Origin of the sequence: Actinoallomurus spadix, assembly GCF_024055725.1 — a bacterium.
Classification (GTDB): Bacteria; Actinomycetota; Actinomycetes; order Streptosporangiales; family Streptosporangiaceae; genus Actinoallomurus; species Actinoallomurus spadix.
The window spans coordinates 55,631-113,009 of record NZ_JAMXMX010000005.1 but is presented as its reverse complement, the minus strand read 5'-3'; the positions used below and the strand labels follow the sequence as shown (position 1 = coordinate 113,009).

The following is a 57,379-nucleotide window of genomic DNA, read 5'->3' as shown; positions in this document are numbered from 1 at the left end:
CCGAGGAGACCGGCTGGCTCAAGGGCGAGGACGGAACGGCTTCCTCCGGCCGGCTCGCGGCGAACTTCCAGCGCACCGCCGAGTTCCTCGTGTCGCAGGGCCGGGCGAAGAGCGTTCCGCCCGCCGCTCGGATCGCCGCGCACATCGACCCGCGCTTCTGGGACAAGGCGCAGGCCGGAGGCTGCTCGTGAGCGGGCCCGGAGCGTCCCGTACGGCGGCACCGGAAGGCGCGCCGGCGAACACGGTCGTCGAGGAGCCCCGGATAACCGAACGGCCGTCCGCCGTACGGCTCCGGGACGTCGGCAAGACCTTCCGAGGGCGGCGCAGGCGGACCTCCGCGCTGGAGGGTGTGAGCCTGGACATCGAGGCGGGGGAGTTCCTCTGCCTGCTCGGGCCCTCCGGGTGCGGCAAGTCCACCCTCCTGGGCATCCTCGCCGGGTTCGTCCCCGCCGACTCCGGTGAGGTGCTCGTGGACGGCCGGCCGGTTAAGGGGCCGGGCCCCGATCGGGGCGTGCTGTTCCAGACGCCGACGCTGTTCCCGTGGCTCACCACGCGCCAGAACGTCCTGTACGGCCCCAAGGCCCGAGGCGCCCTGACCCGGGAGACGGAGGAGGAGGCCGACGCGCTGCTGGAGACCGTCGGGCTGGCGGACTTCCGTGACGCCTACCCGCACGAGCTGTCCGGCGGGATGCGCCACCGCGCGGCGTTCGCCCGCGTGCTGATCAACCATCCGAGCGTGCTCCTCATGGACGAGCCGTTCGGGGCGCTCGACGCGATCACCCGTGCCGGGATGCAGCGGTTCCTGCTGGAGCTCTGGCAGCGGCACCACATGACGATCGTGTTCGTCACCCATGACGTCGAGGAGGCGACCCTGCTCGGGGACAGGGTGGCGGTGCTGTCCGGGCGGCCCGGCCGGACGAAGGCGGTCGTCGACATCCCGCTGCCGCGCCCCCGGGCGTACGAGGACACCGAGACGCTCGCGTTCGTCACGGCCAAACGGCGTATCAGGGAGGTGCTGGAACGATGAGCGAGCCGATCGTGTGCGCGGCGCGCCCGGCCGCCCTGGAGGCTCCCGGCGGCCTGGAGTCCCCGGCGGAGGCGCCCGGGACCGGCGGGACGCGGGAGCGGCGGAGGCGGCGTTCGTGGCGGCGCGTGGCGTACGGCGGCGCGGGCATCCTCCTGGCGCTCGGCGTCTGGCAGGTCGCGGCGCTGGTCATCGGCGATCCGGTGACGCTGCCCACCGTCTCCGGGACGGTCCGCGAACTCCTGCACTACCTCACCCACCCCTACCCGGAGTCGCAGGGCAAGACCCTCGTGGAGGACGCCCTGATCAGCACGGGCCGGATCCTCGCCGGCTTCGGGCTCGGCACGGTCGCGGGCCTCGTCCTGGGCGCGGCGATGGCGGGCGTCCGCGTGGTCCGCGAACTGGCCGACCCCCTCATCGCGGTGATGCGGCCGCTGCCGCCGATCGCGTTCATTCCGCTGCTCGTGGTCTGGTTCGGCATCGGCGAGACGTCGAAGGTGGCGCTGCTCTTCTTCGGCGTGCTCCCGGTCATCACGATCGCGACCCTGGGCGCCCTCGACGCCGTGCCGGCCGAGCTGGTCAACGCCAGCCGGAGCCTGGGCGCCTCGCATTTCCACACGATGGTGCACGTACGGCTCCGCGCCGCCGTCCCCGGCGTGATCACCGGCATGCGGATCGCCATGGGCGGCGCCTGGACCAGCATCATCGCGGCCGAGATGATCGCGGCCACCGGAGGGGTCGGCTTCCTGATCCTGCAGGCCGGCAACTACCTCCAAACCCCGTTGATCTTCAGCGGGATCATCGTCATCGCCGTCCTCGGCTTCGCGTTCGACGGCCTGCTGCGCCTGCTGCTGCGCGCCGCCGACCCCACTACCCGTCACTCGTGACACCACTGAGAGAGAAGAGGAAACCCATGTCCACCCTCGACATCCGCAAGGTCGGCGGACGCATCGGCGCGGAGGTCACCGGCGCCGACCTCGACCACCTCGGCGACGAGGAGTTCGGCGACCTCAACGCCGCCCTGCTGGAGCACAAGGCGCTGGTCTTCCGCAACACCGGCCTCGACGACGAGGGCCAGATCCGCTTCGCCGCGAGGTTCGGCGAGCTGACCACCGCCCATCCCACCGTGCCGTCCGTGGACGGGAACCCCAACATCCTGCCGGTCGACGGCGAGGAGGGCATCCGGTCGAACCACTGGCACACGGACGTGACGTTCGTGCGCACGCCGCCCAAGGTCACCACGCTCCGCGCGCTGGTCGTGCCGCCGTCCGGGGGCAACACGCTCATCGCGAACGCCGCGGCCGCCTACCGTGACCTGCCGGAGCCGTTGCGGGAGTTCGCCGACCGGCTGTGGGCCGTGCACACGAACGACTACGACTACGTCCTGCCCCGTACGAACACCGAGAAGGCGGTGGAGTACCGGGACACGTTCATCTCCACGCGGTACCGGACCGGGCACCCGGTCGTGCGGGTGCACCCGGAGACGGGCGAACGCGGGCTGTTCATCGGCGGGTTCGCCCAGCGGATCGTCGGGCTGAACAGCACCGAGTCGCGTGACATCCTGCGCCTCCTCCAGGAGTACGTCATCCGGCCGGAGAACGTCCTGCGCGTCCAGTGGAACCCCGGCGACCTCGTGGTGTTCGACAACCGGATCACCCAGCACTACGCCCCGGACGACTACGAGGACCAGCCGCGCAAACTGCACCGGGTGACCGTGGCGGGCGACGTTCCGGTGGGTGTCGACGGCGCGCGGAGTCACGTCATCGAGGGCGACGAGGCGGGTCACTACACCCCGGTGACCGCCGCCGCCTGATGAGCGCGGGACCCGGAGGCGCGGCTCCGGGTCCCGTCCGGCGGCCGGGCGGGCCCCCGGACGGGGAAGGCCGGCCCGCGGGTCAGGCGGGGTCCGGCCGGGTCCGGTCGAGGCGTCCGGCGGCCCGGGCGTGCGCCTCCTCCAGGAGGGAGCGCGCGAGCACGGCGGTCCGCTCGCCGGGGTCGAGGACGCAGACCCAGCCCTGGACGGCGTAGGCGGGGTGGGGGAGGAGCCGGTCGGTCACCGTGAAGTCGACCGCGCCGCGGTGGTCCGCGGCCGCGGCGGGCGGGTAGCCGAGCAACTCCTCGAACCTCCTGCGCCCGACGGCGAGGTTCAACCGGAACACGCCGGGACGGTTCAGGTCCGAGGCGGTGTCGAACCCCTCGTAGTCCTTGGTCACGATGGTCGCGAAGGGGAGGAATCTGTCGGCGGGCGCGTCACCGTGGGGGTCGTAGGAGATGAACGTGTCCCCCCACGCCGGCTCCGGGGCCCCGGTCTCCTCACCGGCCGTGACGACCACGGTCCCCGGCAGGCCGGCCGCGAACTGAATGATCTCGTCCTGCGTCATGACGCCTCTTTCGCTCTCGGTCGCGTTCTCCCTTCAATGGTTTCATTGACGTTCCCTGTGAGACTTTTCACGGAAATGCCAAGGAACTACGTGGTCGTATCCGGCGGACCCTCAAAGCGCGGGTGAACCCCGGGCCGCAGAGCTCAGGCGGTCTTCGGGCGGGCCCGTTCGATGATCGCCGCGAGGTCGGCGCCGGCCGGCAGGGTGCCGAAGGCCCGGCCCCAGTCGCCGCCCAGGCGGGAGGCGCAGAAGGCGTCGGCGACGGCCGGATGGCCGTGCCGGACCAGCAGCGAGCCCTGCAGGACCAGGGCGAGGCGCTCCACGACCCGCCGGGCGCGCAGCTCGATCGTCGCCACGTCGGTCAGCGAGTCCTTCACCTCGGCGACGGCGGCGTCCAGGCGGGCGTCCGAGCCCGAGGCCAGGCCGACCTCGTCGAAGAACGCCTCGATGGTCTCCGGCTCCTTGACCATGGCCCGGAGCACGTCGAGCGCCGAGACATTGCCCGAGCCCTCCCAGATCCCGTTGAGCGGCGACTCGCGGAACAGCCGCGGCATGCCGGAGTCCTCGACGTAACCGTTGCCGCCGAGGCACTCCAGGGCCTCCGCCGCGTGGGCGGGCCAGCGCTTGCACACCCAGTACTTGCTCACGGCGAGCCCGAACCGCTTGAACGCGGTCTCGCCCCGGTCCGTCGCCCCGGCCAGGCGGAGCATCAGCACCGTCGCCGCCTCGGACTCGACGGCCAAGTCGGCCAGGACGTTGCGCATCAGCGGCTGGTCGATGAGGTACCGGCCGAACGCCCGCCGGTGCGCGGCGTGGTGGGCCGCCTGGATCAGGCCCTCGCGCATCCCGGCGGCCGCGCCGATGACGCAGTCGAGCCGGGTCATGTTGACCATCTCGATGATCGTGCGGACGCCGCGTCCCTCGTCGCCGACGCGCCAGGCGACCGCCTCCTCGTACTCGACCTCGGCGGACGCGTTCGACCGGTTGCCCAGCTTGTCCTTGAGCCGCTGCAGGCGGATGGCGTTGCGGGTGCCGTCGGGCAGCACCCGGGGCAGCAGGAAGCAGGTGAGACCCTCCGGGGCCTGCGCGAGGACGAGGAACACGTCGCACATCGGCGCGCTCGTGAACCACTTGTGGCCGGTCAGCAGGTACGTGCCGTCGGGCCGCGGCACCGCCCGTGTCGTGTTCGCGCGGACGTCGGACCCGCCCTGCTTCTCCGTCATCGACATGCCGGCGAGGATGCCGCGCTTGCCGGCGGGGTCGCGCAGCCCGAAGTCGTACGTGTCGGAGGTCAGCAGCGGTTCGTACCGCCGGGCCAGTTCCGGCGCGTGCCGGAGCGCCGGTACGGCGGCGTAGGTCATGGAGATCGGGCAGCCGTGACCGGCGTCGACCCGCCAGACGTAGAACTTGGCGGCGCGGGCGACGTGGGCCCCGGACCGCTCCGTCCAGGCGCGCGCGTGCAGCCCGTGGCCCACCGCCACGCGCATCAGTTCGTGCCAGGCGGGGTGGAACTCGACCTCGTCGATGCGGTGGCCGTACCGGTCGTGGGTGCGCAGCACCGGCGGGTGCTCGTTCGCGAGCCGCCCCCACTCCCGCGCCTGTTCGGTGCCCGCCAGCCGGCCCAGCTCGTGGACGGCCTCCGCCGCCCAGCCGCCGCCCTCGCGGAAGATCCCGTCGAGCAGTGCCGGGTCGTCGGCCACGTCGTGGCCGATCAGCGGGGGAACCTGGTTGAAGACCTCATGCGTTGTCACTGACCGCTCCGATGCTGCGCTGGGCGAAGGAGATGAGATTCGGGATCAGGCCGGCAGGCGGATCCGTGGCGGCGTGGCGTTCGCGGTCGTCGGGCCGCGCCGCGCCGACCGCGAGCGGCCCGACGAGGGCCTCGCCGATGGCGCCGACGAGCGCGGCGGCGCTGACCTCGACGTCCTGCTCGGGAAGCTCGCCGGTGGCGATCCCGCGGCTGATGAGCCCGGCGAGAACGGCGGCGTACGCCCGGCGGAACACCAGCCGCTCGGCGTCGACGGCGGGGTCCACCGGCTCGGCGAGGAGCGCGTACGCGATGCGGGGCGCGCGCAGGGCCCGGCGGGCGAAGGTCCCGATCACCGCCGCGAGGTCCTCGGCCGCCGTGCGCGCCGGCGACGCGGCGCGCGCGAACGCGTCCACCTCACGCTGTGAGGCGACCCGGAAGACCTCGGCGACCAGCTCGGACTTCGACGGGAAGTGGCGGTACACGCTGCCGGTCGCCACGCCCGCCCGCCGGGCCACGGCGGCGATCGAGAAGCCGGCATAACCCCGCTCGGCGACGACCGCGAGCGCGGCGGCGCGGATGCGCTCCCGTGAGGCGCTGAGCCGGGCCTCGATCCGGGGCGTGCGGCGGTACGGCACATAAGGATTGAATCTCAGTTCACTCCTTCCGGCAAGCGTGCACCGGCGAGCGGTGCAACGCCTTTCCGGTGAGCGTCGCACGCCTTCCGGCGGGCGAGTAGCGCGCAACGGCAACGGCGCGGGATCCCGAGGGGATCCCGCGCCGTTCGGCCGGCAGGCGAGGGGGAGCGGGTTACGCCGTGCCGGTGTCCTTGTGTGCCGTGATCACGCCTTGTCGGCCTTGACGGTGCCGGTCGCCGTGGAGTAGCCGGTTCCCGAGTGGCGGTACACGGGGCCCTTGCCCAGCTCCAGCACCTGGAACTTGACCGTGATCGAGTTCGACGCGGTGCCGGTGAGGTGCTTCATCATCTTCTCCGACAGGTCGATGAGCGCCGGCGGGTTGTGCTGGGCGACCGCCCACTCCGCCGGGCCGAAGTCCTGGACGATCCCGATCTCGCTCTTGCCGTTGTAGGTGACCTTCACCTTCGTTCCGAGCGGCCAGTACGGGCTGGCGATCGTCTCGTACGCCATCGGCTTGCCCGACGCCGTCGCCGGGTCCCAGAAGGAGGTCGCGGTGGAGACGCCGGTCGGCAGGGCCGGGGCCTTGGCCGCCTTCGTCTTAGGGTCCTTGTCCTTCTTGACCGACAGGAGCATCCGGTCCTGCGCGGCGCTCTGGGCCCGCTTCTCGGTCTGCGCGGGTGCCTGCTGCGAGGTCTTCGCCGGGGCGCTCTGCGCCTGGGGCGACGACGCCGCCTCCGAGGTGCCCCCGTAGGTGAGGGCGGTGGTCACGCCGGCGCCGGCGAGGGTGACTCCGGCGGCGACGCTGGCGATGGCCTTGGCCGAGAACCTGATCATCGCTTTCCTTTCGGGGGCATGAGGGGATGAGGGCATGGGGTTACCGGGGAAGGGGTGAGAGAGATCCGGAGACGAGTCCGGGAGGGTGAGGTCGCGCGTGCCGCGTCGCCCGCGGCGCGCGGCACGCGCCGACGGTTGGATTACTGCTGGTAATCCGGGTAGCCGTAGCCCACGACGGTGGAGGTGCTCCGCGTCCGGACCTTCACGGCGTCGTCCGTGTTGCCCTCGATAGTCTGGATGGTGCCGTCGTGGTTGTCCTTGACGACCAGGCCGACGTGGTCGATGCCGTCGATGCCGCCGCCGTTCCAGGAGAAGAAGACGACCGCGCCGGGCTTCGGCGTGCTGCCCCAGCGGCCCTGCGAGGCGAACCACTTGGCGTGACCGGGGGTGAACGCGTCACCGCCCATGCCCTTGACGCCGAGAGTGTCGCCGACCCAGGTGACGAACATGTCGCACCAGGACGCGTTGGCGTAGTCGCTGACGGAGCCGCCGTAGCGGGCGACGCCGGCCTTGGCGTACGGAGTGGTCATGAACCACTGGTTGAACTTGCTGCTGCCGGTGGCGTTCTCGGTCGTCCCGACCTGGGACTCCGCGAGTTTCAGGACGTCCGCGGCGGTGGGCAGCTTCTTCTTCTGCTCGGCGACGGCGTGCATCTTGACGCGCGGGTCGTTGCCCACGGGGCGGGCGTGTAGCGCCTTACCCGTACGCGGTACGGGTACCTGCTCGGCCTGGTGGGCGGCGGGACGGGACGCGGTGGGTGTCTGCGCGGACAGCGCGGGCCCTGCGCTCACGACGGTCATCGCGGCCGCACCGGCGGTGACGGCTCCGGCGACGAGGCCGGTGAGGCACTTCCTCTTCGAGGTGAAGCGGGATGTGGCGTGTCGAGGGGACACGTGGGGGTACTCCTTCGGCTTCCATGCCGCTTACCGGGTTAGCTGACGGGTTCGGGCGTGGAAGCTGCCCTACGGCACGAGAGTGCCGATTCACCCCAAATGCGGTGGGTCCCCGGTTCCGCGAGGTGCGGATTCAGCGGGTCGCCCGCTTGCGCGGACGGCACGAACAAAGAGACAGGGTCTGGTCGTGGCGGTCCCAGGGGAGGGAGGACGACCGGCTATTCAGATCAGGGAAGACTCGTGGACAAGGTCCTGAGATTCGCGGACAAGTTCTGACTCCTTACTTCCAGTACGCCTACCGGGTTAGCTGACGGGTTCGGGCGTGGAAGTCGCCCTACGGTACGACAGGTGTACCGATTCACCCCGGGACTGCTCGTGGGTCCCCGGCTCCGTGATCTCACGGACTCGACGTTGCCGCTCCCGCTCCATGTGGATGGAGGGATACTCCGCGGGAGCGGCGTCCTTTGGATATGAACCGTCTCGGCTCTGTACGGAGGCCCTCACGCGTCTTCGCGCCGCGCCGTCTGCGCTGGTGGGCCGGCCGCCGCCGGCGGGTGTCCGGGGGGCGCATGGGGGGCGTCCCTCCGGGCTTAGTGGGAACATAGCAGACAAATATCGGTCGACCAAATACCTAGGTTTGCGACATGGCTCACATGGTTTGCCGGAATAAAAGATCGCTTTATGATCGAATTCTGGTGATCGAATTCATGTGATCCGATAAAGATCGCGGAATTCGTGATCAGTCGAAAAGCCTTACGGCACAGGGCGTTCCGGTACTCCGGAAGAGATCGCGGACCTCGCCGTCGCGGGTCGCTCAGCCCGCCACCGCGACGGGGGCGGCGCGCAGGAGCGCCTCCCGGTAACGCTGCGCTGTGATCTCCGCCAACTCCGGGATGGCACCCAGGGCCGGTGAGACGGCCACCGCACCGGCGGCCAGGGCCTCGTCCCGCACCTTGTCCGCGAAGAAACCCGGCGCCAGGAAGTAGGACGCCACGACCACCCGCCGCGCGCCGGCGGCGTAGAGCGCGCGTACGGCCTCCGCGGGCGTGGGACGGGCGGCCGAGGCGTACGCCGGGACGACGGTGCCCCAGCCTCGCCAGCCGCGCGCCATCCGGCCGATCGTCGCGTTCGCGGCCGGATCGCTGGAGCCGGCCGCGGCGAGCACCACGGCCGTCTCCGGGTCCGGCCGGACGCCGGCCTCGGCGAGCCGGCGCTCCAGGGCGCCGATCATCAGGGGGTGGGGGCCGAGTGTGGCCCCGTAGTGGAGTCTCAGCCGGGGGTGGGCCGCCCGTGCCTCGTGCAGCACGCCGGGGATGTCGGTCTTGCTGTGATAGGCGGCGGTGAGCAGGAGGGGGAGCACGACGGCCTCGTCGGCCCCCTCTCCGACGAGACCACCGAGCGCCTGCCCCGGTGCCGGGGGAGCGTGGTCGAGATACGAGGTCACGACCCGCACCCCCGAGGAACGACGTACAAGATCGAGAAGTTCCTCGACCGTCGCCGCCGCGCGCGGGTCCCGGCTGCCGTGGGCCACCGCGACCAGGGGAACGTCGGGGGCCACGGGGCGCTCCGCGACCAGGGGACCTCGGGGGAGCAGGAGGCCCGGGGGAACCGGCCCCCGCCCTCCGGCCCGCCCGGCCCTCACAGGTTGATGCCGCATTCGGTCTTTCCGGTGCCGGCCCAGCGGCCGCTGCGCGGGTCCTCACCCGGCGCGACCTGCTTGGTGCAGGGCTCACAGCCGATCGAGGGGTACCCGTCGTACTGCAGCGGGTTCACCAGGATGCCGTGCTTCTCGATGTAGCCGTGCAGGTCCTCCTGGGTCCAGCGGGCGAGGGGGTTGACCTTCACCTTGCCGCGCGCGGCGTTCCACTCGACGACCCGCGACCCGCGCCGGTGAGAGGTCTCCTCGCGCCGGATGCCGGTGATCCAGGCCAGGTAGGGCTCCAGGGCGCGGTTCAGTGGCTCGACCTTGCGCAGGTGGCAGCACAGGTCGGGGTTCCGGCCGTACAGCCGGGGACCGAGGTCGCGCTCCTGCTCGGCGACGGAACGGGAGGGGGTGACGTTCACCACGTTCACCGGATAGACGGCCTCGACCGCGTCGCGGGTGCCGATCGTCTCGGCGAAGTGGTAGCCCGTGTCGACGAACAGCACGTCGATCCCGGGCCGTACCTTCGAGGCGAGGTCGACGAGCACGGCGTCCTTCATGGACGATGTGACGCAGATCCGGTCGCCGAACGTCGCGATCGACCAGCGGATGATCTCTTCGGCGGACGCCTCCTCCAGCGCGTCCGCGGCCGATTCGACGATGTCGGTGAGGTCGAGCGCGGCGGTGGGGCGCTCGTACAGGAGCGTCATGCCGAGCCCTCCCGCCGGGGAGCGCCCGCCGAGCTCAGCGCGCCGAGCCCGACGAAGCGGAGCCGGAACGCCCGCGTGCAGGCACGGCAGTGCCAGCCGCCGTCGCTCTCGTACGGCTCGAGGTCCTCGTCTCCGCAGTAGGGGCAGTAGAAGGGAACGGCTCTCTCGGTCACTTCAGCTCACCTTCCTCGGCACGCTGCACCCAGGCGGCGAAGGACTCGCCGTCGTTCCTGCCCTTCCGGAAGTTGCGCAGGACCCTCTCCACGTAGTCGGGCAGCTCCTCGGCGGTGGTCTTCAGACCGCGGATCTTCTTGCCGAACTCCCCGCCGATCGAGCCGCCCAGGTGGACCTGGAAGCCCTCGACCTGCTCCCCGTTCGCGTCGGTGACCAGCTGGCCCTTCAGGCCGATGTCGGCGGTCTGGATGCGGGCACAGGAGTTCGGGCAGCCGTTGATGTTGATCGTCAGCGGCTCGTCGAAGTCCGGCAGGCGGCGTTCGAGCTCCTCGATGAGGTCCATGCCGCGCTGCTTGGTCTCGACGATGGCGAGCTTGCAGTACTCGATACCGGTGCAGGCCATCGTCTGGCGCCGGAACGTCGACGGGCGGACCCGCAGGTCGTGGGCCTCCAGCTCGGCGGCCAGCGCCTCCGTCCGCTCCTCCGGGACGTCCAGGATGACCATCTTCTGCTCGGTCGTCGTGTGCACTCGGCCCGAGCCGTACTCCTCGGCCAGGTCCGCGATGACGTGCAGCAGGTCGCCGTTGATCCGGCCGACCTTCGGCGCGAAGCCGACGTAGTACCGGCCGTCGCGCTGCCGGTGGACGCCGACGTGGTCGCGGCGCTGGTCCCGGGGGCCGCCGGGCGCCGGCCCGTCGGCGAGGGCGTACCCGAGGTACTCCTTCTCCAGGACCTCGCGGAACCGCTCCGGACCCCAGTCGTTCATCAGGAACTTCAGCCGGGCGCGGTGCCGGAGCCGGCGGTAGCCGTAGTCGCGGAAGATCCCGGTGATGCCCGCCCAGACCTCGTGGGCCTGCTCCGGCCGGACGAACGCGCCCAGCCGCTTGGCGAACATCGGGTTCGTGGACAGGCCGCCGCCCACCCAGACGTCGTAGCCGGCCTCGCCCTCGTCGTTGACCACGCCGACGAAGGCGATGTCGTTGATCTCGTGGATCGTGCACTGCGCGGTGCATCCGGACAGCGCCGTCTTGAACTTGCGCGGCAGGTTCGAGAAGTCCGGGTTGCCGATGTAGCGGTCGTGGATGTCGCGGAGCTGTGGCGTCGCGTCGATGACCTCGTCGGCGTCGATCCCGGCGAGGGGGCAGCCGAGGATGACCCGGGGCGTGTCACCGCAGGCCTCGGTGGTGTGCAGCCCGACGGACTCCAGGGCCTCCCAGATGGCCGGGACGTTCTCGATCTCGACCCAGTGGAGCTGGATGTTCTGCCGGTCGGTGATGTCCGCCGTGCCGCGGGCGTACTTCGACGACACGTCCGCGATCGTCCGCAGCTGGTCGAGGTTCAGCCGGCCGCCGTCGATGCGGACGCGCAGCATGAAGTACCGGTCGTCGAGTTCCTCGGGCTCCAGCACGGCCGTCTTGCCGCCGTCGATGCCGGGCCGGCGCTGCGTGTACAGGCCGTACCAGCGGAACCGGCCCCGCAGGTCCGCGGGGTCGATCGAATCGAAGCCGCCCTTGGCGTAGATGTCGATGATGCGACGGCGGACGTTCAGGCCGTCGTCGTTCTTCTTGCTCTCTTCGTTCTTGTTGAGCGGTTCACGGTAGCCCAGGGCCCATTGGCCCTCGCCTCGTTTCCGCTGCATACGGGATGGCATCGTGCGCGTCCTCCGTGGTCGTGGGGGACGCGAAGCACGCCGGCAGATCGCACTGCTGGCTCAACGCTGAGCTTTGGAGAATGACACCGGCATACCGCGCGCCCATGAGGCAGTGGCGGTGGTCAGGTGTCAGCGACAGATCGCGCTGCCCACGCGGAGATAGTCGACGTGCCGGCGCATAACCAGCAACGGATCCGCAGCAGCCATGTCTCGATGATGACATGTGGTTCGATGACTGTCCAACCATGTCCGAAATGCGGACGCGCGTCGCATTGGTCGGTGGACGGGCGACCGCAGGTCTCAGCCCTGCCGGAGCCAGTTGATGTCCGGCTCGCCGCCCTCGGCGGGCGCGGCCGGCTCCTCGGGAGTGTCGGCTTCGGGCGGCCGGTGCTGACAGTCGCACCACGTGCCGCCCCGGCACTCGCCGTGCCGCCGCTCCCGGCACGCTTCGCAGATCACGTATCCATTGTGCCCACTCGGCGCCCGGCTCACCGCCCGCGCCGGGTGCCGCGTGCGTACGCCCGGCGCCTGGTCACCGGCCGCGCCCGGTGATCGCCCGGCGCCTGGTGACCGGCCGCGCCCGGTGATCGCCCGGCGCCTCGTGACCGGACGTGCCCGGCGTCGCCGCGGCAGCGGTGACCGAACTTCGTTCTGTACGCTGGGCGCGTGGCCGTGGCGATCGATCAACTGCTCACCGACCTGCGCGAGGAGACGGGCGATCTCGAACGCCTCCTCACGCCCGGCGTCTGGGACCTGCCCACGCCCGCGGAGGGCTGGACGGTACGCGATCAGGTCACCCACCTGGCCTGGTTCGACGAGGCCGCCGTACGCGCCGTGACGGACCCCGGCGCCTTCCGCGACGAGGTCCGCCGGCTGGCCGAGGAGGGCTTCGACACGGACCGGATCGTGGCGGAACGGCGCGCCATGCCCGGCGGCGAGGTCCTCGCATGGTTCCGGACGGCACGGGGCCGCATGATCGAGGCGCTCGCCGCCCTCGACCCGAAGGCCCGGATCCCCTGGTACGGCCCCGACATGGGCGCGGCCTCCTTCGCGACGGCCCGCCTGATGGAGACCTGGGCGCACGGCCAGGACGTGGCCGACGCCGTCGGCGCCCGGCGCGCGCCCACCGACCGGCTCCGCCACGTCGCCCAGCTCGGGGTCCGGACCCTGTCGTGGAGTTTCGCCGTCCACGGCCGGCCGGTGCCGCAGGCGCCGGTGCGCGTGGAGCTCGCCCTCCCCGGCGGCGGCGCCTGGACCGCTGGGCCGGAGGACGCCGCGGACGTCGTACGCGGCCCGGCCCTGGACTTCTGCCTGGTCGTCACGCAACGCCGGAATCCCGCCGACGTCGGCCTCACGGTCACCGGGCCGGTCGCGGAGGAGTGGATGCGGATCGCGCAGGCGTTCGCCGGACCGCCCGGCAGTGGCCGGCCGCCGGGGCGATTCGCCTGAGATGTGGCGATCGTCACAGTGGAATGATGCGTCCGCCGCCCTGACCGGGTCATCTGAGGGAGGAGCCTTCGGATCTCCGTTCCGGACGGGGATCTCCGGCCCCGACCCGGGTCCGGAGCGGCCGGCCGAAGGTGATCGGCGAGATGAGCGTCATGCCGCACACCGGGCGTATCAGCCCCTACGGTAGGGCCTCATGACCTCCGCCTCCGATGCTTCGACGGGCGTCGCCGGGCCGTCCGCCGTCGCACGGATGCGCTCCGCCGTCTGGCAGGTCGTCCGCGGCACCACCCTGTCGGCGTTCCGCTACCGGGTGACCGGGCTGGCCGCGGAGGCGGCGTTCTTCACCCTCCTTTCACTGCCGCCGCTGGCGCTCGGCCTGATCGGCCTGCTCGGGCACTTCCGGAACCTGCTCGGTGAGAGGACGATCATCGAGACCCGTGCGTGGGTGCTGGACCGCGCCCAGACGGTGCTCACGGACCAGACCGTCAAGTCCGTCGTCGAGCCCCTGCTCGACGAGGTCCTGCGCGGCGGTCAGGTCGGGATCGTCTCGCTGAGCTTCCTGATCTCGCTGTGGGCCGGCTCCCGCGCGCTGAACGTCTACGTCGACACGATCACGATCGCGCACGGCCTGTCCGGCGTGCGCGGGGTGATCCGCACCCGCCTGCGCGCCTTCTTCCTCTACCTCGCCGGCCTCGGCGTCGGGCTGATCGTCATCCCCGTCCTGGTCGCGGGGCCGACCCTCGTGCTGCACTGGGTCCCGGCCGGCGCCGCGGTCGTGCGCGTCCTCTACTGGCCGGTCCTCGTCATCGTCGCGGTGATCTTCCTCGCGCTGCTGTACCACCTGAGCGTCCCGGTGCGGACGGCCTGGTGGCGGGAGCTCCCCGGCGGGATCACCGCGATGGCCATGTGGGGGCTGGGCAGCCTCGTGCTCCGGCTCTACCTGGACGGCTCCACGACGGCCGTGTCGGTGTACGGGTCGCTGGGCGCGGCCATCGCCGTGCTCGCCTGGCTGTACGTCACCGCGCTGGCCGTCCTGATCGGCGCCGCCCTGAACGCCGAGATCGACAAGCTCTGGCCGGGGGAGTTCACCTCGCGCGCCCGCCTGGAGGACGAGGCCCCCGCGCCCGGCCGCGAGTCCTGAGGCTCACCGCCGGGAGCCGGGGCCCGCCGCAAGGAGCCGCGACTCGGGAGCCGGGAGGCCCGCCGGACCTGGGGCCCGCCGGGGCCCGGGAGGCCGGACATGGCGGAAGCCCCCGCCGGGGCGGGGGCTTCCAGGGGACGCGGGGCTCCGGGACCGGGTCGCGGAGCCCCGGGACGAGACGTCCGCTCAGTGGGCGACCGGGGCTCCGGTCTTCGGGTCGAGGATGAGACGGCCCGCGCGCGGGTGGCGGAAGTCGAACATGCCGCTCAGGCTGCCGGCGCGCTGGTCGAACGACGTGTCGCCGATCCGGCCGACGCCCCAGTTGTCCTCGATGAACCTCAGCACCGAGGTCTGCTCGGTGGAGCGGTGGTCGACGTGGTTCACCTTGGCGTACGGCGAGATGACGAGGAGCGGGAGACGCTGGCTCGGGCCGCACCGGTCCTGGTAGCCGCCGGCCACCTTGGCCTTGCCGCACAGCGCCGTGTCCTGGGACGCGTCCGCCGAGCCGTTCAGGATCCGCGGGGCCTTGTGGTCGTACCAGCCGTCGGAGTCGTCGTAGGCGATGACGACCGCGGTGGACCTCCACTCCGGCGACTGCTGGAGCTTGTTGATGGTGTCCACGTAGAACTGCTGCTCGTCCAGCGGGTCGGAGTACCCGGCGTGGCCGTCCTGGTAGTTGGCGGCCTTGAGGAAGCTGACGGCGGGCAGGTTGCCGGCCTTCAGCGCCGCGTCGAAGTCCGACAGGTCGTACTGGTGGTTGGCCTGGTCGGTGCGGCCGATCGCCGCGACCGAGGACGGCGGCAGGTGCTTCTCGTTCGCCGTCGACTCGTAGTACTGGAACGGCTCGTGGTGCGGGTTGTAGTCCGTCTGGGTGATCCCGCCGATGTTCTGGTGGGTGGCGCCGCAGACGGCGTAGCCGCCGGCCTTGCCGGTGGGCCGGAAGCCGCCCTGGAACCAGCCCCAGGTGACCTTCTTCTCGTTGAGCAGGTCACCGATGTTCTTGCCGGTCATCACGGCGAGGTTGTGGCTCGACGTGTGGTTGTTGCCCGAGCAGTCGTCGAAGGCCGGGTCCGGGTCGTTGATCATCGTGCCGACGCCGTTCGCGTCCGGCGACTGGACGACGTAGGAGTCGCTGACCTTCTTGTGGGTGACCGGGTCGACGGCGTAGACACCGTGGGTCTGGCCGGAGATGAGGTTGATCGCGCCCGGGGAGGACGGGCCGAAGACCGTGTCCCAGGAGTTGTCGCTCATCGCGTAGTTCTGCGCGTAGTTCCACAGCGCGGTGACGGTGTTGCCGTCGTAGTAGTCCATCACCAGACCGGGCTCGCCGAACAGCGGAGGCTGGCCGGTGCACGTGTCCTTCTCGGTGTACTCGACGAACTTGTCCATCTTGCCGCCGTTGACGGCCTTCTGCTCGGCCCCGTACCCGTGGTCCTGGTCGCAGGTGAGCGCCTGCGCGGAGGTCAGGCGCTTCGGGTTGTACTGGTTCGGGTTGTGCTTGAGCAGTTTCTTCGTCAGCCCGTCGACCCGGGGCGTGTGCCGCTTGGCGATGAACTTCGTGCCGTCGGTGTTGGCCGCCTTCGGGTACGTGCCGAAGTAGTGGTCGAAGGAGATGTTCTCGCCGAAGAGCACGACGACGTGCTTGATCGGCGTGGCGGTGCGGACCTGCGTCACGGCCGCGGTCAGCGAGGCGCCCTCCTGTCGCCCGCCGCTCGCCCAGCTCGGCACCGCGGCCAGCGCGAGCGCTCCGGCCGCGGCCACCGATCCGGCGATCAGCGCGGACCGTCGGCCCTTCCACTTTCCGGGACCCATCCTGTTGCCTCCTGAAGTTGTGAAACACCGGTCCTCCGACGGAGCCCCGGCTCAGCCGGGATCCCATCGACCCGCAACGACGATCACGCTGACACAAGGTGACGCGTACGTGAACAGGACGCCATGGCTCCTTCAAATCTCTTTATCTGATCTTTATCCGATCTAGGGGCCGTCTGTCCCCGGAACGGCTGATTCGCCCCATCAGGGGCTCTTACGCCGACGATGGGGTGTTCGACGCGGCCGAGGGAGCGCTCAGCTCAGGAGGGCGCGGGCGTAGAAGTCCGCGGCGTCGCGGACGCCGGGCAACGCGAAGAAGTAACCGCCGCCGAACGGCCGGATGTAGTCGGTCAGCGGCTCGTCCGACAGCCGGGTCTGGACCGCCTCGAACTGGCGGGCGACGTCCTGCTGGTAGCAGGTGAAGATCAGCCCCATGTCGAGGTTCCCGACCGCGTCCACGCCCCGGTCGTAGTTGAAGCTGCGGCGCAGGATCCGGCTGTCGGCGGCCTGCGGCGTACGCGGGTTGGCCAGCCGGATGTGGCTCGTCAGCGGGATGACCTTCCCGATCGGGTCCTCGGCGTACCGGGGCTCGTCGAGCTCGTGGTTCCCGTCGAGGGGGGCGCCGGTGTCCCGTGCCCGGCCGAACATCTGCTCCTGCTCGGTGAGCCCCACCCGGTCCCAGAACTCCACGAGCATCCGGATCAGCCGGATCACGGCGTACGAGCCGCCGGCCGTCCACGCCGGCTCCGGCGCGTCCCGGCCGTGCCCGGTCGTGCCGGGGGCGGCCCAGACCAGGCGGCTCATCTCCCGGGCGTCCGCCGCGTCGGGGTTCGCGATGCCGTCCTTGAAGCCCATGAGGTTGCGCGGCGTGCCGCTGGGCCGCGGCGGACCGGCGAAGCCGTTGATCTTCCACCGCACCTGCAGGGCGCCACGCGTGTGCCGGGCGACGTCCCGCAGCGCGTGCACGACCGTGTCCTCTTCGTCCGCGGACAGTTGCACGCTCAGGTCACCGTGGCACCAGGCGGGGTCGAGCGCGTCGTTGGGGAAGGTCCGCATGGGCGTCAGGCCGGGGGGCTTCCGGGACGCCAGTCCGTATCGGTCGTCGAACAGGGACGCGCCGACCCCGACGGTCATCATGAGCCCGCCGCCCGGCAGGTCGGGCCCGAGCACCCCCGAATCGGCGGGCGGTGCGCTGATCCCGGCCTCAACGGGCGCGCCCCCGGCGGTGAGCGCGCGGGCGCGGTCGGTGAGGGTGCGGAACAGCTCGGTGAGCTCCCCGCGGCCCGTCGCGATGACGTCGAACGCCACGACGGCGGTCCGCCGCCTCGGCGGTTCGAGGATGCCCGCCTGGTGCGGACCGTGGAAGGAGCGGACCGTGGCCCGGTCGGCGGGGGAGCCGGTCACGGCTCCGGCCGCCCGGGCGGCGGAGGGACCGGTCACGGCTCCGGCCACGCCGGCGGCCAGGGCGCCGCGCAGGAAGGACCGGCGGTCGGAGGGCGTCATTCCGCTCCCTGGGGGCGACGTCGGGGCGCGCAGATCGTGGCGATCGGGGCGAGGCGTTCGAGCAGTTCCCCCGCGGCGCCGTTCAGGCGTTCGCGGTCGGCGCGGGAGAGCGCGCCGACCGATGAGCGTCCCTTCAGGAGGGCGGCCATCCGGTCCATCGACGCGTCGACGCCGGCCAGGCCGGCGTACCGGGGGCGCAGGAGCGGGCGGAGCAGGTCGACGAGCTCCCGGGTGCCCTCGAGGTTGGCGGCGGCGGTCCGCAGTGTCGTGCCGCTGCCCTGGTCGGCCTCGCCGGTGAGCTGGAACTGCAGGGTGTTCTCCAGGATCTCGTGCGCGCGCAGCGGCAGGTCGGCGGGCTCGACGCGCTCGTCGGGCCACGCGGACCGCAGGGCGCGGACGTCCCGCGCGAGACGGTCCGTCGCGCCGGCCAGCGAGGAGGCGGACTCGCCGTGCCACAGGCCGTACTCCACGCGGTGGAACCCGGTGAAGCCCGCGTCGTGGACACCGCCGGGCAGTCCCGCGGGCCGGCCGTCGATCCGGCCGTCGAAGTCGCCGAACGTGCCGTACGCCGCCCCGAGGCGCTCGTACGCCAGGTGCGCCGGCGTCCAGGCGGCCCGCGCCGCGCCGAGGTCGCCGTCGTCGACGGCGGACCGCAGCGCGTCGGTCCGGGCGACCAGACGGCCGAGGCCGGTGGAGACGTAGGTCTGGTAGGCGCGCGCCGACGCGTACAGGTCGTTCTCGGAGACCGGGACGATCCCCGGCGTCCCGCCGCCCCCGGTGCCGGTGATCCTCGTCACGGGGCCGGTGACCGGGTCGCCGGGGCCGTCCTGCGCGCAGCGGAAGGCGTACGAGCCGGGGCCGAGCGTGACCCGCAGCGAGCGGACGGTCCCGGGGCCCATGCCCTCCAGCTCCGCGTAGATCGCGCCGGTCCGGGGATCGATGAGGGTGACGTTCGTGGACGTGCCGCCGTCGTTGCGCAGCGGCAGCACCTGCGGACCCGGCCGCAGGGGCACCCGGCCGGTGCCGCAACGGGAGGCGCCGGCCTCGATCGCGGGCGCCGGCGGCGCCTTGGGCGCCGGGCCCGCGCCGTCGCCGGCCACGGCGAGCAGCAGGGCCGCGCCCGCTGCGAGCGCCGGCAAGCGCATCGCGAACTCCATCGGTTCCTCGGGGCCCGGCGTGCCGCCGTCCCTGGTCGGTGGTCGCCGCCCGCGCCGGCGCGTTGATCGTCGGGCGGACGGACTCCGACACTCTAGAACGTGGTGGCGGGGGCCGAGGTCCCGGATCCGGTGCGCGCTCCGCCGTCGTTCGGGTGTTCACACCCGCGTAACGACGGCGTCACCAGGGTCTTCTTCGCGGATGGCGCATGGAACCGCCCGGAGATGGTTAGGTTAGTCTCACCTAACCAAATGCGCGTGACCGTTACCGGCTCGGCGCCGAGCCGGCCGATCGATCAGGGGACCCTGTGGCGGACGACCGCTGTGCACACTGCCCGGGAAGTCACACGGGGGAGCGCCCGTGCCTGGCCAGCGCCACGACCGGGGCGCGCTCGTGGCTGCTGATCGAGCACCCGGGGCCGTGGCCCGAGCGCGTCGAGGACACCGACCTGCCGGAGCCGGTCGCCGACGCCCTCGGCCGGGCCGGACGGCACGGAGTGCGCGTCCAGTTCATCCGGGCGCCGCGCGGGAGACGTCCCACTCCTCCGCTGTGGGTGTACACCGGCTTCTCCGGGGACACCGCCCCGGACGGCCGGCCCGTGACGCCCTGGCTGGAGGCGCGCGAGCTGACCGCCCCGGCCGAACTCGGCGGCCTCGACCTGGCGGCCGTGGCGGCCGGGCGGCCCCCCGGCTTCGGCCGGCCGGTCCCGGGCCCGCTCCTGCTCGTCTGCGCCCACGGCCGCCGCAACGCCTGCTGCGCGCGGACCGGCGCGCCACTGGCCCGCGCACTCCGCGAGCGCTTCGGAGCGCAAGTGTGGGAAACGACACATGTGGGCGGTGACCGCTACGCCGCGAACCTCGTCTGCCTCCCGCACGGCCTGTACTACGGCGACCTGGACGAACGGCGCGCGGTGGCGGCCGCGAGGGCGTACGAGTACGGAGAAGTAGTGCTCGACCGCTACCGTGGACGCGCGGGCCTGCCCGAGCCGGTGCAGGCCGCCGAGCACTTCGTGCGCGCGCACACCGGGGTCCTCGCGGTGGACGGCGTCACGGTGGAGTCGATGGTCGCCGGCACCGCCGTCGTACGCGCCGGCCAGGCAAGATACCGCGTCCGGGTAGAGCGGGCCGGCCTCGGCGGTTGCGGCGCGGGATGTTCGGAGAACCTCGCCACGTATGTTAAAAGGGACCTGGCCCTTCTCAACGGGGCGGCCCTCGTGTAGCCTCTCCGAGGCCCTATTCGCCGTTCCCAAGGGGACACGGCGGCTCTCGGGGAACATCACGGCGCTTCAAGACGTTGCAAGATTTTGCGCGCTTCTTACTGCTGTAGCGCCCGTGACCGAAATTTGCTCACCAGCAAGCTACGAGGTGGTAGTTCTATGGCTCAGGTACGTCGGCAGGCAAACCTCCCCCGTCCCAGCTGGGGCTGGCAGGACGCTGCCGAGTGCCGGGGGGAGGACCTCATCCTGTTCTTCGGCCCCGACGGCGAGCGTCAGCCGGAGCGTGAGATCCGCGAGCGTAAGGCCAAGGCCGTGTGCATGCGCTGCCCCGTGCGCAACGAATGCCTTGATTACGCCGTCTCCCGGCCCGAGAAGTACGGCACTTGGGGCGGCCTGAACGAAGACGAGCGCGCGTCCGAGCGCCGCCGTCGCATGCGTCGCGCCAACGCCGCGTAGCGTTCCCCTCGCTACGCGCGGCCGCGAGGCCGAGGCCCGCTGGCCGCGGGCCGAACGGCGAGAGCGCCGAGAATCTCAGAAGCTTCACCCCTTCATGCGACGGGCGAACGAATCCCCCGAGCGCCGGGCGACCTCCGCGAGTGCGCCCGGCTCGGCCGCTTGGTGGCCCGCACCAGGCGCCGGCACGGTCGCCGTGCCGGCCGTCATCCGCGCGGCCGCCGGTTCGTTCAGCGGCGACAGCACGTTCAGCTCGCGTCCGCCCACGATCAACAGTGTAGGCGCACGTACGACCGCTGAGGACTCGTCGGCGAGGCGGGCGGCCGCCGCGGGACACCACCGCGGCGCCGCCCGCGCGCGGACCCCGCGCCACGGCGGGACGGCAGGTCAGAGCAATCTCTGCACGTCGGCGTCGGACAACTGGTCGAAGCGCACATACCACTGGCCCACCGCGCGGAACGTCCAGGGGGCGGCCAGCACCACGATGTCGTCGGCCTCGCCGGCGAGGGCCTTCACCGTCTGCGCGGCGCCGACCGGCACCGCGAGCACGAGCCGCCGGGGCCTTCCCGCCCGGACCGCCGCGAGCGCGGCCCGCGCCGTCCCGCCCGTGGCCAATCCGTCGTCGACGACCACGACGTCCCGGTCCTCGACGGACGGCAGGGCCCGATCCCCCCGGTAGGCCGTGACGCGCCGCGCGAGTTCGGCGCGCTCGCGTCGTACGGTCTCCTCCACGTCCGCCGGGGTAAGTCCCACCCGGCCCATCAGGTCGGCGTCGAAGACGGGTTCCCCGCCCTCGGCGATCGCGCCCACGCCCAGCTCCGGCTGGCCCGGGCAGCCGATCTTCCGTGTCACCAGGACGTCGAGCGGCGCGTCCAGGCGGCGGGCGATCTCCCGGCCGACCGGCACGCCGCCACGGGGCAGGGCGAGGACGAGCGGATCGTCGAGTCCCAGCGGCACGAGCTCCTCCGCGAGCAGGCGCCCGGCCTCGTCGCGATCGGTGAAGGGCAGCCGCACACCCTGACGGCTCCAGCTCACGGCGACCACCTCGCACGGGTGAGTGGCCTTTCTCACTGCAGCCCTACCCACAACGGCGAGCCGCATCCGGGCGTTCGCCGGGTACGACGCGTCAGCTTGGGTAAGAAGTGTGAATACCGTCAATCCCCCACCAAAACCGGCAAATCTGCGGCACCGCCTCCGGCGGACCGTGCGAAGGGGGCGAGGCGTGTGACCGGTGCCGAGATGAGGTGGGACGCCGGGAGCCCCGCGGCCGCACCCGGCAGCGTCTCCCCGGATGCGGCGCCTCGGCCGGCCGGTGACGAGACCGCTCCGCCGTACGAGCGGGTGGACATGCTCATCCACCGTCTCTTCGAGGTCGGACTCGACCTGCACGCCGCGCTCGGGCACTTCCGCGAGCACGTCGAGGTCGAGGTGGGCGCGCGGAAGATCTACGAGGCGATCGCCGCCCTCGACGAGGCGATCAAGGAATGCCGGGGTGTCGTCATCGACCTCCTGCCGCCGGACCGATGCGCGCCGGACGCCCTCCGCCACGGCGCCCCGGACGCGGCCGAGAACCCGTACCGGCCGGGCGGTCCCCGTCCCGTCCTCGCCCTGAGCGGTGAGACGGACCGCCCCGAACCGGTGCCTCCGTCCCGGCGCTCCGGGGAAGGCCCGGCGGCCGGCCCGGCGGCGCGGTGACTCGCCCGGCGGCGTACTTTTCGCCGGGACTGTGAGCGGGCCCGCGCCTCGCCCCCCGGTGCGTCCCTGGCGTGGCGTCCTCGCCAGTGACCCGGTGGCGTCCTACCGTGACGCTGTGATCGCGATGGAGCCCGTTCCCGCCTGGTGCCTCGTCAACGGCGAGTGGATCGAGCGCGAGGACCCGGTGATGGCGGCCTGCGACCCGCAGGGCGGCGACGTGTACGCCGCGATGGCGGGGCTGGGGTTCGAGGCCTGGTGCCGGATCGGCGACGAGGAGTTCGCCGCGGCCCCGCTGACGCTGGCGGTCTACTCCCGCGAGAAGCCGCCCCTGCAGTTCCTGCTGCAGCTCGAGGGGAACGCCGGGGACGTCGTCGAGCACGTCTTCGCCGAGACCCTTCCCGACGCCATGAACCTGCTGGCCGCGTGGGTGCCGGTGGCCCAGGCCGGTGCCCTGGTCGAGCTGGTCCGGCGGCTGTCGGCAGGCGACGGCGAGCCGTCGTCCGTGGGGGGACCCCGGCCGGCGCCGCCCCGGCCGTTCGCGCCCGGAGCGGCGCACGCGACCGCGGTGGAGATCTGACCGCGGGCCGGTCCCCGGCCGTACTGCCGGGGCGGTCCCGGGTCAGGCCTGCCGGGGGCCCTTCGGGACGCCGTCGTCGATCTCGGCCGGAGCGTTGATGGTGACGCGGTGCATCTTGCGGCGCTGGGTGTAGTCGGCGACCGCGTAGTGCTGGGTGGGGCGGTTGTCCCAGAAGGCCAGCGTGCCGACCCGCCACTTCAGCCGCACCTGGAACTCCGGTGACCGGACGACGTCCTGGAGCAGCGGCAGGAGCGCCTCGTTCTCCCGGTCGTCCAGCCCGACGAGGCGGGTGGTCGAACTGCGGTTGACGAACAGCGCCCTGCGGCCGGTCTCCGGGTGGATCCGCACGACGGGGTGCCGTACGGGCGGCCACGCGCGCCGCATCTCCTCCAGGTCGAGCCGGTGGCCCTTGGCGATGGCCTTCGTCACCGACATGGTCAGGTCGTGCTCGGCCTCGAGCTCGTCGCACAGCCGCTGGATCGACCGGGGCAGCGACTCGTAGGCGAGGTACATGTTGGCCCAGAGGGTGTCGCCGCCGACGTCGGGCAGGATCACGGCGCGCAGCAGCGACCCCATCGGGGGCACCGGCATGAAGGTGTTGTCGCTGTGCCAGGAGTCCCCGCCCTCGCCCTTGGGATCCTTCTGGTCGAGGACGTGGATGGCGCTCGCCGACGTCTTCATCGGCGGCTCGTTCAGCGTGCCGAACCGCCGGGCGAAGGCCAGGTGCTGCTCGTCGGTGATCTCCTGGTCGCGGAAGAACAGGACCAGGTGGTCGAGCAGGCCCCGGCGGATCTGTGCGACCTCGTCGTCGGACGGGGGTCTCCGCAGGTCGACTCCTGTCACCTCGGCGCCGATGTGCCGTGTCACGGGATGGAATTCGATCATGTCGGGCCCTCCGTCGGTGCACCGCGCAAGAAAGCAAGCAATCGCTAGGTTGCCACTTTTCCGCACGCCTGGCCACCCCCGGAGGCGCGGAGGGGAGGGGGCCCGGCGCCGCGCGCCGACCGGGCATCCCCCGGCGGCGGGCCGGGCCCGCAGGGAGACGCGGTCAGCGCGGGCCGGCCGCGGTGGGGGCGTGGGCCAGCGCGCGGCGGGCGGCGGGCAGGGCGGCTCGCCGGTCGGCGGGGACGAGGCCGACGCGGGTACGGCGGTCGAGGAGGTCGGACTCGTCCAGGGCACCCTCGTGGAGGACCGCCCAGACCAGCTCGGCGCCGATGGTGGCCGAGCCCGGCGCCACCGGCTCGGCGAGGGCGGGATCCGCGGCCGCGAGGGCCGCCACGGCGGTCGCCTCGGCGCCGTACCGCCGGACGAGGCGCGCCGGCGCGGTCAGCCGGCCGAGCTCGGGCGCGGCGCCGACCAGGGGCAGCCGGGCCGTCCGGCACGGCCCGGCGCTGAGCCCGCGCGCCTCGATCGCCGCGTCGACGGCGTCCTGGGCCATGCGCCGGTAGGTGGTGAGCTTGCCGCCGACGACCGTGACCACGCCGTTCCGGCCGGTCAGCACCGCGTGCCGCCGTGAGAGGTCGGCGGTACGCCCGCCGGGCCCGTCGAGCAGCGGGCGCAGGCCGGCGAACGCGCCCGCGACGTCGGCGCGGCGCACGGGGACCTCGAGCGCGGAGTCGACGATGTCGAGCAGGAAGCCGATCACGGCCTCCGTCGGCTGCGGCACGTCCGGGATCGGAGCGTCCGCGGGCTCGTCCGTCAGCCCGACGTACACCCGTCCGTCGTCCTGGGGCAGGACGAGGGCGAACCGCCCCGTCGTCCCCGGAACGGGCAGGTGCAGCCCGGCGAGCGGCGCGCCGAGCGTCTCGGCCCGCAGCACGAGGTGGGTACCGCGGGAGGGCCGCAGCCGTACACCCGGGGCGAGTTCCCCGGCCCACACCCCGGTCGCGTTGATCACGGCGCGGGCCCGGATGGCGTGCTCCGCGCCGGTCTGCTCGTCCCGGACGTCCGCGCCGTCGCCGGTCAGCGCGAGGGCCCGGCAGCGGGTGAGGATCCGGGCGCCGTGCGCGGCCGCCGTCCGCGCGATCGCCGTCACCAGGCGCGCGTCGTCGGCGAGCTGGCCGTCCCAGGACAGGATTCCGCCGCGCAGGCCGTACGAGCGCAGCGCCGGCACCAGCCGCAGCGTCTCGACGGCGGACAACCGGCGCGGGCGGGGCAGGACCGAGCGGCGCGTGCGGGCGCTGAGCCGGAGCAGGTCGCCGGCCCGCATCCCCGCCATGGCCAGGGCCGCCGCCGAGCCGGACACCAGCGGCGTGAGCGGCAGCACGAACGGCAGCGCGCGCACGAGGTGCGGGGCGGTGTGCGCCATGAGCACCCCGCGCTCGACCGCGCTCTCATGCGCGACGCCGAGCTGCCCGGAGGCCAGGTAGCGCAGGCCGCCGTGCACGAGCTTCGAACTCCAGCGGGACGTGCCGAAGGCGAGGTCATGGGCGTCGACGGCGGCCACGGACAGGCCGCGCGAGGCCGCGTCCAGGGCGACGCCCGCGCCGGTCGCCCCGAGCCCGACGACCAGGACGTCGACGACCTCGCCCGCGGTGAGCGCGGCCAGGTCCCCGGCCCGCCGGACCGCGTTCAGGGAGGAGGTGGACGGCGTCATGGCGCGAGGTACCGGTCGAGGATCCGCCGCAGCTCGTCGTCGAAGGCCTGCGGCGACAGGGCCGGGGCGCCGTCGGCGACGATGTGCCCGGACATGGCGAAGGACTGCACGACGAGCAGGACGGCGCGGGCCTGCCGGGCGGGGTCGCCGGCGCGGATGGTGCCGTCGCGGTGGCCTGCGCGCAGAGTCTTCTCGAACGCGTGCAGCATGGCGTCCTGGGTCGTGCCGCGCCGCTGCAGGAGGTACGGCAGGAGGACCTCGGGGTCGACCTCCAGGATCTTGTGGAACAGCGGGTGCTCGCGGAGGGCGGCGACCCCCGCGACGAGCGCCTCGACGGCCTGTGGCCGGACCGGGGCGCCATCGCCGGGCGGGATGACGCGGGCGACCACGGCGGCCCACTCCCGGGTCATCAGGTCGGCGACGAGCGTGCGCACGTCCGGCCAGCGCCGGTAGATCGTCATGCGGGACACGCCGGCGCGCCGTGCGACGTCGGTGAGCGTCGTGCGCCGGACGCCGACGGCGAGGACGCAGTCGCGGGCGGCGTCGAGCATCGCGTCCTTCTTGTGACGAATGGACGTCATGTGTAACAGTGTAAATCCCGACGCGTCCCGCAGGAAGGGAGGGCCGATGCCGGCGATGCGCTGGAACGGCTGGGGAGACCCGGACCGGGCCACCCGGCTGCCCGACTCCGTCGTCGGGCTGCTGCGGGAGCTGCTCGGAGTCCGGCCGGATCCCGTCCCGTCCGTGCCGCTCGCGGAGGTGGCGCCGCCCCCGCCGGCCCCCGCCGTGCGGGCGCTGACGGAGATCGTCGGTCCCGGCGGCGTGCTGACCGACGACGAGACGCGGATCCGGCACACGCGGGGGAAGTCGACGCCGGACCTGCTGCGCCTCCGCGCGGGCGACGCGAGCGCCGCCCCGGACGCCGTCGTGCTCCCCGCCGGCCACGAGGAGGTCCTCGCCGTCCTGGACCGGTGCTCCCGCGAGCGCGTCGCCGTCGTCCCCTTCGGCGGCGGGACCTCGGTCGTCGGCGGCCTCACCGCGGCGGGGGACGGGTTCGCCGGCGTCGTGGCGCTCGACCTGCGCCGCCTGGACCGGATCACCGCGCTCGACGCCGTCGCGCGGACCGCGACCCTCCAGGCCGGTCTGCGCGCCCCGCGCGCCGAGGCGCTGCTGGCCGAGCACGGGTTCACGCTCGGCCACTACCCCCAGTCGTACGAATGGGCGACGATCGGCGGATTCGCCGCCACGCGGTCCTCCGGCCAGGCGTCGGCGGGCTACGGCCGGTTCGACGAGATGGTCGCCGCGCTGACCGTCGCCACGCCGCGCGGCACCCTGACGCTCGGCCGGGCCCCGAAGTCCGCGGCAGGCCCCGACCTGCGGGAACTGGTGCTCGGCTCCGAGGGCGCCTTCGGCGTGATCACGGACGTCACCGCCCGGATCCGCCCGCTCCCGGAGACACGCCGGTACGAAGGCTGGCGGTTCCCGACGTTCGCGGAGGGCACCGCCGCCGTGCGGGCCCTGGCCCAGGACGGGCCGCTGCCGACCGTGCTCCGGCTCTCCGACGAGACCGAGACGATGATCGGCCTGGCCCGGCCCGGCGAGATCGGCGCGGCGAGCGGCGACGGCTGCCTGGCGGTCTGCGGCTACGAGGGCCGCCGGGAGGACGTGGCGGCGCGCCGCGCCGGCACGCACGCCGTCCTGACCGCCTGCGGCGGTGAGCCGCTCGGCGACGCTCCGGGGGAGAGCTGGGCCGCGGGCCGGTTCTCCGCGCCCTACCTCCGCGACGCCCTCCTCGACGCCGGCGCCTTCGCCGAGACGCTGGAGACCGCCGCGTTCTGGTCGGCGGTGCCGCGGCTCGCCGACGCCGTCCGGCTGACACTGTCCCGCGAACTGCCGTCCTCGCTGGTCATGTGCCATATCTCGCACGTCTACCGGGACGGGGCGTCGCTGTACTTCACGGTGGTCACCGCCCAGGGCGACGACCCCGTCGGGCGGTGGCGGCGCGCGAAGGCCGCCGTGAGCGACGCGATCATCGGAGCCGGCGGAACGATCACCCATCACCACGGCGTCGGCACCGACCACCGGGACCGGCTCGCCGACGAGATCGGCCCGCTCGGCGTCGAGATCCTGCGTGCCGTCAAGGACCGGCTCGACCCCGCCGGCGTCCTCAACCCCGGCGTGCTCATCCCGCCCGCCGCCGGATGACCCGTACGATCCGGCGCAGGACCCGTACGATCCGGTCGAGGACACGGCCGCCGTGCGCGGGGCCGGACTCGCGGTACCGGAAAGAAGGGTGCTCAGGATGCGTTCGTTCACCGCCGTGGTGAACCCGGCCGCCGGTGGCGACGCGGCCGCCCGGCTCATCCCGCTGGCGCGGTTGCTGCGCGAGGCCGGCGCGGAGATGACCGTGGAGTACAGCCGCAGCCTCGAGCACGCGGCCGAACTCGCGCGGACCGCGGCGGACAAGGGCCACACGGTCGTCGCCGCGGGCGGCGACGGCATGGTCGGCGGGCTGGCCGGGGCCCTCGCCGGCACGGACGGCGTGCTCGGCATCCTGCCGGCGGGCCGGGGCAACGACTTCGCCCGCCAGCTCGGCCTGCCGGAGGAGCCGGACCGGCTCGCCGCCCTGCTGCTGGAGGCCGAGCCGCGGCGGATCGACGCGATCGAGGTGACCACGCCGGACGGCGGTTCGCGCGTCGTCGCGGGCAGCGTGTACGCCGGGGTCGACTCCGTGGCGAACGTCCACATCAACCGGCTCACCCGCCTGCCCGGCCCGCTCGCGTACTACCTCGGCCCGCTGCGCGCCATCGCGACCTGGCGGCCGGTCTCCTACCGCGTCACCGTGGACGGCGAGCTCCACGAGGAGCGGGGCTACACGGTCGTCGTCGCGAACTCCGGGTTCTACGGCTACGGCCTGCACATCGCGCCCGGCGCGGCGGTCGACGACGGGCTCCTCGACGTCGTCATCATCCGGCACGCGCCGAAGCGCCTGTTCTTCGCCGTCATGCGGGAACTGCCGAAGGGCACGCACGTCCACCGGCCGGTGGTCGAGGTGCTGCGGGGCCGTGAAGTGCGGGTCGAGGCCGACCGGGACATCCCGTACGGAGCCGACGGCGAGCTGCTGGGCGACCTGCCGGCGACGGCGCGCGTGCTGCCCGGCGCGCTCAACGTGATCGCCGATCCGGCCTGACACTTGGCGCGCGGTTTACCGGCCTCAGGGGGCGACGGCGATACGGTCCCGGGTGTGCCGTGACTTCGGGGGCGATCACTGTGAAACACGCGCTGGCCGCGGTGGCGGGCATCGCGCTGGGCCTGCCGGTGCTGGCGGCCCTGGCTTCCCGGCAGGACGGGCGGCCCGCTGGGGGACTGCCGGCGCGGTACGTCCCCTGGGCCCGCGTGGGGCACCGCTTTCCGAGGACGTATCCGGACGGGGCCGAGCCGGAGCGCCGGGCCGTCCGCGGCACCGCCGCTCCCGGCCCGGGCCGGACGCCACGGCCGGCGCCGTCGGCCCAGACGATGGCCCACGGCCCTCTCGCCGCCCCGTACGGCCGCCGGCCCGCGCGCCCGGCCCCCGGCCGGACGGCGCGGCGCGGTGCGGGCCCGGCCGCCGCGCACCAGGCCGCGCCGGCGCGGAACCCGTCGTCCACGCCGTCGCCGTCCCCGGCCGGGACCCCGTCGGTCCTCCCGGCGGAGCCGCCGCCGAAGGAACCGGCCGACCGGTCCGCGCGGTTTCCGGCAGACCGGCCATGGCGGTTCCCGGCCGACCGGCCCTCCGGTGAGGGGCCGGCGCGCCCGGCCGACCTGGAGCTGTCCATCGTCGCGCCGCCCACCGTCCGGCCCGGCGGCCGCTTCTCGTACGCGGTGCGCCTGACCAACCACGGGCCCGGGACGCCCGGCCCGGTCACGGTGCGCAGCGCGCTGCCGCCCGGGACCGTACGGACCGGGGCGTGGCTGCCCACCGGCGTCGACGGGTACACCGGCGCGCGGGAGGCGGCGCTGGTGGTGCGCCGGCTCGAGCCCGGCCGGTCGCTGGCCGCGCGGTTCGACGTCCGGGTGCTGCCGGACGCCCGCGGTGAGCTCGTCGCGCGTGGCCGGATCGCCGCGGCCGGCGGCGTGCCCGATCCGGTTCCCGGCGACGACACGGCCCAGGTCTCCACCCTGATCCGCCCTCGGTGACGCGCGGCGCCCCGATGCCCGGGAACCACCGCGCCTGACAGAGCGTCTGACTCTGCGAACGAGGCGTCACCGGTCGGGAAGAAACAGGGAACATGCGGACCATCCTCAACATCATCTGGTTGCTCCTCGCGGGGCTGTGGCTGGCGATCGGCTACGTCCTGGCCGGGATCGTCTGCTGCGTCCTCATCATCACGATCCCCTTCGGGATCGCCTCCTTCCGCATCGCGGCGTACGCGCTCTGGCCGTTCGGCAAGACGGTGGTGCGGCGAGGCGACGCCGGCGTGATGTCGGCGATCGGCAACGTCATCTGGTTCGTCGTCGCCGGGCTGTGGCTGGCCATCGGTCACCTGTTCACCGGGATCGCGCTGTGCATCACGATCATCGGGATCCCGCTCGGCATCGCGAACTTCAAGCTCATTCCGGTGTCGCTGCTGCCGCTGGGGCGCGAGATCGTCTCCACCGGCGACCCGCGCGCGTTCGCGTGAGCGAGCGGTAGGGCCGGGGCCGGTCACCGGCGCGCGGCCGGGTGCCTGGGGACGAAGGCCCGGGTGAGAAAGATCATCCTCTTCGGCCGCGGGCTGGACAGCCGGCGGACCCCGGGGACACACTTGCCCCATGTCAGCGGCCACGCCGTTGCCCAGGCAGGGCGACGTGTTCTTCGACTCGCGGGGAGCGGACCGTGCGCTGCGGCTCAGCCGCCATCCGGACGCCGGGGTCGTCGTGCTGAGCATCTGGAACGGCGGCGTGTGCCAGGGGACGTTCCGGCTCCCGTCGGACCAGATCGCCGTGCTGGCCGAGGCGCTGCTCAGCGCCGCGCCGGAGACCCGGCCGCCGCTGCCGCAGACCGGCCAGTACGAACCCCCGCCCGCCGGCCGGTACGACCCTCCGCTCGCCGGGGAGTTCGAACCCCCGCCGGCCGGGCGGGACGAACCGCGGTCCGCGGACCGGTACGACCCCGGTCCGGCGGAGACCGGGCCACGGCCTCCCGCGTCGTACGAACCGCGGCCGCCGGGTCACCACGAGTCCCGGCCCCCCGCGCCGTACGACCGGCCCGAGCCGTATCCGGCGGGCGACGAGCCGCCGCCGCGCGAGCGGTTCGAGCAGCCCCGGCCGCCGGGCCACACCGGGGCGTAGGGGCTGCTCGAAGCCCCGCCGTGCTCCCGCGCGGGCGCCCGGACGGCGCCTCGCGAGGGCGTCGCCGACGGCACTGCGGGAGCCCTGGCCGGAATGCGCCGAACCGGCGGCGATGCGTGATCTTCACTGCTACGGTGCCCCGGTGCCCCCCTCTTCCCGCGACTCCGCGGCCGGTGCCGGCTGGACGTGCCGGGAGCCGGGAACGTACACCTCCCTCATGCCGAGCCGGGTCCGCGCCCTGTCCTGGGTGAGCCCCGCGACGCTGTGGCGGGCCCGCAACGACGTCCTCGCCCGGTGGTTCGGCGACCCGACCGACGACGAGCGGGCGCGCTGGGTCCGCGAGCAGGCGGCGCGTGGCGCCGCGCCGGACCTCGCGATCGAGCGCGACGACCCGGACTCCTTCTCCTTCATGATCCTTGGGGACACGGGGGAGGGGGACGACTCCCAGTACGCCGTGGTGCCGGGCTTCGAGCGGATCGCCGAGGGCACCCGGTTCGCGGTCATCGCGAGCGACGTGATCTACCCGACGGGGAGCGTGAACGACTACCCCGCGAAGTTCTTCCGCCCCTATCAGGGCTACCACGCCCCGATCTACGCCGTGCCCGGCAACCACGACTGGTACGACGGCCTCGGCGGATTCATGCGCGTCTTCTGCGGCGCGCCCCCGCTGTCCCCCGACGGCCGGCCCAGGACGTTCTCGGCCGCGTGGTGGCGGCGGCTGTTCTGGAAGGAACCCGAGGTCGCCGACGAGGAGCGTCTCGCCGCGGCGGAGGTCCTGCGGGGCGCGCCGGGACAGCGGGCGGTGCAGCCGGGACCGTACTGGATGATGGACGCCGGCCCGCTGCGCCTCATCGGGATCGACACGGGCATCCTCGGCGGCATCGACGCCGACCAGGGCGCGTGGCTGCGGCGCGTGTCCCAGGGGCCGAGGCCGAAGATCCTCATCACGGGCAAGCCGCTGTACGTCGACGACGCGGCGCACCCCTGCCCGATCGCGGGCGGCGGGACCGTGGACGAGATCGTCCGCGACCCCGCCTGCAACTATGTCGCGGCGATCGGCGGGGACATCCACAACTACCAGCGGTATCCGGTGCGGGTGGGGGACCGCGTGATCCAGTACATCGTGGCGGGCGGCGGCGGCGCCTTCATGCACGCGACCCACACGATTCCGAGGGTGACGGTGGGCGGCGTCACGGAGGACGAGTTCCGCTGTTACCCCATGCGCGGCGACTGCCTCGCCTTCTACGGCAGGCTGTACGGCAGGAGGCTCCGGCTGCGGCGGTTCTTCGAGCTCACCGAGGACGAGGCGGCCGCGGTGATCGAGCAGCGGCTCGGGATACCGCCGCGGCGCCCTACCCGGGCGGCGGTGACGTTGCGTTGCAGGATCGTCGCGTCGCTGCTCGGCGTGCCGTCGCGGCCGCATCGACGGTCCCGCCTGCGCCTCCCGGTCCGGCGCATCTATCAGCGGTTCCTCTCCCCGGTGTCCGACTGTGATCGGCCGCCTCTGTTCAAGAGCTTCCTTCGCCTCGACGTCACCCCGGATGGTCTGCGGATCCGCTGCTTCGCGGCGACCGGATGCCGGGAACACGAGCTGGACCCGCCGCTCGAAGACGAACTGACGCTCGATTTCCGGAGATAACGGTTCTCCCGTGTGAACCGTTCCGCCCTGTCCGGCGTCTGACTGATGCACGAACGGCGGCTTTCGCCCTGCCGCACCCCCGACCTCAGGAGAGGCCTTAATGAGCAACCCCTACCCTCAGCAGCACCAGCAGTACGCGGGGGCGACGCCGCAGTACCAGGGGCAGCCCGGCTACCCGCAGGACCCCGGGCAGATGGTGCCCGCCCAGCACGGGCAGCCGGCCCTCATGGGCATCCAGATGAAGCGCCGGAACCCGCTCGGCGCGTGGCTGGGCCTGCCGCTCATCACCCTCGGCATCTACGGCCTGGTCTGGTACTACTCGGTGCACGCGGAGCTGGCGAACTTCGACCGCCGGCGTCCGGTCAGCGCCGCCGCGGCGCTGTGCTCGATGCTGTTCGGGTGGATCACGCTGGGCATCTGGCCGCTCATCCAGTGGGTCAAGCTGGCCGGGCACATCCGTAACGCCCAGCAGGCCGCCGGCCTCCAGCCCACCTGCAGCGGCGGCCTCGGCTTCATCCTCGGCTTCTTCGGCTTCGGCGTGCTCTACTACCAGATCGAGCTGAACAAGGTCGTCGACCGCTACGAGGGCGCGCCCGCGGGCGCCCAGGTCCCCCTCGCGGCCTGACGCAGAAATCTCGGAGGAAGGCCCTGGTCACGGGGCCTTCCTTCTTCATTCGCGCGCATCCGCCCGGTTCAGCTGCGGGCATCCGCCCGCTCGGAACGTCGGTGGGGCCGGGCAGAATCGGCTCATGCGGATCGCAGCCGGCGCGGTGGGTGAGGGCGGGGTGCTGCGGCCGGTCGCGGAGGACGGCACCCCCGCCGGACCGGCCGAGCCGGTCGCCGACCTCGTCGCCGCCATCGCCCGGCAGGAGGCCACGGCGTCCCCGTCCGGCGGCGTCCGCTGGGTGTGGTCCTCGACCGCCGGCCTCTATCCGCGCCTGCTCGGAGCCGGGGTGCGGGTGGCGCGCTGCCACGACCTCGAGCTGACCGAGACGCTCCTGCTCGGGCACGCGGGCCGCTTCGGCGAGCCGCGATCCGTCGCGGCGGCCCTGGCCCGCCTGCGGGGAGGTCCCGTCCCTGAGGACCCCGTCGGCGCGGGCGACCTGCCGACGCTGTTCGACGAGGGCCCGTCGGACGACATCGACGCGGTCGTCGCCGTCCACGCCGAGCAGCAGCGCCGGGTCGCCGCGACCGGCCTGCGGATGCTCGCCGCCGCCGAGTCGGCGGGCGCGCTGGCGGCCGCGGAGATGGGCCACGACGGCCTGCCCTGGCGCGCCGACGTCCACGACGCGCTGCTCACCGACCTCATGGGCCCCCGTCCGGCCCCGGGCCTGCGGCCGCGCGGGCTGCCGCGCCTCGCCGACCGGATCGGCGAGGCGCTGGGCCGCCGGATCAACCCGGACTCGCCGTCGCAGATCGTCAAGGCGTTCGCGCAGGCGGGCGTGCGGATCTCCTCGACGCGGTCGCACGTGCTGCGGCAGGTCGAGCATCCGGCCGCCCGGTTGCTGCTGGAGTACAAGGAACTCGCCCGGCTCTACGTCGCGCACGGCTGGTCCTGGCTCGACACCTGGGTGCGCGACGGCCGGTTCCACCCGGAGTACGTCGTCGGCGGCGTCGTGTCCGGGCGCTGGGCCACGAACGGCGGGGGAGCGCTGCAGATCCCGAAGGTGCTGCGGCGCGCGGTCGTCGCCGATCCGGGATGGTGCCTCGTGGTCGCCGACGCCGCGCAGCTGGAGCCACGGGTGCTGGCCGCGCTCGCCGGGGACGAGGCGTTCGCCGCCGCGGCGGGGGAGAACGACCTGTACTCCGCGCTCGCGGGCGTCTTCGGCGGCGCCCGCGACAAGGCCAAGATCGCGCTGCTGTCCGCCATGTACGGCGGGACGAGCGGCGAGGCGCCGCAGCTGCTGGCGGTGATGCGCCGCCGGTTCCCCGCCGCCTACGACTACGTGGAGGCGGCGGCCCGCGCGGGGGAGACGGGGCGCGTGGTGCGGTCACGGCTGGGCCGTACGTGTCCGCCGCCGTCACAGGAGTGGCGCGACCTCGCCGTCCAGGACGGCGGCGGATCCGCGGTGCGCAGCCGTGGCCGGTTCACCCGCAATTTCGTCGTCCAGGCCAGCGCCGCCGACTGGGCGCTCGTTCTCCTGGCGGCGCTGCGCCGGAGGTTGAACGCGCTGGGCTCCGGCGACGCCGCCCCACGGCTCGTCTTCTTCCAGCACGACGAGGTGATCGTGCACGCCCCTCAGGATCTGGCCGGGGCGATGATCGCCGCGGTCCGGGATTCGGCGGCGGAGGCGCGCCGGCTGGTGTTCGGCGACACTTCGGTCCGGTTCCCGATGGAGGCCGTCGCGGTCGAGTGCTACGCGGACGCGAAGTGAGGCTCGCCTGGTCACGGGCGAAGTGAGGCCCACACGGCCGGGGACATGCCGGGGTCAGCCGGCGATCGGCCTGATCGGATCCCACGACTCCCGCTTGTTCAGGGCCTCGGCGTCCAGGTCGGTGGTCTGTTTCCAGATTCCCCGCACACTGGCGACCTCCTCGGCGTCGAGAACGTCCTCGATCCGGGCGAATCCCTCGGGCGCGCGCTCGGCGATCAGGTCGAGCATCCGGTCCAGCGGCATGTTCCGGCAGGCCATCGCCACCGCGTTGGCCTCGGGGCGGCGGATCTCCTCGTACGACCGGAGCCCGGCCTGCGGGTCCGTCGCCGAGGAGGCGAGTTCCCGGGCGAGGACCCGGGCGTCCAGGATCGCCTGCGAGCCGCCGTTGGAGCCCACCGGGTACATCGGGTGGGCGGCGTCCCCCGCCAGCGTCACCCGGCCCCGGCCCCAGAAGGGCAACGGGTCGCGGTCGACCATGGGGTAGTCGAGGATGGACTGGGAATTCGCCAGCAGTTCGGGCACGTCGAAACCGTCGTGGCGCCAGTCGGCGTAGTAGGGGAGCACGTCCTCCAACCGGCCCTCGCGAGTCCAGTTCGCCGAAGCGTCCTCGCCCTGAGGATCCGAGGAGACGCGAAACTCCGCCACCCAATTGACCAGGCAGCGACCACGCTCGGCCGCCGTCCTGGAGATGGGGTACAGGACCATGCGCCCCACATTGTGGGAGCCCATGACCAGCATGGTGTCGCCGGTCAGGAACTCGTCGACCTCGGTGACGCCACGCCATACGCGGACACCGTTCCACAGGGGCTCGCCCTCGTCCGGGTGCAGTAGCCGCCGGACGGCGGAGAAGATGCCGTCCGCGCCCACCAGCACGTCCGCGCGCAGGGTGACGGCCTCACCGCTCGCACGGTCGCGCAGCCGCGCCTCGATCCCCTCGGAGTCCTCACCGTAGGTCTCGAAGGAGAGCGCGGTCCGTACGGCATCGCCACCGAGCCGTCGGCGCACCGCGTCGAGGAGCAGCATCTGCAGCTCGCCGCGGTGGATGGAGTACTGCGGCCAGGCATACCCCGCGTGGCGGCCGCGTGGATGAACGGCGATCCGGTTGCCGAACCGGTCCATCGTGATCATCTCGCGGGTCTGGATCCCGCTGGCCTCCAGCGCCTCGGCGAGCCCGAGCTCGGTCAGCTCCCGTACGGCGTGCGGTTGCAGGTTGATGCCCACACCAAGCGGCCCCAGCCGGGGTGCCGCCTCCACGACGCGTACGCCGAAACCCGCCTTGTGCAGCGCGAGTGCGGCAGTGAGGCCGGCGATGCCCCCGCCCACGATCAGCACGTCCACGACAGCGTCCCTCCTGGAAAGAGTGGTCGGACACGAGGTCCGCGAGCGCATGGGTCCCTACGGCCGACCGCCCGCGTTCACACAAGTCCACGGCCGAGGCCGTCGTCAGCGACCGGTCACGCCGCGGGGTTGGCCTCCGCGGCCTGGCGTACCAGCCGGCCGATCTCGGCACGGAGGTGAACGAACTCCGGCAACTCCCGCGTGGTGATCTGGTCGTGGTTCCCGGGCAGGGCGACGGCGACGTCGCCAATGACTCGGCCGGGGTGACGGCCCAGCACCACGACGCGGTCGCCGACGTAGACACTCTCGTCGATGTCGTGGGTGACGAGCAAGATGGTCATCTCCTGGTTCGCCCGGACGCTCAGCACGAGGTCCTCGAGCTCCTCGCGGGTCTGGGCGTCCACCGACCCGAACGGCTCGTCCATCAGCAGCAGCGCCGGCCGGTAGGCGATAGCGCGTGCGATCGCCACCCGTTGCTGCATCCCGCCGGAGAGCTGCCAGGGGTACTTACGGGCCGCGTAGGAGAGCCCTACGGCGTCCAGCGCCTCCTCTGCGGCCGCTCGCCGAGCCTTGCGGTCCATGCCACGCCCTCGGAGCGGGAACGCGACGTTGTCGCGGACCGACATCCAGGGCAGCAGTGACCGGGAGTAGTCCTGGAAGACGACGGCGAGGTTGTCCGGCACATCCTGGACCAGGGTGCCGCCGAGCCTGATCTGCCCGCTGGTCGGGCGGATCAGTCCGGCGATGGTCCGCAGCAGAGTGGACTTGCCACAGCCGGAGGGACCCACGATGCTTACGAGCTCGCCCGAGTCGACCTTGAGGTCGATGTTCTCGAGTACTTTCGTGGCTGCTTCGGCGTATGCGTGGGAGAGGTTCTTCACTTCGAGCATCAAAGGTCCTCTGAGAGCGGGCCGACGCCGGGTCGGCCGACAAAATGAGCAAGATCAGTACTAGGGCGATCCGCACCCGTACGATCTCGCTGAACGTCGACGACAACGGTCACAGTCCGAACAACCGCTCCGCGTTGGTCTGGAAGAACGCCTTCTTATCCGCGTCGTCCATTGGCAGGCGATCCTGCGCGATGACCTCGTCGACCTCGTATTGGTACGGGTAGTCCATCGCGTAGAGCACGCGGTCGGAGCCCAGGACCTCACGGCAGAACATGATCGCCGGCTCCCAGGCGTTTCCGCTGGTGGTGACCCAGACGTTCTCGCGCATGTAGTCGCTAGGCTTCCGGGCGAGGGGGCGGATGGCCGCATACCGTTGCGAGCGGACCGTCGCGGCATGGATGAAGTCCACGCGGTAGAGCCAGAACGGCAGTGCCTCACCGAGGTGACCGAGGACCAGCTTCAGGCGCGGGAACCGGTCGAAGACCCCAGAGGTGATCATGCGGAGCGCGTGCATCCCGGTCTCGACGCCGAACCCGAACATCGCCCCGTCCAGCCCCGCCTCCAGGAGCGGCTTGATCATCGTGCGGGGCGGAGCCGTCGGATGCAGGTAGACAGGTGCGTCGAGTGCCTCGGCCGCCTCCAGAATGGGCCAGAACTTCTGGTCGTCGAGATACTCACCGTGTGTGTGCGAGTTGATGATCACACCCTTGAGACCCAGCCCGGCTCCGCGTTCGATCTCTTTAGCGGAGGCGTCGGGATCCTGAGGGGCGACGGCGGTCAGGCCGGTGAATCGGTCGGGATGACGACCGCATGCCTCGGCGAGCCGGTCGTTCGCCAGGGTGGCCATGGCCACTGCCCGGTCGGCGTCGAGTATCTGAACACCCGGCGCGGTGAGTGAGATGATCTGGCGGTCGATACCGGCCGCGTCCATGTCGGCCAGCCGACGCTCGCCGAGGTCCTGGAGACGTTCACGCGTCGTCCTGGCCCGCTCGCTGCTGTGAGTGTAGAAGTAACCGACCAGGCTGACGAAGCCTGGATCAAGGTCGCCGCCGCTTTCGAGCATCTCGCGCCACAGCGTGATCAGCTCTGGGGGCGCGAAGGCCTCCTCAGTGGCGATGCGCTTGTAGCCGGCCTCTCCGCCGATACGCGGTGGCGTGGACGGTTCGGTGGTCATGTCCTCCGTGAATCCTTTCCCGGCGTGGAATGGTCCACACCGATTTTGCCGACGCGTCGGCGCGGGGCGGCGAGCGGCGTGTGGTCACGCTGCCCGCCGCCCCTACGGTCAGCGAGCGGTCAGGCCGTCAGCCGTCACTCGAGGGTCGACGCGTCGAAATGGGTGGTGAGCACGTGCTGCTGGAGCATGAAGTCCGCGACCCGCTGCGCCCGGCTCTTGTTCAACGAGGTGGGGAACGTACCGATGGTGATCGTCTGAGCGGCCTGCGGTGTCAGTCCCTTGATGTAGGTGGGCAACACCTGCGCCACCTCGTTGCGGTCGGTGGCGGCCAGGGTTTGAGCCTTGGCCATGGCCCGCTGGAACGCGGCGACCGTCTTGGGATTCTGCTTCGCGAATCGCTCCGAGGTGTGGTAGCAACCGATCGGGAAATCGGCGGTCGGTCCGTTGATCGTGTCCAGCACGACGCGAGCGCCGAGGGTCTGCTCGAAGCGGGTGAGGAACGGGTCGGTCGCGAAGGCGGCGTCGATGGATCCGTTCTGCAGGGCGGCTCCCATGTTGGTATATGGGACGTCCACAAACTGCACCGACTTAGTGTCGACCCCGGCAAGCTGCAGGGCCGCACTCGTAAGCAGCGCCGGCAGGCCTTTGCTGGTGGTCATGCCGATCTTCTTGCCGGCGAGGTCCTTCGGGGAGTGGATCGAAGTCTTCTTCGGAGTCACGACGACGTACATGTTGGACTTCGCCTGAGCGCCATCAATGATGATGCGCAGCTTGAGGCCCCGGTTCGACGCCATCGTCGGTGAGACGTAGCCGTTGTGTGCGAAGTCGACCGCGCCCGACACATTCTTGGAGATGGCCTCTTCGGGGTTGGCCATGGTCACCGGGGTCACATTAAGACCCTCGGCCGTGAAGTAGCCCTTCTTGATGGCCAGGTAGACGGCGGCCGCATCCCACGTCGGCAGAACGCCTACCTTGATGTTCTTCTTCTCCAGCCCTCCTGAATCTTTTTTCTCTGCTGCATTCGACCCGCTGCATGCGGCGGCGAACAGGGCCATCAACGCGACGGCGGCCGTCGCGAATATCTGGCGGCGCGTTTTCACTTCAACTCCTCTGTTGAGGCTGGACGACGTGGAGCGTCGGCTCAGGAATCGTCCGAGGGCGGAGACTGTGACTATCATGTCCCGTTGCGGGCGCAATCATCGGGGACGCCCGCGTCGCGGAGAATGATAGGAGACTGAGAAAGGATGATACAAGTGGAGGTGTCGGGCTGCCGTTCTCAATGAACCGGTCCGATTCCTTGGATTACTGAGAGTGATATATGTATCGCAATCTTGAGTAGCCTGCCGAGGTTTGGTGTCCGGCGACCGTCAGTCTTCGATTCGCCGGGTGTTGCGATGCCATCCCATAATTCGCCGCTCGACCTGCAACAATGCGCTGTTGAGGACGTATCCCAGGATGCCGAGCAACACGATCGCGGACCACATCTCGGGCAACGCGAAGGTCTTTTTGGCGTTCGCCAGGAAGAATCCGATCCCGTTGGAGGCGCCGACCAGCTCGGAGGTCGTCATCAAGATGATCGACAACGACAGGCTGATGCGCAGGCCGGCGAAGATCTTGGGGGCGGCGGCGGGGACGACGATGAGGGAAAGCCGGCGCAACCGGCCCAGCTTGAACACCCGGGCGAGATCGAGCTGGAGGGGTTCAACCGACCGCGCGCCTTCGAGGGCGTAGATGAGGATCGTCCAGATCACGCCGAACACGATCACCGACACCCGCATCGCGGTGCTGAACTTGAACAGCACGATGAACACCGGGATGACCGTGGTGGCGGGGATGGACCGGCCGAAGTGTATGAGCGGCTCGACGTATTCGACGGCGTGTTCCGACCGGCCCAGGGACACACCGAGAACGATTCCGACCACCGCTGACACCGCCCAGGCACCGAGCAGGCGGGCCAGACTGGGCAACAGGTCGTGGGTCGCCGTCGCCGTAAGGAAGGCGTGCGAGGCCGGGCCGGAGAACCAGGTCCGGTACAGCTGGTCGCCGATCGTGGTGGGTGGGGGGAAGTAGATCTGGTAGTCCTCGGGGACGACCGTGCGAGTGGCGAGCTGCCAGAGGCCGACCGCGACGGCGAACACCGACCAGCGCAGCGCGGTCCCGGTGAGCGCCTTACGGAGTCGGCGCCGTTGGGGCAGGGACGTTCGGATACCGGTGGCCGCAGCGCTCATCCGTTCTTCCCCAACCGGTCGAAGTGCCATCGGAAGGCGCGGCGTTCCCCTCGGGTGAGCAGAAGGTCCAAGGCCAGGCCGAGCGCGCCTGTGATCGCCACCGCCGCGAAGACGTCAGGCGTGCCATCGGGATCCCCACTGGCGGCGAAGATGTACTGGCCGAGCCCGCCGCCTCCGCTTCCGTAGATCAGTTCGGTGCTGATCGTCACAATGAGGGCCACCGAGGAGGCCAGGCGTACTCCGGTCGCCACGAACGGGGCGACACTCGGCAGCGCGATCCGGAGCAGCACCGCGCTCGGACGCAGGCCGAAGCAGCGTGCCATGTCGCGGGCGACCGGATCGACGTCCCCGACACCATAGATGGTGTTCATCAGGATCGGCCACATCGCGGCGTACGCCGCCAGGGTGCGCTCCATCTCGCTCTGGCTGGCGATGAACAACACCACCAGCGGGGCCAGCGCGACCGCGGGGATCGGCCGCAGGAACTCGACGAGGACCCGGGCGGCGGAGTTCACGATCGGCACGCTGCCGATCACGAGGCCGGCGGGTACCGCGATGACGACCGCTATGACCAAGCCCGACGACCACCCGCCGAGGGTGAACAGGACGTCGCGCAGGAAGTCGGCGTTGACCAGAAGGCGGCCGGCGTGGACCAGGACGACGGACGACGGCGGAAGGTAGGAGCGGTCCACCAGGCCGGTGCGGCCGAGAACCTCCCCGGCCAGGAACAGGACGAAGACGCCGATCAGCCCGCGCACGACGCGTCCGCTGCGACGTGGCAATATTCGAACTCTGGCCTCCGAACGCGGTTCGGAGGCCAGAGTGTCGGCAGGGAAATCAGTCAATGAGCACTCCCGGCAAACGTGCTGCCCGCGTGCGGCGACGAAGAGACCCCTCGGAGAATCGACGTGTAATGGCAGGCTCTCCCTTACGTGCGTCTGTTTCGCCGCCATCGGCGAATTGACTTTTCGCAACGCGATAACTACCCGGAGTGAAGGGTGATGCATCGCCGACTCACCTTCAGCTCCCAAGGCAGGGGAGTCTAGCGATCTGGAAGACGAGGGACCAGAGTAGGAGCCCGTCGCGAGACACCTGGCGAGGGGGCGGAGTTGTGGCCGGGCGTGCAACATTGCGAGCCGAATAACGCTGACAACCGCATTCGGGGTCAATGCGCGGTGTATGTTCTGTTCCGGTTCGCGGGTGCGAGGGCAATCTTGTACCCACCCAATACGAGGGGGAGGCAGAGGAGGGCAGTGCAGACAGCGACGTCAAGTGGCCTGGATCGAGGTCCGGTGGTCACGCCACCCCCAGACAGCGCCAACGCGGCCACGACCCGGCATTCTCGATGGCGGCGAATGAGTCTGCGTAACTGGCGTGTGCCCGTGCGCCTGGTCGCGCTGATCGCCATTCCCACGGCAGTCGCCGTCCTGCTGGCCGGCCTGCGGGTCTCGAGCGCGCTCGGTGACGCTACCGTCTTCGCAAGGATCGAGCACCTCGCCGGCTTGGGCCAGAAGGTGACCGTCTTCGCCCAGGCGCTCGCGGACGAGCGGGACATGACCGCCTTCTATGAGACCTCGTCGGACGCGGCTGTGCTCGCGGAGCTGCGGCAACGTCAGCGGACGACGGACAGCGCGGCCTTGGCGGTCAGGGCGAAGGCCCGTGGCATCGACGCGGGATATTCGCCGCCCGTGCGCGCGGGAGTGCAGAACCTGCTCATCCGCCTCAACTCCCTTCCGGCGCTGCGGCAGATCACCGCCCAGCCTGGTCTTCCCGCGCTGCCCGGCATCAGCAAGTACTCGCAGTTGATCTCCGAGCTCTTCGACCTCGACGACCGGATCGCCCAGGGCAGCACGGAGACCGACGTATCCGAGGCGGTGCGGGCCCTCGGGGCGCTGTCCCGCGCCAAGGAGGCGTCCTCGCGTGAGCGGGCTCTTCTCACGGCGGCGCTGAACTCCGGGCGGTTCGAGCCGGTCGAGCTTCAGGCGCTCCAATCGGCGCGTGCCGAGCGGGACAGCGCGTTGAGCACGTTCGACGTGTCGGCGACCGTCAACGAGCGCCAGCTGTACGAGGACACGGTGACCAGCCCGGAGATCGACCGCTCCGAGTACACACGCCTGCAGGCGATAAGAGTCGCCCAGGACTCACGGGCGCTCAAGTTGAAGCCGCTTGGCCCCCAGGACACCCGGCGGTGGTTCGACGACATGACGAACCGCCTGGACCGGATGAACACGGTCGAGCAGAACATCGCCAGCCATATCCTCTCTGTCAGCGGGAAGCACAAGAAGACGGCCCAGCGTGGTGCCGTCATCGACACCTCTCTGCTGTTCTTGGTCTTGATCCTGGTCCTCATGGCGACCGTCATCGTGGCCCGTTCGATGGTGCGCCCGCTGCGAACGCTGAGGGCCGGCGCGCTGGACGTGGCGAGCAACCGTCTGCCCGAGATGGTCCGCCGACTGCGCGAACCCGACGCGGGCAACGAGCCGCTCCACGTCGAGCCGATCGACGTGCACACCACCGACGAGATCGGTGAGGTCGCCCGGTCCTTCGACGAGGTCCACCGCGAGGCGGTGCGCCTGGCGTCCAACGAGGCGTTGCTGAGGAGCAACGTCAACGCGATGTTCGTCAACCTGTCCCGCCGCAGCCAGTCGCTGATCGAGCGCCAGTTGCGGCTGATCGAGGACCTGGAGCAGAGCGAGCAGGACGCCGCCCGGCTGGAGTCGCTGTTCAAGCTCGACCACCTGGCGACCCGTATGCGCCGTAACGGGGAGAACCTTCTGGTCCTCGGTGGCCAGGAGCAGACCCGCCGCTGGAACAAGCCGGTCGCCCTGGTCGACATCGTCCGGGCCTCGCTGTCCGAGGTGGAGCAGTACGAACGGGTCACCCTGCGGATCCAGGACGACGTCTCGGTCATCGGCCGGGTCGTCAACGACCTCGTGCACCTGACGGCCGAGCTGGTGGAGAACGCCACGTCGTTCTCGCCCGAGCACACCAAGGTCGCGGTGTCGGGTCATCTGCTCAGCGGCGGTGGCGCGATGCTCCAGATTTCCGACAACGGCGTCGGCATGTCACCGCAGGAGCTGGAAGAGGCCAACTGGAAACTGGCCAACCCGCCGACCATCGACGTCTCGATCTCCCGCCGGATGGGCCTGTTCGTGGTCGGTCGGCTGGCCCAGCGCCACGGCATCCGCGTCGAGCTGCGCGCCGCCCTGTCGGGCGGCCTGACCGCCTTCGTCATCCTGCCGGCCAACGCCATCCAGGACGGCAACCCGCCGACGCCCCGCCGTCTCGACTCGCCGGTGGAGGCGGCCCCCCGCCGGGCGTCCTCGGTGGAGGCGCCCGCCGTCCACGGGCAGCTGGCGCGCGGCGCCGAGCCGGTCGCTCCGGCGCCGGTCCCCGACACGCCGTGGGAACCCGCCCGCGCCGTTCCCGAGACGGGGCGTACCGCCTTCGAACCCGCGCCGATGGAGGCCGAGCCGCCCACGAGCCCCTTCGAGTCGCCGCGGAGCCCCGCCGAGCCACTGCGCAGGCAGGCGGAGCCGGTCTGGGACGAGCCGGAGCCGGCGGAGCCGGTCTGGGGCGGCCGGCGGGAGCCCGAACGGCGTCCGGCCGAGCCGGCCGAACCGGCGTACGGCCAGTCCGAGCAGCCCCGGGGCCCGCAGGGCGCGCCCCTCCCCAAGCGGAAGCAGGCGAACACCTCGCCTCCGGGCAGAGGCGCCGCCTCGTCGGCCCCCGGCCGGGCGGGGACTCCGGGCGGCGCACCGCCTCCGGCGCGTCCGTCCCGGCCGCAGAACCCCCCGTTCCCGCCGGCGCGGCAGTCGACTCAGCCGCCGGCGACCGGTTCGATGCGCGAGGAAGGTCGTTTGGGAGACCAGAACGGAGGACGTTCCCCTATCTTCGAGGCAATGCAGTCGGAATGGTTCCAACGCCGCAAGACAGGATCAATGGCTAGATCTGAGTCGACTCCTCCGCCGGAGTGGTCCTCGCCCGCAGACGAGGGGTTCCGGGCGGCGGAGACGGTGCGGGCCCCCGCGGTGGGTGGGAAGACCGCGGCAGGGCTGCCGAAACGGGTGCCGGGCAGTAACCGGATCCCCGGGTCGATCGCCTCGGCGAGGCCGGCACCGCAGCCTCAGCAGTCGATGCAGCAACCGATCCAGCCTCCGGCCCGGCCGGCCTTCCAGCCGCCGGAGGCCGAAACGGTACGGAACCGTTTCTCCAGCTTCCAGCAGGGCGTACGCAGGGGTCGCGCCGCGATCCGGCCCGAAGATGATGAACGGGAGAACCAGTGAACAGCCGCCAGGATCTCAGTTGGCTGGTGACCACATTCGTCGAGCGCGTCCCTCGCGTCGCGCACGCGGTCGTGGTGTCCTCCGACGGCCTGCCGATGGCGTATTCCGAAGGCTTCCCGGCCGACCGCGTCGACCAGCTCGCCGCGATCGCCTCCGGGTTGACGAGCCTCACGCAGGGCGCGGCGCGAATCTTCGAGGGCGGGGCGGTCACCCAGACCCTGGTGGAGATGGAGCGCGGCCTGCTGTTCGTGATGGCGATCAGTGACGGATCGGTGCTCGGCGTCCTGGCCGCGCCCGACTGCGACATGGGATTGGTGGCCTACGAGATGGCACTGCTCGTCGAGCGCGTCGGCCGGGTGCTCACTCCGGCGTTGCGCGCGGAACCAGGGATCGGTTAAGCCGTGGACGGGGGCCGGTACGGCAACCGGGACTTCGGCGGGTACCACGGGCCGGGGTCCGGACCGCACCACAACCCGCCACCGGGGCCGCCCCCGCAGCCCCCGGACGCGGGACAGGGCAGTTCGCTGGTGCGGCCGTACGCCGTCACCGGCGGGCGTACTAAACCGAGGTACGACCTGCCCATCGAGGCGTTGATCTCGGCGGCGCCGTATCCCCGCCGGGACATCACGACCCTCACTCCTGAATACAAAGCCATCATCGATCTGTGCCGGAACTGGCGTTCGGTGGCGGAGGTGTCGGCGCTGCTGAGGCTGCCGCTCGGCGTCGCGCGCGTGCTCATCGCTGACATGGCGCACGAAGGCCTGGTACGCGTGCACCAGTCCCCCTTCACCGAGGGGCAGCCCGACCTCCAGCTGCTGGAAAGGGTTCTCGTTGGACTTCGCAAGCTCTAGCCCGGGCGCTTCGCCCGGGATGACCTCCGTAAAGATCATCGTCGGGGGTGGCTTCGGCGTCGGGAAGACGACCTTCGTCGGCTCGGTCTCAGAGATCATGCCGCTGACGACCGAGGCCGTGATGACATCGGCCAGCACCGGGGTCGACGACCTTTCCGCCACGCCGGACAAGACGACCACGACCGTGGCCATGGACTTCGGCCGGGTCAGCCTCGACCAGGAACTCATCCTGTACCTGTTCGGGACGCCCGGTCAGCACCGGTTCTGGTTCATGTGGGACGACCTGGTGAAGGGCGCGATCGGCGCGGTGGTGCTCGTCGACACCCGCCGGCTGGCCGACGCCTTCCCGGCGGTCGACTACTTCGAGGAGTCCGGCCTGCCGTTCGTCGTCGGCATCAACGGCTTCGACGGCGTGTACAACCACGGCATCGAGGACGTGCGCGAGGCGCTGACGATCGGGCAGCACGTTCCGATCGTCACCTGTGACGCCCGGAACCGCGAGTCGACCAAGACGACGCTGATCACCCTCGTCGAGCACGCGCTGGCCATGCGCGCGAGGGGCGTGCCCATCAATCACTGACCCGGTTGACGGCCCGATGACCGCGTGTTGCATCATGGTCGGACGTGACTGAATCCTCGACGTACACCTCCTATGTCGCCATCGGCGACAGCTTCACGGAGGGACTGGAAGACCCGGCCCCGGCCGCGGGGTACCGCGGCTGGGCCGACCGGCTCGCCGAGCATCTCGCCGCCGCCGGGCCGGAACTCCGGTATGCCAACCTCGCCGTACGCGGCAGGCTGCTGCGCCAGATCGTCGACGAGCAGGTGCCCCGCGCGATCGAACTGCGGCCCGAGCTGATCACGTTCGCGGGCGGGGGCAACGACCTGCTCCGCCCCGGAGCCGACCCGGACGCGCTCGCCGTGGTGTTCGACAACGCCGTACGCCGCCTGCGCGCCACCGGTGCCGACGTGCTGATCTTCACCGGTTTCGATCCCGGAGGCGTGCCGGTCCTGCGCCGGATCCGCGGCAGGGCGGCCATGTTCAACCTGCACCTGCGCGCGATCGCGGACCGGCACGACTGCCGCCTCGTCGACCTGTGGTCGATGCGGCAGCTCCTCGACCCCCGGGCGTGGGCCGAGGACCGGCTGCACCTGTCCCCGGAGGGGCACCGCCGGGTCGGTTTCGCCGCCTGCGAGGCGCTGGGCGTTCCCGTGACGGGCGACTGGCGCGACCCGTGGCCGCCCGCGCCGCCCGTCGACTGGCTGACCTCCCGCAGGGCCGACCTCCAGTGGGCCCGCACGTATCTCCTGCCGTGGATCCAGCGGCGCCTGCAGGGCCGGTCGTCGGGCGACGAGATCGCCGCCAAGCGGCCGGATCTGCTGCCCTTTTGATCAACTCGTGGCCTTTCCCGGGCGGTACTCTTGACGAGCGCTCCCGGGGATGAGATGACAACGTTGTCGTCTTAGTGGACCGAGGCTGGAGCGAAGGGGGCGCATGCGTCCGACCATGCGGGACGTCGCGCGGCACGCCGGGGTGAGCCTCAAGACCGTGTCCCGCGTCGTCAACGGCGAGGTGGGCGTCCGCCCGGACACCGCGGAGAAGGTGAACGACGCCATCTCGGCGCTGGGGTTCCGGCGCAACGACATCGCGCGCGCCCTGCGCGGCGGAAAGCGCACCCGCAGCCTCGGCCTGGTGATCAAGGACGTCGCCAACCCCTTCTACTCGCAGATCGCCCGCGGCGTGGAGGAGGTCGCGCGCCTCCACGACCTGTTCGTCATCTCCGGCTGCTCCGACGAGGACCCGGCCCGCGAGCGGCACCTCATCCGCTCCCTGTGCGAGCGTCGCGTCGACGGGCTCCTCGTGGTGCCCTCCGCCGCCGACCACCGCTACCTGATCCCCGAGCTGAACATGGGGACCGCGGCGGTCTTCATGGACCGCCCACCCGAGGAGGCCATCCGCGCCGACGTCGTCCTGATCGACAACGTCGGCGGGGCCCGGTCCGCCGTCGAGCACCTCATCGCGCACGGGCACCGCCGCATCGCCTGCCTCGCCGACCTGCCCGGTATCTTCACCGCACGCGAACGCCGCCGGGGCTACGACGAGGCACTCCAGGCCCACGGCATCCCGGTCGACGAGTCGCTGGTGCGTCTCGGCCCGCACGACGTCGCCGGGGCGGAGGCCGCGACGGCCGAGCTGCTGGCTCTGGGCGACCCGCCGACCGCCGTGTTCGCCGGCAACAACCGGCTGACCATCGGCGCGCTGCGCGCCATTCAGGCGGCCGGGACGAGAACGGCCCTCGTCGGCTTCGACGACTTCGAACTGGCCGACATGCTGGCCACTCCCGTCACCGTCGTGGCGCACTACCCGGCCGAGATGGGCCGCCGCGCCGCCGAACTGCTGTGCCGTCGCATGAACGGCGAGGACCTGCCGCCGCAGCGCGTGCTACTGCCGACCCGCCTCATCGTCCGTGGCTCGGGGGAGTCGCCGCCGATCTGACCAAGGAAGGTGCACCGCCGTCTCCCTTCAAGCCGGTCGGCGCGAGATCCCCGGCGGGACGGCCGGGGTTCTCGCGCCGACGCCTCACCGGCCCCCGGTCAGCCGTGGCGCCGGCGACGGACGGCGTACGCCACGGTGACGGCCGCCAGCAGCGGCCCCCAGGCGATGAGCGGCGCATAGCAGAGATCGATGATCACGAGCTTGGCACCGTGCGGCATCTCCGGATCCCCGGCCGAGCCCGGTCGGCCCAGCGCGGCACCGGCCCCCGGGTCCCGCCGGACGCATCCGCCCGCCCGGTCCGTACGCCGACGGCGGTCATCGCGTGCCCTCGGCGGTCTGCCGGCCGGCCGCGGACTCGGGCCCGCCCGATCCCGTGGCCAGCATGGCTCCGGCGATCAGCGCCGTCAGGGCGGCGATCATCAACAGCTTCATCTTCAGTTTCCCGCTCAATGGGGCATCTCCGGGTGACGGCGGGTGGGACGGATCCACGATCGCCCGCGCGCCGGCCCGTGCGCCTCCCCTGACAGGACGGGGTTCCTACCCCGCAGGGGTCGGTCACGGACGGAACACACCGGCGCCCGCCGCCTCGGGGGAGGCGGCGGGCGCCGATGATCAACTGAGCCGGGTCAGCGGTAGTCGACCGTCGTTCCGGCGTGGGTCGTGCGGGCGGGGAGGGTGACCGTCAGAGTCCCCTTGCCACCGTCGTACGTCCAGCTCCCCTGGGGTGCCGGTTCGCCGTCGACCTGGACGGCCGCCGGCTTGGTCGCGGCGTGGAACACGACGGTCCACTGCCGTTTCGTGACCTGGCCGGTGAACCTGCCCTGCGAGGGTGCGATGCGCAGGCTGTGGCCACCGTCACGCTCGGTGTAGCGGATGGTGGTGGTCGCCGAGGCGTTCGGGTCGGTGGAGTGACCGTCGTCCTCGTACAGCCGGAACACGCCGTCGGTGCCGCCGGCGACGTTCACCGTGACCTTGGTCAGCGGGTTCTGCTCGTCGTTCGACACGGTGTCCGTCCGGGTCGGCAGGATTCCGCCGGCCTTGATGAACACCGGCATCGAGTTCCAGTCCGTCGTGACGTTCTGGGTGCCCGGGCCCGTGTAGGTCTTGCCGGTGAAGTAGTCGGTCCACTGTCCCGGCGGGAACCAGACCGACGTGGTCGCCGTCGTTCCGGACGAGGTGGCCGGAGCCACCAGCACGTTCGAGCCGTAGAAGTACTCCCGGGCCGCCGCGTCGTAGGCGCCCTGCTCGTCCGGGTACTCCAGGTACGTCGCCCGGACGACGGGCACGCCGGTGTCGGTGGCCTCCTTGGCCAGTGTGTAGGTGTAGGGAACGAGGTTCTCGCGGAGGTTCAGGAACTTCTCCGCCGCGGTGCGGGCCTGGTCGCCGTACTGCCACGGCAGCCGGTCACTGTGGTTGCTGTGCAACCGCAGGATCGGCTGGAAGGCCGCCATCTGCACCCAGCGCACGTACAGGTCGTCGGCGAGATGGGACGGGCCGTTGAACCCGCCGATGTCGTGGCTGACCGCAGACAGGCCGGTTGCGGCGGACTCACCCGGCGTGTAGCCGACCTCGAACTTCAGGGTGTCCCAGCTCGATGCGGTGTCTCCGGTGAAGTGCACCGTCGTGCGCTTGTCCGCCCACGGACCGGTCGGCACCGGGGCCTGACCGCTGTAGCCCGAGGCCTGGAGGGAGCTGTACGCCCGGGAGAAGGCGAACCCGCGGCCGACGCGCTTGGCGGTGTCGTCGGCGTACTGCTGGTTGATCCACGCGTCGGGCGTGACGCCGGCCAGCGAGGACTGGGAGCCATCACAGCACCAGTCCAGCCACCACAGGTCGTTGCCCTGCTGTTCCATCTTCTTGTGCAGGTCGAAGTAGGCGGCGAGCTGGTCCGGGTCGCCCCAGTCGAACGTGTGGCAGGTCTGTCCGGAGGGCGCTCCGCAGCCGGAGACGGCCAGCTTGTTCTTGGCCGTGGCCTGCGCCTGGGCGTAGGCCGGGTCGCCACTCGCGATGCTCGGGTGGATGTTCAGCGCGCTGTGTAGTCCCTGCGCGTGCTCCCAGGCGAAGAACGCCGCCGGGTCCGGGAACCTGTTGGTGTCGATCTCCCAGCCGTTCCAGTCGGTGGGCGCCTTGTAGTCCGTGTCGGTGACCAGGACGTCCAAGGGGACGCCCTCCGAGCGGAACTTCGGCAGGAGGTCGTTCTGGTAGGCGGCGGCGGTGAAGTCGTAGTACTCGGAGAACCAGATGCCGTAGGCCCACCGGGGCAGCAGCTCCGACGGTCCGGTCAGCGTCTTCAGGTCCGTGAGACCCTGCTTGTAGTCCTGGCCGTAGCCGAACAGGTAGCCGTCCTGGTAGGGCTTGCCGTCGTGGCCGGGCCGCGCGTGGACCGTGCGGGTGTCCGGGTCGAAGATGGCCGAGGGCGTGTCGTCGAGCAGGTACCACCCGTCGCGGTACAGCAGGCCGGGCGTGGTGACCGCGCTGCCGTTGACGCCGTCGAGGCCGCGCCGGTACCCCCCGAGCGGGCTGTGCGCCGGCAGGATCGCCGAGGAGGCCGGGGCGACCGCGACGGTGTCGAGGTTGACGTGGCAGCTGTCCGCCGTCGGGCAGCCGAGCGCGATCGTGTCGGTGCCCTTGGTCAGGGTCACCGGGATGACCGCCGTCGACCAGCTGTCCCAGTCGGCGGTCGGCGCGAGGTTCGCCGTCGTGGCCGTTCCGCCGTTCACCGCGGTCGAGATCGTCCGGGAGGTTCCGCCGCCGTTCGAGTAGCGGACCTGCAGCCCGTACGAGCCGTTGGCGGGGACGTTCTGGATCGTGACGGTGTCGGACGCGCCGGCCCGCTCCAGCCCGGCGGCGAACCCCTCACCGGAGTGGCCGTTGTGGTCGGCGGCGAGCTTCGCCCCGCCGGCGAGCGCGCCGGCCTCGGCCTCGCACACGGTGCCGTAGTCGCAGTCGGCCGACGGCGCCGTCGTCGGGTACGGCGCGCCGGGTGCCGTCAGCGCCAGGCTGTCGACGTTCACGTCGCCCGAGTCGCTCGCGGCACGGGAGACCACGAGTGTGTGCCGGCCGGCGGTCAGGTGCAGACCCGGCGCGGTGGTGAACGCCCAGGTGTCCCAGTTCGCGGTGGTCGGCATCGTGAGCGTCGCCGGCGTTCCGCCGTCGACGGCGGCGCTCAGCGTACGGGTCATGGTCTTACCGTCGCCGCCCTGGTTGTTGGCGTAGCGCAGGCGCAGGTCGTAGTCGCCGTCCTTCGGCACGTCGAGCGTATAGGCGAGCGACCCGCCGACGCTCTCGAACCCGGCGGCGAACCCGGTGCCGGTGAACCCGGCGTGGTCCGAGGCGACGCTCACCCCCTGAAGCAGGCCCCGCTCCGCCTCGCAGAGGGTGTCGGTGGCGCAGGTGACCGCGCCGGGGAAGGCCGGGTGCGCGATCACCTTCTGGCCGGCGGCGCGCACCTGTACGGAGACGTTGTCCGCGGTGAACGGGCCGGAGCCGACCTTGTACCGCAGCTTCACCGGCCCGGTGTCGATGGTCAGCCAGCCGTCCGAGACCTTCTTGGTGAACTGCGTCCGCCCGAAGCCGTCCCGTCCCACCGCGTTGAACGTCGCGGCGTCGGTGAAGGCGCCGTCGCCGGCGTACTCCATCCGGATCAGCGTGGGGGAGAGGACCTCGAAGCGGGCGTCGCCCGACCGGACGGCGTGCCTGTCGGCCCGTTGCCCGGGCGCGGCCGCGGTCGCGGGGGGAGAGCCGGTGACCACGAGGCCGGCGACGCCGGCCAGCGCGAGAGTGGCTTTGATGGTCTTGGATCCGGGTCCGGCACGTCGATGCGTGCGCCGCCGGCGAAATGCGGCATTACGCCCATGAGAGAGGAGGCTCACGGATTGGACTATGACGGCAAACGATCATATTCGTCAATGGATGGTCCAAATCGGTCACCGCACGGAACGCACCGGCGCCCGCCGCCTCGGGGGAGGCGGCGGGCGCCGATGATCAGCTGAGTCGGGTCAGCGGTAGTCGACCGTTGTTCCGGCGTGGGTCGTGCGGGCGGGGAGGGTGACCGTCAGGGTTCCCTTGCCGCCGTCGTACGTCCAGCTTCCCTGGGGTGCCGGTTCGCCGTCGACCTGGACGGCCGTCGGCTTGGTCGCGGCGTGGAAGACGACGGTCCACTGCCGTTTCGTGACCTGGCCGGTGAACCTGCCCTGTGATGGTGCGATCCGCAGGCTGTGGTCGCCGTCGCGCTCGGTGTAGCGGATGGTGGTGGTCGCCGAGGCGTTCGGGTCGGTGGAGTGACCGTCGTCCTCGTACAGCCGGAAGACGCTGTCGGCACCGCCGGCGACGTTCACCGTGACCTTGGTCAGCGGGTTCTGCTCGTCGTTGGTGACGTTGTCCGTCCGGGTCGGCAGGATTCCGCCGGCCTTGATGAACACCGGCATCGAGTTCCAGTCGGTGGTCACGTCCTTCGTGGCGGGACCGGTGTAGGTCTTGCCGGTGAAGTAGTCCGTCCACTGTCCCGGGGGGAACCAGACCGACGTGGTCGAGGATGTGCCGGGGGAGGTGGCCGGAGCCACCAGCACGTCGGAGCCGTAGAAGTACTCGCGGGCCGCCGCGTCGTAGGCACCCTGCTGGTCCGGGTACTCCAGGTACGTCGCGCGGACGACCGGAACGCCGGTGTCGGTGGCCTCCTTGGCCAGTGTGTAGGTGTAGGGGACCAGGTTCTCGCGGAGGTTGAGGAACTTGTCCGCCGCGACGCGGGCCTGGTCGCCGTACTGCCACGGCAGCCGGGCGCCGTGGTTGCTGTGCAGCCGCAGGATCGGCTGGAAGGCCGCCATCTGCACCCACCGGACGTAAAGATCGTCCGCGAGCTTGGCGCCGCCGTTGTGGCCGCCGATGTCGTGGCTGACCGGCGACAGGCCGGTGGCGGCGGACTCACCCGCGGTGTAGCCGACCTCGTACTTCAGGGTGTTCCAGTTCGAGGTGGTGTCCCCGGTGAAGTGGAGCGTGGTGCGCTTGTCCGCCCACGGGCCCGTCGGCACCGGCGCCTGGCCGCTGTAGCCTGCCGCCTGCAGTGAGCCGTACGCCCGGGAGAAGGCGAAGCCCCGCCCGATGCGCTTGGCGGTGTCGTCGGCGTACTGCTGGTTGATCCACGCGTCGGGCGTGACGCCGGCCAGCGAGGACTGGGAGTTCTCACAGCACCAGTCGAGCCACCACAGGTCGTTGCCCTGCTGCTCCATCTTCTTGTGCAGGTCGAAGTAGGCGGCGAGCTGGTCCGGGTCGCCCCAGTCGAACGTGTGACAGGTCTGCCCGGAGGGCGCCTGGCAGCCGGAGACGGCGAGCTTGCCCTTGGCCGTGGCCTGCGCCTGTGCGTAGGCCGGGTCGCCACTCGCGATGCTCGGGTGGATGTTCAGCCCGCCGTGCAGGCCCTGCGCGTGCTCCCAGGCGAAGAACGCCGCCGGGTCGGGGAACTTCTGGTCGTTGAACTCCCAGCCGTTCCAGGCGGTCGGCGCCTTGAAGTCCGTGTCGGTGACCAGGACGTCCAGCGGGACGCCCTCCGAGCGGAACTTCGGCAGGAGGTCGTTCTGGTACTCGGCGGCGGTGAAGTCGTAGTACTCCGAGAACCAGATGCCGTAGGCCCACCGGGGCAGCAGCATCGACGGTCCGGTCAGCGTCTTCAGGTCGGACAGGCCCCGCTTGTAGTCCTCGCCGTACCCGAAGAGGTAGCCGTCCTGGTAGGGCTTGCCATCGTGGCCGGGCCGCGCGTGCACCGTGCGGGTCTCCGGGTCGAACACGGCCGAGGGCGTGTCGTCGAGCAGGTACCACCCGTCGCGGTACAGCAGGCCGGGCGTGGTGAGCGCGCCGCCGTTGACGCCGTCGAGGCCGCGCCGGTACCCGCCGAGCGGGCTGTGCGCCGGCAGCACCGGCGACCCGGCCGGGGCGACGGCCACTGTGTCGAGGTTGACGTGGCAGCTGTCCGCCGTCGGGCAGCCGAGTGCGATGGTGTCCTCGCCCTTCGTCAGGGTCACCGGGACGACGGCCGTCGACCAGCTGTCCCAGTCGGCCGTCGGCGCGAGGTTCGCCGTCGTCGCGGTCCCGCCGTTCACGGCCGCCGAGACGGTCCGCTGCGTTCCGCCGCCGTTCGCGTACCGGATCTGCAGGGAGTAGGTGCCGTCGGCGGGGACGTTCCGCACCGTGACGGTGTCGGACGGGCCCGACCGCTCCAGCCCGGCGACGAACCCGTCACCGGAGTGGCCGTTGTGGTCGGCGGCCTGCGTCGCGCCGCCGGCGAGCGCACCCGACTCGGCCTCGCACACGGTGCCGTAGTCGCAGGGGGTGGGCGGCGTCGCCGTCGTCGGATACGGCGCGCCGGGCGCCGTCAGCGCCAGGCTGTCGACGTTCACCTGGCCCGAGTCGCTCGCGGCACGGGAGACCACGAGTGTGTGCCGGCCGGCGGTCAGGTGCAGACCCGGCGCGGTGGTGAACGCCCAGGTGTCCCAGTTCGCGGTGGTCGGCATCGTGAGCGTCGCCGGCGTTCCGCCGTCGACGGCGGCGCTCAGCGTACGGGTCATGGTCTTACCGTCGCCGCCCTGGTTGTTGGCGTAGCGCAGGCGCAGGTCGTAGTCGCCGTCCTTCGGCACGTCGAGCGTATAGGCGAGCGACCCGCCGACGCTCTCGAACCCGGCGGCGAACCCGGTGCCGGTGAAACCGGTGTGGTCCCGGGCGACGGACACGCCGCCCTGGAGCAGGGCCTGCTCGCCCTCGCAGAGGGTCCCGACGGCGCAGGTGACCGCGCTCGGGAAGGTCGGGTGCGCGATCACCTTCTGCTCGCCGGACCGCAGCCGCACGGAGACGTTGTCCGCGGTGAACGGGCCGGAGCCGACCTTGTACGACAGCTTCACCGGCCCGGTGTCGATGGTCAGCCAGCCGTCCGAGACCTTCTTGGTGAACTGCGTCCGCCCGAAGCCGTCTCGGCCCACGGCGTTGAAGGTGGCCGCGTCGGTGAAGGTGCCGTCGCCGGCGTACTCCATCCGGATCAGCGTGGGGGAGAGGACCTCGAAGCGGGCGTCGCCCGACCGGACGGCGTGCCTGTCGGCCCGTTGCCCGGGGGCGGACGCGGTCGCGGGGGAGGAACCGGCGACCACGAGGCCGGCGACGCCGGCCAGCGCGAGGCCGGCTCTGATCAACTTCGATCGCGGCCCCGCACGCCAATACGTACGAGGCAGGCGAAACTCGACATTACGCCGATAGGGGAGGAGGCTCACGTCAACGGACTATGGTGGCGAACGATCATATACGTCAAGAGACGGTATAAAACGGTCATGCCTCGTCAGCTGTACGGTCAGCGGCGCGGTCAGGACGGGCGCGCATGGCGACCCAGTCGGAGCGGTCGAGGACGTGGACGCGCACGGCCTCCCCGTACGGGCCGATGGTATCGCCGTGGTGCCGCATGCCGATCTTGCGCATGACGTTGCCCGAGGCGTGGTTCGCGGGCTGGTACAGCGCCGCGAGCCGCTCGGCGCCGTGATCGGTGAACGCCTCGTCCCGGAGTGCGGCCGCGGCCTCGGTGGCGAGCCCCATTCCCCAGTAGCGCGGATCGACCCACCACCCGATCTCGATGACGGACTCCTCGATCCCCGGCACGCTCCGGCGGAGATGGTTCAGCGCCGCCACTCCGAGGGTCCGCTCGTCACCCCCGTCGCGGAGAAGGATGCCGCGCCAGCCGAAGCCGTGCTCTGCCCAGTGCGCCAGGATCTCGCCGTGCCGCGTCAGGGCGCGCTCGCGATCCCACGGCCGGCCGTCCCCGAGGAACCGAGTGATCCGCGGATCCGCGCTCAGCCGGCACAGGTCATCCTCGAACCGGGCATCCCAGGGCGGCAGGACCAGCCGTTCGGTCGTCAGCGTGCGCACGACCGATCCGGCGACTCGACGACGGCGACGTCGACGCGGTTGGTGGCTTCACCGCTACGAGTGCTCTCGCGCCGGCGAGGGGACGGAGGCTTCTCTGCCGAACGCATGGCCGACCACTCCTTCGCGACGGCGGCGATGAGCTCCGTAGATGCTTCTGGAGGCAACGCCACAGACTCCAGGTCGTCGAAATCCACCTTAATCCGCCGGACGATCTCCGTGCTCATTCGGCCCGGTCGGCTCGAACCCTCATGAATGGCGGTGCGTGTGCATCCCGTTTCCGTGGCCATCGGCCGCCGATTCGCCCAGGACGTCGTCGCCGGGCACTACGACGAAGAGCATGCCTATACCAGCACCCTGGTCGTCTCCGAGCAAGACCGTCCACGTGGCGGTCGTCGCCCCCGGCGTCGCTCTGACGGCAGCCGAACTCCGAACGCTCCGGTGCTGAGTGATCGGAGGCTGTGCGCCGGTTGACTCCTGGCGCCAACTGTCAGTAGGACGTGGCAGACACCAGCGATCAACCTGCGGGGTGCGTCACCGAGGCGGCGGCGCGGACGAAGGCGGCGATCGCCGGCGAGTGCGCGTCTTGCGGCCAGGCGACCGCGAGTGTGGCCGGTTCCAGATCGACGACCGGCCGGTAGGTGATCCCGGGTAGCGGGTAACGCCGCGTCACCCAGGCGGGGAGGAAGCAGATCAGGTGCCCCAGCTCGACCAGGCGGAAGATCTGGGTGATGTCCGAGAGCGGCTGCCGGGTTCCGGCCGTGAGCTCGCGAGGTGCCGTCCGGGGCCGTACGGGATCGCGTCCGCCGGAGGGAACCTGCGAGCGCGGTGACTCGTCTCCCCCGACGAGGGACCCGTCAGGGAGGCTCCGGCCCGCCAGGTCGGCCAGCCGCAGGGACGGTCTGGCGGTGAGCGGATCGCCGGCCGCCAGGGCGGCCAGGCGGGGTTCGGTCAGGAGCGGCTCGGAGTCCAGGCCGCGGTCGTCGAAGGGGCTGACGAGCAGCGCGACGTCGGCCCGCCCGTCGCGCAGCGCCGGTGCCTGCTCGCCCCGGCCGCCGAGCACCAGTTCCACGCCGATCGCGGTGTCCTCACGTGCGTAGACCGACAGGATCCGGGGCAGCAGCCCGGCGTCGTTGTCGGCCTTGAGCGCCAGTCGCAGCGTTGGGGTTGCCCGGCCGGCGTCCCGGACCCGCCGGCCGGCCGCGGCGATCGCGTCGAGGGCGGTCCGGGCGTCCCGCAGGAGGACCTCCCCGGCCGCCGTGAGGGCGACCTGCCGGGTGGTCCGCTCCAGCAGCCGCACGCCCAGCCGGCGTTCCAGCTCCCGGATCGCCCGGGACAGCGGCGGCTGTGCCATGCCCAGCCGCTCGGCGGCGCGCCCGAAGTGCAGCTCCTCGGCGACCGCGACGAAGTACCGGAGCTCCCGCGACTCCAGGTCATTCATATCGGCAGGGTATCAATGGTGATCCGATCGGTCCTTCAGGTCCACGCCACCGCGGGATTGACTGCTCGACGTCCGCTCCACCGAGGGCGGATCCGGATGCGAACGCCTGCGGCGGCCGTGCCCATGCCGCTCTCCCCTGGAGGATGAATGATCGTCATTACGACGCCCA

General features: G+C 71.7%; 54 protein-coding genes and 2 riboswitches (2 of these 56 cut by a window edge). Of the genes, 25 read left to right on the top strand and 29 right to left on the bottom strand.

Going from position 1 to position 57,379, the window contains the following annotated elements; all coding sequences use genetic code 11:
- The 4 genes in view from NE235_RS08370 to NE235_RS08355 are tightly spaced (at most 26 nt apart) and all read left to right on the top strand, a layout consistent with a single transcriptional unit that may run on beyond the window.
- A protein-coding gene (locus NE235_RS08370; RefSeq protein ID WP_252800397.1) for a taurine ABC transporter substrate-binding protein crosses the window boundary here: on the top strand, positions 1-191 show its 3' portion. Its footprint begins 829 nt before the window's first position; 191 of the gene's 1,020 nt are visible here — the last part of the coding sequence; its start codon lies beyond the left edge, outside the window; the stop codon is at positions 189-191.
- Positions 188-1,027, top strand: coding sequence for an ABC transporter ATP-binding protein (locus NE235_RS08365; protein ID WP_252800396.1), 840 nt, complete (start codon positions 188-190; stop codon positions 1,025-1,027). The genes NE235_RS08370 and NE235_RS08365 overlap by 4 nt, the downstream gene beginning before the upstream one ends.
- Complete coding sequence (locus NE235_RS08360; protein ID WP_252800395.1) at positions 1,024-1,911, top strand: ABC transporter permease; 888 nt, start codon at positions 1,024-1,026, stop codon at positions 1,909-1,911. The genes NE235_RS08365 and NE235_RS08360 overlap by 4 nt, the downstream gene beginning before the upstream one ends.
- A gap of 26 nt (positions 1,912-1,937) precedes the next feature.
- Entirely contained in the window at positions 1,938-2,837 is a 900-nt protein-coding gene (locus NE235_RS08355; RefSeq protein WP_252800394.1) for a TauD/TfdA dioxygenase family protein, read from the top strand.
- 82 nt (positions 2,838-2,919) lie between these two features.
- On the opposite strand, the gene NE235_RS08350 is transcribed toward NE235_RS08355, so the two are convergent.
- The 10 genes from NE235_RS08350 to NE235_RS08305 form a co-directional block, all read right to left on the bottom strand.
- On the bottom strand, positions 2,920-3,405 hold the full coding sequence (locus NE235_RS08350; RefSeq protein ID WP_252800393.1) for a DUF6194 family protein: 486 nt from the start codon (positions 3,403-3,405) through the stop codon (positions 2,920-2,922).
- 143 nt (positions 3,406-3,548) lie between these two features.
- Positions 3,549-5,156, bottom strand: coding sequence for an acyl-CoA dehydrogenase family protein (locus NE235_RS08345; RefSeq protein WP_252800392.1), 1,608 nt, complete (start codon positions 5,154-5,156; stop codon positions 3,549-3,551).
- On the bottom strand, positions 5,143-5,790 hold the full coding sequence (locus tag NE235_RS08340; RefSeq protein WP_252800391.1) for a TetR/AcrR family transcriptional regulator: 648 nt from the start codon (positions 5,788-5,790) through the stop codon (positions 5,143-5,145). The genes NE235_RS08345 and NE235_RS08340 overlap by 14 nt, the downstream gene beginning before the upstream one ends.
- A 204-nt stretch (positions 5,791-5,994) precedes the next feature.
- A complete protein-coding gene (locus tag NE235_RS08335) occupies positions 5,995-6,624 on the bottom strand; it encodes a septal ring lytic transglycosylase RlpA family protein (protein WP_252800390.1) in 630 nt (209 codons plus the stop codon).
- 140 nt (positions 6,625-6,764) lie between these two features.
- Complete coding sequence (locus tag NE235_RS08330; RefSeq protein ID WP_252800389.1) at positions 6,765-7,517, bottom strand: CHAP domain-containing protein; 753 nt, start codon at positions 7,515-7,517, stop codon at positions 6,765-6,767.
- A 13-nt stretch (positions 7,518-7,530) separates the two neighbouring features.
- Positions 7,531-7,666: riboswitch (cyclic di-AMP (ydaO/yuaA leader) on the bottom strand.
- Between the two features lie 129 nt (positions 7,667-7,795).
- Positions 7,796-7,938: riboswitch (cyclic di-AMP (ydaO/yuaA leader) on the bottom strand.
- 393 nt (positions 7,939-8,331) lie between these two features.
- Complete coding sequence (locus NE235_RS08325) at positions 8,332-9,075, bottom strand: sirohydrochlorin chelatase (protein WP_252800388.1); 744 nt, start codon at positions 9,073-9,075, stop codon at positions 8,332-8,334.
- An 80-nt stretch (positions 9,076-9,155) separates the two neighbouring features.
- Positions 9,156-9,869: a phosphoadenylyl-sulfate reductase gene (locus NE235_RS08320; RefSeq protein WP_252800387.1), complete on the bottom strand. Its 714-nt coding sequence runs from the start codon at positions 9,867-9,869 to the stop codon at positions 9,156-9,158.
- The gene (locus NE235_RS08315) at positions 9,866-10,042 is read right to left on the bottom strand and encodes a PDDEXK family nuclease (RefSeq protein WP_252800386.1); all 177 of its coding nucleotides are present in this window, start codon (positions 10,040-10,042) and stop codon (positions 9,866-9,868) included. The genes NE235_RS08320 and NE235_RS08315 overlap by 4 nt, the downstream gene beginning before the upstream one ends.
- Entirely contained in the window at positions 10,039-11,694 is a 1,656-nt protein-coding gene (locus NE235_RS08310) for a nitrite/sulfite reductase (RefSeq protein ID WP_252800385.1), read from the bottom strand. Before NE235_RS08310 ends, NE235_RS08315 begins: the two co-directional genes overlap by 4 nt.
- A gap of 300 nt (positions 11,695-11,994) precedes the next feature.
- The gene (locus tag NE235_RS08305; protein ID WP_252800384.1) at positions 11,995-12,153 is read right to left on the bottom strand and encodes a hypothetical protein; all 159 of its coding nucleotides are present in this window, start codon (positions 12,151-12,153) and stop codon (positions 11,995-11,997) included.
- Positions 12,154-12,360: 207 nt separating this feature from the next.
- On the opposite strand from NE235_RS08305, the gene NE235_RS08300 reads away from it, so the two are divergent.
- The gene (locus NE235_RS08300) at positions 12,361-13,143 is read left to right on the top strand and encodes a TIGR03084 family metal-binding protein (RefSeq protein ID WP_252800383.1); all 783 of its coding nucleotides are present in this window, start codon (positions 12,361-12,363) and stop codon (positions 13,141-13,143) included.
- A gap of 193 nt (positions 13,144-13,336) precedes the next feature.
- Positions 13,337-14,284, top strand: a complete 948-nt coding sequence (locus tag NE235_RS08295) for a YihY/virulence factor BrkB family protein (RefSeq protein WP_252800382.1) — start codon at positions 13,337-13,339, stop codon at positions 14,282-14,284.
- A gap of 186 nt (positions 14,285-14,470) precedes the next feature.
- On the opposite strand, the gene NE235_RS08290 is transcribed toward NE235_RS08295, so the two are convergent.
- The 3 genes from NE235_RS08290 to NE235_RS08280 all read right to left on the bottom strand — a co-directional run bounded on the left by NE235_RS08290 (position 14,471) and on the right by NE235_RS08280 (position 18,741).
- The gene (locus NE235_RS08290; RefSeq protein WP_252800381.1) at positions 14,471-16,096 is read right to left on the bottom strand and encodes a phospholipase C; all 1,626 of its coding nucleotides are present in this window, start codon (positions 16,094-16,096) and stop codon (positions 14,471-14,473) included.
- Between the two features lie 252 nt (positions 16,097-16,348).
- Positions 16,349-17,596: an iron uptake transporter deferrochelatase/peroxidase subunit gene (efeB, locus tag NE235_RS08285; RefSeq protein WP_252800380.1), complete on the bottom strand. Its 1,248-nt coding sequence runs from the start codon at positions 17,594-17,596 to the stop codon at positions 16,349-16,351.
- A complete protein-coding gene (locus NE235_RS08280; RefSeq protein WP_252800379.1) occupies positions 17,593-18,741 on the bottom strand; it encodes an EfeM/EfeO family lipoprotein in 1,149 nt (382 codons plus the stop codon). The genes efeB and NE235_RS08280 overlap by 4 nt, the downstream gene beginning before the upstream one ends.
- A 317-nt stretch (positions 18,742-19,058) precedes the next feature.
- Between NE235_RS08280 and NE235_RS08275 the strand changes: the two genes are divergently transcribed.
- Complete coding sequence (locus NE235_RS08275; RefSeq protein ID WP_252800378.1) at positions 19,059-19,970, top strand: sucrase ferredoxin; 912 nt, start codon at positions 19,059-19,061, stop codon at positions 19,968-19,970.
- Between the two features lie 156 nt (positions 19,971-20,126).
- Complete coding sequence (locus tag NE235_RS08270; protein WP_289848350.1) at positions 20,127-20,423, top strand: WhiB family transcriptional regulator; 297 nt, start codon at positions 20,127-20,129, stop codon at positions 20,421-20,423.
- A gap of 84 nt (positions 20,424-20,507) precedes the next feature.
- Here NE235_RS08270 and NE235_RS08265 read toward each other — a convergent pair whose 3' ends face one another.
- Both NE235_RS08265 and NE235_RS08260 read right to left on the bottom strand, forming a co-directional pair.
- Positions 20,508-20,687 (bottom strand): hypothetical protein, encoded by a 180-nt coding sequence (locus NE235_RS08265; protein ID WP_252800377.1) that lies wholly within the window; start codon positions 20,685-20,687, stop codon positions 20,508-20,510.
- 120 nt (positions 20,688-20,807) lie between these two features.
- Complete coding sequence (locus NE235_RS08260; RefSeq protein WP_252800376.1) at positions 20,808-21,455, bottom strand: phosphoribosyltransferase; 648 nt, start codon at positions 21,453-21,455, stop codon at positions 20,808-20,810.
- 189 nt (positions 21,456-21,644) lie between these two features.
- Between NE235_RS08260 and NE235_RS08255 the strand changes: the two genes are divergently transcribed.
- Complete coding sequence (locus tag NE235_RS08255; protein ID WP_252800375.1) at positions 21,645-22,115, top strand: hypothetical protein; 471 nt, start codon at positions 21,645-21,647, stop codon at positions 22,113-22,115.
- A 115-nt stretch (positions 22,116-22,230) separates the two neighbouring features.
- The gene (locus NE235_RS08250) at positions 22,231-22,692 is read left to right on the top strand and encodes a hypothetical protein (RefSeq protein ID WP_252800374.1); all 462 of its coding nucleotides are present in this window, start codon (positions 22,231-22,233) and stop codon (positions 22,690-22,692) included.
- Between the two features lie 42 nt (positions 22,693-22,734).
- Here the strand turns inward: NE235_RS08250 and NE235_RS08245 are convergent, their stop codons facing one another.
- From NE235_RS08245 to NE235_RS08235, 3 genes are all read right to left on the bottom strand, one after another.
- Complete coding sequence (locus tag NE235_RS08245) at positions 22,735-23,577, bottom strand: TauD/TfdA dioxygenase family protein (RefSeq protein ID WP_252800373.1); 843 nt, start codon at positions 23,575-23,577, stop codon at positions 22,735-22,737.
- A gap of 163 nt (positions 23,578-23,740) precedes the next feature.
- Positions 23,741-25,288: a glycerol-3-phosphate dehydrogenase/oxidase gene (locus NE235_RS08240; protein WP_252800372.1), complete on the bottom strand. Its 1,548-nt coding sequence runs from the start codon at positions 25,286-25,288 to the stop codon at positions 23,741-23,743.
- On the bottom strand, positions 25,285-25,869 hold the full coding sequence (locus NE235_RS08235) for a TetR/AcrR family transcriptional regulator (RefSeq protein ID WP_252800371.1): 585 nt from the start codon (positions 25,867-25,869) through the stop codon (positions 25,285-25,287). The genes NE235_RS08240 and NE235_RS08235 overlap by 4 nt, the downstream gene beginning before the upstream one ends.
- A 55-nt stretch (positions 25,870-25,924) precedes the next feature.
- Here NE235_RS08235 and NE235_RS08230 point away from each other — a divergent pair, with 55 nt between their 5' ends.
- From NE235_RS08230 to NE235_RS08195, 8 genes are all read left to right on the top strand, one after another.
- Positions 25,925-27,493, top strand: a complete 1,569-nt coding sequence (locus NE235_RS08230; protein WP_252800871.1) for an FAD-binding oxidoreductase — start codon at positions 25,925-25,927, stop codon at positions 27,491-27,493.
- A gap of 97 nt (positions 27,494-27,590) precedes the next feature.
- Positions 27,591-28,478, top strand: a complete 888-nt coding sequence (locus NE235_RS08225) for a diacylglycerol/lipid kinase family protein (protein WP_252800370.1) — start codon at positions 27,591-27,593, stop codon at positions 28,476-28,478.
- Between the two features lie 80 nt (positions 28,479-28,558).
- Complete coding sequence (locus NE235_RS08220) at positions 28,559-29,464, top strand: DUF11 domain-containing protein (protein WP_252800369.1); 906 nt, start codon at positions 28,559-28,561, stop codon at positions 29,462-29,464.
- A 92-nt stretch (positions 29,465-29,556) separates the two neighbouring features.
- Positions 29,557-29,949, top strand: coding sequence for a YccF domain-containing protein (locus tag NE235_RS08215; RefSeq protein WP_252800368.1), 393 nt, complete (start codon positions 29,557-29,559; stop codon positions 29,947-29,949).
- A gap of 130 nt (positions 29,950-30,079) precedes the next feature.
- Positions 30,080-30,598 carry a hypothetical protein gene (locus tag NE235_RS08210; RefSeq protein ID WP_252800367.1) on the top strand — a complete coding sequence of 173 codons (519 nt, stop codon included), beginning with the start codon at positions 30,080-30,082 and terminating at the stop codon, positions 30,596-30,598.
- A 142-nt stretch (positions 30,599-30,740) separates the two neighbouring features.
- Positions 30,741-32,237, top strand: coding sequence for a metallophosphoesterase family protein (locus tag NE235_RS08205; protein ID WP_252800366.1), 1,497 nt, complete (start codon positions 30,741-30,743; stop codon positions 32,235-32,237).
- Positions 32,238-32,337: 100 nt separating this feature from the next.
- Positions 32,338-32,862 (top strand): DUF4234 domain-containing protein, encoded by a 525-nt coding sequence (locus NE235_RS08200; RefSeq protein WP_252800365.1) that lies wholly within the window; start codon positions 32,338-32,340, stop codon positions 32,860-32,862.
- Positions 32,863-32,986: 124 nt separating this feature from the next.
- The gene (locus NE235_RS08195; RefSeq protein ID WP_252800364.1) at positions 32,987-34,612 is read left to right on the top strand and encodes a bifunctional 3'-5' exonuclease/DNA polymerase; all 1,626 of its coding nucleotides are present in this window, start codon (positions 32,987-32,989) and stop codon (positions 34,610-34,612) included.
- Between the two features lie 54 nt (positions 34,613-34,666).
- Here the strand turns inward: NE235_RS08195 and NE235_RS08190 are convergent, their stop codons facing one another.
- The 6 genes from NE235_RS08190 to NE235_RS08165 form a co-directional block, all read right to left on the bottom strand.
- Positions 34,667-35,950, bottom strand: a complete 1,284-nt coding sequence (locus NE235_RS08190; protein ID WP_252800363.1) for a flavin-dependent oxidoreductase — start codon at positions 35,948-35,950, stop codon at positions 34,667-34,669.
- A 116-nt stretch (positions 35,951-36,066) separates the two neighbouring features.
- Complete coding sequence (locus NE235_RS08185; RefSeq protein ID WP_252800362.1) at positions 36,067-36,840, bottom strand: ABC transporter ATP-binding protein; 774 nt, start codon at positions 36,838-36,840, stop codon at positions 36,067-36,069.
- Between the two features lie 109 nt (positions 36,841-36,949).
- The gene (locus NE235_RS08180) at positions 36,950-38,014 is read right to left on the bottom strand and encodes an amidohydrolase family protein (RefSeq protein WP_252800361.1); all 1,065 of its coding nucleotides are present in this window, start codon (positions 38,012-38,014) and stop codon (positions 36,950-36,952) included.
- A gap of 134 nt (positions 38,015-38,148) precedes the next feature.
- Positions 38,149-39,114, bottom strand: coding sequence for an ABC transporter substrate-binding protein (locus NE235_RS08175; protein WP_252800360.1), 966 nt, complete (start codon positions 39,112-39,114; stop codon positions 38,149-38,151).
- A gap of 267 nt (positions 39,115-39,381) precedes the next feature.
- Positions 39,382-40,242 (bottom strand): ABC transporter permease, encoded by an 861-nt coding sequence (locus tag NE235_RS08170; protein ID WP_252800359.1) that lies wholly within the window; start codon positions 40,240-40,242, stop codon positions 39,382-39,384.
- Entirely contained in the window at positions 40,239-41,024 is a 786-nt protein-coding gene (locus NE235_RS08165; protein ID WP_252800358.1) for an ABC transporter permease, read from the bottom strand. The genes NE235_RS08170 and NE235_RS08165 overlap by 4 nt, the downstream gene beginning before the upstream one ends.
- 573 nt (positions 41,025-41,597) lie before the next feature.
- Between NE235_RS08165 and NE235_RS08160 the strand changes: the two genes are divergently transcribed.
- From NE235_RS08160 to NE235_RS08135, 6 genes are all read left to right on the top strand, one after another.
- Positions 41,598-44,528 carry a sensor histidine kinase gene (locus tag NE235_RS08160; protein WP_252800357.1) on the top strand — a complete coding sequence of 977 codons (2,931 nt, stop codon included), beginning with the start codon at positions 41,598-41,600 and terminating at the stop codon, positions 44,526-44,528.
- Positions 44,529-44,554: 26 nt separating this feature from the next.
- The gene (locus NE235_RS08155; protein ID WP_252800356.1) at positions 44,555-44,926 is read left to right on the top strand and encodes a roadblock/LC7 domain-containing protein; all 372 of its coding nucleotides are present in this window, start codon (positions 44,555-44,557) and stop codon (positions 44,924-44,926) included.
- 3 nt (positions 44,927-44,929) lie between these two features.
- A complete protein-coding gene (locus tag NE235_RS08150) occupies positions 44,930-45,379 on the top strand; it encodes a DUF742 domain-containing protein (protein WP_252800355.1) in 450 nt (149 codons plus the stop codon).
- A gap of 19 nt (positions 45,380-45,398) precedes the next feature.
- A complete protein-coding gene (locus NE235_RS08145) occupies positions 45,399-45,959 on the top strand; it encodes a GTP-binding protein (protein WP_252800354.1) in 561 nt (186 codons plus the stop codon).
- Positions 45,960-46,003: 44 nt separating this feature from the next.
- Positions 46,004-46,771, top strand: coding sequence for an SGNH/GDSL hydrolase family protein (locus NE235_RS08140; protein ID WP_252800353.1), 768 nt, complete (start codon positions 46,004-46,006; stop codon positions 46,769-46,771).
- A 103-nt stretch (positions 46,772-46,874) separates the two neighbouring features.
- Complete coding sequence (locus NE235_RS08135) at positions 46,875-47,876, top strand: LacI family DNA-binding transcriptional regulator (protein ID WP_252800352.1); 1,002 nt, start codon at positions 46,875-46,877, stop codon at positions 47,874-47,876.
- 315 nt (positions 47,877-48,191) lie between these two features.
- Here NE235_RS08135 and NE235_RS37240 read toward each other — a convergent pair whose 3' ends face one another.
- The 5 genes from NE235_RS37240 to NE235_RS08115 all read right to left on the bottom strand — a co-directional run bounded on the left by NE235_RS37240 (position 48,192) and on the right by NE235_RS08115 (position 57,210).
- Positions 48,192-48,326: a hypothetical protein gene (locus NE235_RS37240; protein ID WP_289848348.1), complete on the bottom strand. Its 135-nt coding sequence runs from the start codon at positions 48,324-48,326 to the stop codon at positions 48,192-48,194.
- A 176-nt stretch (positions 48,327-48,502) separates the two neighbouring features.
- A complete protein-coding gene (locus NE235_RS08130) occupies positions 48,503-51,748 on the bottom strand; it encodes a TIM-barrel domain-containing protein (protein WP_252800351.1) in 3,246 nt (1,081 codons plus the stop codon).
- Between the two features lie 126 nt (positions 51,749-51,874).
- Complete coding sequence (locus NE235_RS08125; RefSeq protein WP_252800350.1) at positions 51,875-55,048, bottom strand: TIM-barrel domain-containing protein; 3,174 nt, start codon at positions 55,046-55,048, stop codon at positions 51,875-51,877.
- Positions 55,049-55,181: 133 nt separating this feature from the next.
- Complete coding sequence (locus NE235_RS08120; protein ID WP_252800349.1) at positions 55,182-55,772, bottom strand: GNAT family N-acetyltransferase; 591 nt, start codon at positions 55,770-55,772, stop codon at positions 55,182-55,184.
- Between the two features lie 514 nt (positions 55,773-56,286).
- Positions 56,287-57,210 carry a LysR family transcriptional regulator gene (locus tag NE235_RS08115; RefSeq protein WP_252800348.1) on the bottom strand — a complete coding sequence of 308 codons (924 nt, stop codon included), beginning with the start codon at positions 57,208-57,210 and terminating at the stop codon, positions 56,287-56,289.
- A 147-nt stretch (positions 57,211-57,357) separates the two neighbouring features.
- Here NE235_RS08115 and NE235_RS08110 point away from each other — a divergent pair, with 147 nt between their 5' ends.
- Positions 57,358-57,379: the 5' end (the start) of an NAD(P)H-binding protein gene (locus tag NE235_RS08110; RefSeq protein WP_252800347.1), read on the top strand. It continues 860 nt past the right edge of the window; the window shows 22 of its 882 coding nt (coding positions 1-22); its start codon is at positions 57,358-57,360; the stop codon falls past the right edge of the window.

Bases quoted from the DNA above. Each gene is read 5' to 3' on its own strand.
- NE235_RS08135 (WP_252800352.1), top strand. From the start codon at position 46,875: ATGCGTCCGACCATGCGGGACGTCGCGCGGCACGCCGGGGTGAGCCTC.
- NE235_RS08225 (WP_252800370.1), top strand. From the start codon at position 27,591: ATGCGTTCGTTCACCGCCGTGGTGAACCCGGCCGCCGGTGGCGACGCG.
- NE235_RS08310 (WP_252800385.1), bottom strand. From the start codon at position 11,694: ATGCCATCCCGTATGCAGCGGAAACGAGGCGAGGGCCAATGGGCCCTG.
- NE235_RS08350 (WP_252800393.1), bottom strand. From the start codon at position 3,405: ATGACGCAGGACGAGATCATTCAGTTCGCGGCCGGCCTGCCGGGGACC.
- NE235_RS08115 (WP_252800348.1), bottom strand. From the start codon at position 57,210: ATGAATGACCTGGAGTCGCGGGAGCTCCGGTACTTCGTCGCGGTCGCC.
- NE235_RS08195 (WP_252800364.1), top strand. From the start codon at position 32,987: ATGCGGATCGCAGCCGGCGCGGTGGGTGAGGGCGGGGTGCTGCGGCCG.
- NE235_RS08240 (WP_252800372.1), bottom strand. From the start codon at position 25,288: ATGACGCCGTCCACCTCCTCCCTGAACGCGGTCCGGCGGGCCGGGGAC.
- NE235_RS08210 (WP_252800367.1), top strand. From the start codon at position 30,080: ATGTCAGCGGCCACGCCGTTGCCCAGGCAGGGCGACGTGTTCTTCGAC.
- NE235_RS08355 (WP_252800394.1), top strand. From the start codon at position 1,938: ATGTCCACCCTCGACATCCGCAAGGTCGGCGGACGCATCGGCGCGGAG.
- NE235_RS08185 (WP_252800362.1), bottom strand. From the start codon at position 36,840: ATGCTCGAAGTGAAGAACCTCTCCCACGCATACGCCGAAGCAGCCACG.
- NE235_RS08280 (WP_252800379.1), bottom strand. From the start codon at position 18,741: ATGCGCTTGCCGGCGCTCGCAGCGGGCGCGGCCCTGCTGCTCGCCGTG.
- NE235_RS08215 (WP_252800368.1), top strand. From the start codon at position 29,557: ATGCGGACCATCCTCAACATCATCTGGTTGCTCCTCGCGGGGCTGTGG.
- NE235_RS08320 (WP_252800387.1), bottom strand. From the start codon at position 9,869: ATGACGCTCCTGTACGAGCGCCCCACCGCCGCGCTCGACCTCACCGAC.
- NE235_RS08200 (WP_252800365.1), top strand. From the start codon at position 32,338: ATGAGCAACCCCTACCCTCAGCAGCACCAGCAGTACGCGGGGGCGACG.
- NE235_RS08360 (WP_252800395.1), top strand. From the start codon at position 1,024: ATGAGCGAGCCGATCGTGTGCGCGGCGCGCCCGGCCGCCCTGGAGGCT.
- efeB (WP_252800380.1), bottom strand. From the start codon at position 17,596: ATGACGCCCTCCGACCGCCGGTCCTTCCTGCGCGGCGCCCTGGCCGCC.
- NE235_RS08170 (WP_252800359.1), bottom strand. From the start codon at position 40,242: ATGAGCGCTGCGGCCACCGGTATCCGAACGTCCCTGCCCCAACGGCGC.
- NE235_RS08335 (WP_252800390.1), bottom strand. From the start codon at position 6,624: ATGATCAGGTTCTCGGCCAAGGCCATCGCCAGCGTCGCCGCCGGAGTC.
- NE235_RS08180 (WP_252800361.1), bottom strand. From the start codon at position 38,014: ATGACCACCGAACCGTCCACGCCACCGCGTATCGGCGGAGAGGCCGGC.
- NE235_RS08295 (WP_252800382.1), top strand. From the start codon at position 13,337: ATGACCTCCGCCTCCGATGCTTCGACGGGCGTCGCCGGGCCGTCCGCC.
- NE235_RS08160 (WP_252800357.1), top strand. From the start codon at position 41,598: ATGAGTCTGCGTAACTGGCGTGTGCCCGTGCGCCTGGTCGCGCTGATC.
- NE235_RS08145 (WP_252800354.1), top strand. From the start codon at position 45,399: ATGACCTCCGTAAAGATCATCGTCGGGGGTGGCTTCGGCGTCGGGAAG.
- NE235_RS08245 (WP_252800373.1), bottom strand. From the start codon at position 23,577: ATGATCGAATTCCATCCCGTGACACGGCACATCGGCGCCGAGGTGACA.
- NE235_RS08290 (WP_252800381.1), bottom strand. From the start codon at position 16,096: ATGGGTCCCGGAAAGTGGAAGGGCCGACGGTCCGCGCTGATCGCCGGA.
- NE235_RS08230 (WP_252800871.1), top strand. From the start codon at position 25,925: ATGCGCTGGAACGGCTGGGGAGACCCGGACCGGGCCACCCGGCTGCCC.
- NE235_RS08235 (WP_252800371.1), bottom strand. From the start codon at position 25,869: ATGACGTCCATTCGTCACAAGAAGGACGCGATGCTCGACGCCGCCCGC.
- NE235_RS08270 (WP_289848350.1), top strand. From the start codon at position 20,127: ATGGCTCAGGTACGTCGGCAGGCAAACCTCCCCCGTCCCAGCTGGGGC.